This is a genomic window from Rhodococcus sp. ACS1, from assembly GCF_002300155.1.
Lineage (GTDB): Bacteria > Actinomycetota > Actinomycetes > Mycobacteriales > Mycobacteriaceae > Rhodococcus_F > Rhodococcus_F koreensis.
Genome location: NZ_NSDZ01000004.1, coordinates 1,583,393 through 1,639,387, shown reverse-complemented (window position 1 = coordinate 1,639,387; position 55,995 = coordinate 1,583,393). Strand labels below are relative to the sequence as shown.

The window sequence follows — 55,995 nt, the reverse complement described above, 5'->3', positions numbered from 1 at the left end:
ACTCGCCGGACTCCTGACCGTGCCCCGGGTCCTGCCCGCGTCCGGCCCGGTGGCGATGCGGTCCCGCGCGCTGATGACCGTCGCGGTGCGTGTGATGGGCAACCTCGTCACCGAGGAGGACAGCGACCTCACCGCCCGCGCGTGGCGGGCATCCGGCCTGGTGTCGCAGAAGGTCGACTCGCGACCGCTGTTCGGCTGACGGTCAGCGCGTGGCGCGGTGCAGGGCGACCACGCCGCCGGTGAGGTTGCGCCACTGCACGTTCCGCCAGCCGGCCGCCTCGATGCGCAGCGCGAGTTCCTGCTGGGTGGGCCAGGCGCGGATGGACTCGGCGAGGTACACGTAGGCGTCGGGGTTGCTGCTGACGGCGCGCGCGACCCGCGGCAGCGCCTTCATCAGGTACTCCATGTAGACCGTGCGGAAGGGCCCGAACACCGGCGTCGAGAACTCGCTCACCACGAGACGCCCACCCGGTTTGGTGACCCGGGCGATCTCGCGGAGGCCGGCGTCGAAGTCGGAGACGTTGCGCAGCCCGAAGGAGATGGTGGCGGCGTCGAACACGGCGTCGGCGTAGGGCAGGTGCATCGCGTCGCCCGCGACCATCGGCACCTGGCGGCCGCTGCCTGCCTGCAGCATCCCCTTGGAGAAATCGGTGGCCACACACCAGGCGCCCGACCGTCCGAGTTCGACGGTGGACACGCCGGTCCCGGCGGCGAGGTCGAGAACCCGCTCCCCCGGCTTCAGTGCCAGGGCCGAACGCGTCGCCTTGCGCCAACTGCGGTCCTGGCCGAACGAGAGGATCGTGTTGGTGAGGTCGTAGCGCTTCGCGACGCCGTCGAACATCGACGCGACCTCGTGCGGATCCTTTTCGAGCGACGCCCGCGAACCGTGTGTAGTTGCCACGCCCGAAACGCTACCAACCGTGCCCGGCGCCGGCGTCGGCGCCGGGCACGGTGGCGCGGCGGTCACTTCTTCGAGACGCGGACCAGCTTCTTGTTGACGAACTCGTCCATCCCCCACGGACCGAGTTCACGGCCGACGCCGGAGCGTTTGACGCCGCCGAACGGCAAACCGGGGAGCGTCGTGCCGTGCTCGTTGACGTACGCCATCCCGACGTCGAGCCGGTCGGCCACCTCGCGGGCACCGTCGAGGTCGCTGCTCCACACCGAACCGCTGAGACCGTAGGCGGAGGAGTTGGCGAGTTCGACGGCCTCGTCGGCGGTGGCTACCTTGTAGACGACGCCGACCGGCCCGAACAGTTCCTCGCTGTATGCGCGCATCTCGGGGGTCACGTCGACGAGCAGCGTCGGTTCGACGTACGAGCCGGGACCGTCGATCTTCTTCCCGCCCGCGAGGAGCGTCGCGCCCTTGGCGACGGCGTCCTCGATCTGCTCGATCAGGGAATCCGCGGCGGTCTGCGAGGACAGCGGCCCGAGGACGGTCTTGGCGTCGAGCGGATCGCCCGTCGGTGTGGCCTTGAACGACTCGGCGAGTTTCGCGACGAACTCGTCGTAGTTCGGTTCCGTCACGATGAACCGCTTCGGCGAGTTGCAGGCCTGGCCGGCGTTGGACAGGCGGGCCCGGGTCGCCGTCTTGACGGTGGCGTCCATGTCCTCGGTGTCGAGGACGACGAACACGTCGGAACCGCCGAGTTCGAGGACGACCTTCTTGAGGTTGCGGCCCGCCGTCTCGGCGACGCTGATCCCGGCCCGTTCACTGCCGGTGAGGGAGACGCCCTGGACGCGCGGATCCGCGATCATGTCGGCGATCTGCTCGTTGGTGGCGAACACGTTGACGTACGCGTCCTCCGGGAGGCCGGCCTGCCGGAAGATCTCCTCCATCAGCAGCGCCGACTGCGGACAGTTCGGGGCGTGCTTGAGCAGCACGGTGTTGCCTAGCACGAGGTTCGGTGCCGCGAAGCGCGCGACCTGGTAGTACGGGTAGTTCCACGGCATCACACCGACGAGCGCACCGATCGGCCTGCGGTAGACCACGGATTCGTCGGCGCCGGGCACGTCGAGCCGTTCCGCCTCCAGCAGTGCGGGGCCGTTGTCGGCGTAGTAGCGGTAGATCGCCGAGGAGAGTTTGACCTCGCCTTTGGCCTCCCGGACGGGCTTGCCCATCTCGAGCGCGATCATCCGCGCCAGTTCGTCCTCGCGCTCGGCGTAGAGGTCCGCGGTCCGGCCCAGAATGCGGGCTCGTTCCTCGGCGGGGGTCGTCCGCCAGCTCAGGTATCCGCTGTGGGCGCGTGCGAGCGCCGACTCCACTCCCACATCGTCCAAGGTCTCGAATTCCCGGACGGTTTCACCGGTCGCGGGATTGACAGTCTTGTACTTCGCCATACCCCGGGCAACGACGAGCCGGTCGCTCGAATTCCCCGCCGACGCCGAGCCGCCGGTCAGGCGGCTCGGGTTTCGCGAAAGCCCTGACCGCCTGCGACCGCCACATAGTGGCCCAGCAGCTCGTCGCAGATCGCGGGCCACGTGCGGTGCAGCACCGACTGCCGGGCGGCCTCCCCGAAGCGGGCCCGCATGCGACGGTCCCGCAGCGCGTCGACGGCACTCGGCAGCAGTTCGCCGAACCGGTCGACCGGCAGCAGATAGCCGTTGCGGCAGTGCGCGACCAGATCGCGGGGTCCACCGGCGTCCGGTCCGATCACCGGCACCCCGCTGGAGAGCGCTTCCTGCACCGCCTGGCAGAACGTCTCGTGCTCGCCGGGATGGACGAAGACGTCCAGGCTCGCGTACGCCTCGGCGAGCTCCGCACCACCGAGTTGGCCGGTGAAGACCGCGTCGGGCATCAACCGCTGCAAGCGGCTCCGCTCGGGACCGTCGCCGACGATCACCAGCCGGACCCGCTGGTCGCCCGCCAGCGCGGCCAGCCGCTCGACGTGCTTCTCGGGTGCGAGCCTGCCCACGAAACCGACGACCAGCCGGTCGGAGCCGCCCAGCCAGGAGTCCCGCAGTCCGGTGCTGCGGCGGGACGGCGCGAATCGAGTGGTCTCCACACCGCGCGCCCAGCGGTGGACCCTCGGAATCCGCTGCTCGGCCAGGGCCTCGACCGCCGACGTGGACGGCGCGAGGGTGCGCGTGCAGCCCCGGTGGATGCGCCGCGTCCAGGCCCACGCCGCCCGGCTGGTGATGCCGAGGCCGTAGCTTTCGGCGAACCCCGCCACGTCCGTCTGGTACACCGCGACCGTGGGGACGTCGAGCCGGTGCGCCGCACCGAGCCCGCCCGCCCCGAGGAGGAACGGCGACGCCAGGTGCACGACGTCGGGGTCGAACGACCGCAGCGCGGCGGTGAGTCCGGGCTGCGGCAGACCCACCGGGAGCGAACTGACCTTGGGGACCATCACCGCGGGCACCCGGTGGACGGGCACACCGTCGTGTTCGGTCGGCGCCGGTGCCTGCGATCCGACCGTGTCCGGGGCGACGACCATCGCCTGGTGTCCGGTGCGCTGCAGATGGTCGAGAACCCGCAGCACCGAGTTGGTCACACCGTTCATGTTGGGAAGAAACGATTCCGCGACGATGGCTACTCTCACGCGCTCAGCGTGGCAGTGCTCGTGGTCACAGCAGCGAGATCGACGTGACTGTCGCGCGAAGTTCCGGGAAATTCAGGATGACACTGCCGGCGCGGACTCCGCCGAGATCTCGCGGCGCCGGAGATACCAGAGCACCGGTCCCGCGATCAGCCACGTCACCACGATCAGCGAACCGGCGGGGATCACGGCCACGCTGGCGTCGCGCCCGGACACGCGCACCAGGTCGGGGTCGCTGCGCGCGTACTCGACGTCGATCCGCTGACCCACCGTGAGGTTGGTCGGGTACAACACACCGAGTTCGGGGTTGTGCGTCACGCCGTCCGGGGTGACGAAACTGATGGCCGACCGCAACGATCCCGCCGACAGCACCTCCGCCGTGGCCACGCCGCGGTCGGATTGAATGGTGTGGTCGTTGCGCCAGGCGGCGAGGACGAGGAGCACGGCCAGGATCGAGATGCCGATCGCCGCCACCAGCACCCCGCGCCGGACCCGCCGCGTCACCCGCGCATTCACAGTTGTGCCCGCACCGCGGCGTGCAGTTCGCGCAGCCCGGAACGTTCGGTGGTCACCTCGAGCACCCGGATTCCGCGGTCGCCGGGCGCGTCGGGCGTGCTCAGCCGCGTCGACAGCTCACCCACCCCCACCAGGTGATGCTCCACCCGGTAGGCGGCGCAGAGTGCGGCGAGATCCATCCCGTGCGGAGTGCCGAAGACCCGCTCGAACACCCCGGCGTACTGCGGATCGCCCTGTTCGAGCAATTCGAAGATGCCACCGCCGTCGTCGTTGGCGACGACGATCGTCAGGTCCCGGGGCCGCGGTTCGCCCGAGCCGATGAGCAGCCCGGACGCGTCGTGCAGGAACGTGAGGTCGCCGAGCAGGGCCACCGTGCGTCCCTCCTCGTAGGCGAGCGCCGCCCCGACGGCGGCGGACACGGTGCCGTCGATCCCGGCGACACCCCGGTTGGACAGCACCCGGACCTTCGGCGCCGGATAGCTGACCAGTGCGGCGTCCCGGACAGGGTTGGACGCGCCGAGCAGCAACTGGTCGCCGTCGGTGAGGGCGTCCATGACGGCGGCCGCCACATGGAGGCCCGTCGCCTTCGGGTGGGCGGCGAGTTGCGCGCGCACCGCCTTGTCGGTGTGTTCGGACAGCGTGCGGCACCTGTTGATCCAGGCCCGGTCGGGTTCACCGGTCACCACCGCGCGGGTTCCGGTGGCCAGCACGTTCCCGGACACGTCGGGCCAGCGGGGGCCGGTGGTGAGCGCGTAGACGGCCACCGCCGGATCGGCGAGGACCTTCGACACGGACCGGTGCAGGGTGGGGCGTCCGGTGATGACGGCCTGCCGCGGCTTGAGCTGGGGCAGCGCCATCGGATGCACCGGGATGCCGTGCAGGGGCGCGGTCGGCTCGGCGACCGTCGGAAGGCCGGCGAGTTCCGGCCGAAGCGCCGATCCGTGCCCGGAGATCACGATGGTGTCCGCGGTGATGTCGAGGTCCATCGCCACGTCGAGCGTCGCGTGCTGGGTGGTGGTCCACGCCGCCCCACCCGGCCGTCCCTGCGGGACCGGGCCCTGCGCGTGCACGTCGGGGACGAGCGGTTCCCGGAGCGGGATGTCGAAGTGCACGGGTCCGGCGTTGCCCGACCTCGTGCCGCGCGCGGCGGCGAGGACCCGGCAGACCGCCGAACGCCACTGGCTGTTCTGCGCGTCGTCCTCGGCCAGGCCGAGGCTGACGGTCGCGCGCACCTGGCTTCCGAACAGGCCGAGTTGCTCGATGGTCTGGTTGGCGCCGGTGCCGAGCATCTCGTACGGGCGGTTGGCGCTGAGCACCACGAGCGGCACCCGGGCGTAGTTGGCCTCGAGGACGGCGGGACCGAGATTGGCGACCGCGGTGCCGGACGTCATGACGATCGGAACGGGACGCTTGCCTGCCACGGCCAGGCCGAGCGCGAGGAATCCCGCGGTGCGCTCGTCGATGCGCATGTGCAGACGCAGTCGGCCCTGGAGGTCGGCGGCCTGCAGGGCGAACGCCAGCGGCGCATTCCGCGAACCCGGGCAGAGCACGACCTCGCGTACTCCCCCGCGGACCAGTTCGTCGACGACCGCGGTGGCTTGAGCAGTGGACGGGTTCACGCCATCAAGAGTGTCAGATACTCCGGCACCCCCGTCCGGCGACCTGGCCGGGTGAGTTCACGGCCACATTCCGGGCGCTGACACCATGTGGGCATGCGCACTCTCTTCGATCCCGCCGAGCTACCTCCACGCCGCATCTACCAGGTGCTGACCGCCTCGGTGGTGCCGCGACCGATCGCGTGGGTGTCCACGGTCTCGGCGGACGGGGTGGCCAACCTGGCCCCTTACAGCTTCTTCTCGGTGTCCAGCACGCAGCCGCCGGTGGTGCAGTTCACGTCCGTCACCCGCAAGGACAGCCTCCGGAACATCGAGGCGACGGGTGAGTTCGTGATCAACCTGGCGACGGAGCCCCTGGTGGCGGCCGTCAACGCCAGTTCCGCCACCTACGGCAGTGATGTCGACGAGTTCGCCGCGCTGGGCATCGAGACCGAGCCCAGCGAGCGGGTCCGGCCGGTCCGGGTCGCGGGTTCGCCGGTCGCCATCGAATGCACCCTGCACGGGGTGACCCCGGTCGGCGACTCGTTCGTGGTGATGGGCGACGTCGTCACGATCGCGGTGCGTCCCGAGGCGCTCGCCGACGACGGGCTTCCGGACTTCACCGAACTCGCCCCGCTCAGCCGCCTCGGCCGCAATGAGTGGGGTCTGCCGCCGAGGGTCGTGATGCTGGACCGCCCGCACCGCCCCGAGTGACGGATCAATTGGTTAGGCTTACCTGATAACCGCACCGCAACCGGGGGAGCTACCACCGACATGGCCCAGCGCAGCAAGTTCGTCAAACCTCAGAGTCGCCGGATCGCGTCCGCACGAGTGGTCGCAGGCAAGCAGATCAGCCCGAACTTCGTCCGCGTCACCATCGCGGGTGAGGAACTCGACTCCGTCAGCCCCATGGGCTTCGACCAGTGGTTCCGGATGTTCATCCCCCAGCAGGGTCAGAGCGCCCTGCGGCTACCGACCAGCGCGAGCAACCTCTGGTACGCCCAGTACAAGCTGATGTCCAAGGACACCCGGCCGGTAGTGCGCAACTACACGGTCCGCGAACTCCGCGTCGCAGGGTCGGGAGCGTTCGGCGACACCACCGAGATCGACATCGACTTCGCCTCGCACGGCGACCTCGGTCCCGCGTCGGCGTGGGCGAACGCGGCGGCGGCCGGTGACGAGGTGGCGATCCTCGACGAGGGCCTGATCTACAACCCGACTCCGGACGCCGAGTGGCAGCTGCTCGTCGGGGACGAGAGCGCGCTTCCCGCAATCGTCGGGATCCTGCGTTCGGCACCACAGGACCTGCGGGCCGAGGTGTTCGTCGAGATTCCCGATGCCGAAGACGCTCAGGACGTTTCGGTGGGTGACGGCGTGAACGTGCACTGGCTGGTCCGCGAGGACGCCGACGCCCGCCCGGGGGTGCTCGCACTGAACACGGTGAAGCAGGCGGAATTGCCCGCCGGGCCCTCCTACACGTTCGTTGCAGGCGAGAGCGAGCTGACGACGGCGTTGCGGCGCCACCTGGTGAACGAGCGCCGCATCCCGAAGTCGAACATTTCGTTCACCGGGTATTGGCGCTTCGGTCACGCGGCCAACTGACCACAGGTGAGTGGCAAAGAGTGCCGGGGCACGCTTTGCCACTCACCTGGGTTCTCAGTTGGCGTGCTTCTGGACGAGGGCGCCCAGACGCGGAAGTGCCTCGATCACATTCTTCTTCGCCGACGGGCGCAGCGACGAGTACACCTTCTTGACAGCGCCGCGGTCGCTGCCCTCGATGCGCTCGTCGGTCACACCGAGCAGCGAGTCCGCGACCTCGTCGCTACGCGCGACCAGGTACTCGGAGAATCCGGCCTCACCGCTGGCGGTGAACGACTGCCAGTACGGTTCGAGCTTGGTGACGAACGCCGGCAGCAGACCCTCGATGGCGTCCGGCACGATCGACGGTCCCACCTTCTTGACGGCGCCGTATCCACCCTTGAGTGCCAGTCCCGAGGCCCCCGACTTGTCCGAAACCTCCGCGTCGATGAGAGCCTGGACGTCTGCGATGACCGCAGGAACGCGCGACTCGTCGAGCAGGGTTTCGTTCAGAGCTGCAACCACTTTCAATGCCTCCGTATTGACTGAGCGATCAGGTCCGGCCAGACACTATACGAAAAACCGGACGCCGCGTTGTTCGAGCAGGCCATGGCACCGGCGCGCCCGCTCGATCCACCAGCGTGAACGCTCCGCGGACGCGGCGAGAGCCGTGACGCGTTCGACGTCGGGTGCCACCGCCTCGACGGCGAGCTCACCGTCGACGGGTTCGCGGGCGCGGGCCACGTCCGCCTCGAACAGTCCCCCGGTACCGAGACCGCACGCGAACTGCAATTCGGGGAGGGCCGCGGCGGCTGCGACACCGGCAGCGATGCCGACGGCGGTGTCCAGGGCGCTCGACACGACCACCGGCACACCGTGCGAGGACAACTCGTCGGCGAGCGCCAGCAGTCGCCGCATCCCGCCGAGCGGGGCGACCTTCACGACGGCCACGTCCGCGCCGCCTGCCCGCACGACCTTCAGCGGATCCTCGGCCCGCCGGATGCTCTCGTCGGCGGCCACCCGCACGTCGGGCATCCGCCTGCGGACCTCCACCAACTCGGGCACGCTCGCGCACGGCTGCTCGGCGTATTCGAGCGGACCGTCGGCGGTCAGTGCCCGCAGCGCGGCCTCGGCCTCGTCGACCGACCAGCCGCCGTTGGCGTCGACGCGCACGTTCGGGACGAGCGCGCGGACCGCCCGCACCCGCGCGACGTCGTCGTCGAGGGTCTGACCGCCCTCGGCCACTTTCACTTTCGCGGTCCGTGCACCGGGGTACCGCGCGAGCACGTCGGGCACCCGGGCGGCGTCGACGGCGGGGACGGTCGCGTTGATCGGTACCCGCGTTCGCACCGCGGGCGGCGGTCCGAGCCAGGCGTCCTCGATCGCCGACTGCAACCAGTGCGCCGCCTCGTCGTCCGCGTATTCGGGAAACGGTGCGAACTCGCCCCATCCCGCGGGACCGCGCAGCAGCAATGCTTCTCGCGTCGTGATGCCGCGGAACCGCACGCGCATGGGCAGACTCACCACGACCGCGTCGGCCAGAACCTCCCCGACGGAGGGCAGGGACGTCACGGGTCAGGGCTGCCCGGGCAGGAGCACCAGCATGAGCGCCTCGCATTCGGCGAGGAGCGTCTCACCGTGTGTCATCCGGGCGGTGATGTAAGTCTTGCGCCCGTCGACGCGGTCCACCTTGCCTTCGATGGCGAGCGTGGTGTTCAGCGGTGTGATCGCGCGGTAGTCGACGTGCAGGTACGCGGTGCGGCTGATGGGCCGGCCGTACGCGTGGACGATCATGCCCATCAGGTCGTCGAACAGCAGCGGCAGCGTGCCGCCGTGCGCGGCGCCGTTCCCCCCGAGGTGGTAGCGGCGGAACATTCCGGTGCTTCGCACCCCGTCGGGCCCGAACTTCTCGATGTTCCACGGCGGCAGAAGGAGACTCCCCCTGCCGGGCAGTTCGATCGTGCGGCCCGCCGGCGACCGCCCCTCGGGCGCGACGTGCGGCCCGAGCAGTTCGGCCAGTTTCTCCACCTGGTCCGCGGCCGCGGCGAGCACGTCGTCCGGGGCGTCCACGGACACCGCGAGGTCCTGCAGCGTGCGCATTCCGTCGACGAACCGGGCCCAGTCGGGACCGGGCGTCACCGGCTCGTACTTGGGGAACCCGCCGTGGTGCTCGTACTCGTCGTCGCCGTCGTAATCGAGACGGGTGACGTCCGCAGCCTGTTCGCTCATACCTGCACGGTAAACCCGGGCAAACTCCTGCGCGCGCGGACACCCGCCAACGGCACCCGATAACCTCGGAGCCGTGACTTTCAACCCGCAGCACTGGCGACCGGTTCCCGGTTTCGAGAACCTGACCGACATCACGTACCACCGGCATGTCACCCAGGGAATCGTCCGGGTGGCGTTCGACCGTCCCGAAGTACGCAACGCCTTCCGCCCGCACACCGTCGACGAGTTGTACCGGGCGCTGGACCACGCCCGGATGACGTCCGACGTGGGTGCCGTGCTGCTCACCGGCAACGGTCCGAGCCCCAAGGACGAAGGCTGGGCGTTCTGCTCCGGCGGCGACCAGCGCATCCGCGGGCGCAGCGGATACCAGTATGCGGAAGGCGAAACCGCGGACACCGTCGACAAGGCCCGCGCCGGACGACTCCACATCCTCGAGGTCCAGCGGCTGATCCGGTTCATGCCGAAAGTCGTCATCTGCCTCGTCAACGGCTGGGCCGCGGGCGGCGGTCACAGCCTGCACGTCGTGTGCGACCTGACGCTCGCCAGCCGCGAACACGCCCGGTTCAAGCAGACCGACGCCGACGTCGGCAGCTTCGACGGCGGCTACGGCAGCGCCTACCTCGCCAAGATGGTCGGCCAGAAGTTCGCCCGCGAAATCTTCTTCCTCGGCGAGACGTACACCGCGGAGGAAATGCATCAGATGGGCGCCGTCAACAAGGTCGTCGATCATGCCGAACTCGAGGACGTCGCGATCGACTGGGCCACCAAGATCAACGGCAAGTCCCCGCAGGCACAGCGCATGCTCAAATACGCGTTCAACCTGCAGGACGACGGCCTCGTCGGGCAGCAATTGTTCGCGGGCGAGGCAACCCGAATGGCGTACATGACCGACGAGGCGGTCGAGGGCCGCGACTCCTTCCTCGAAAAGCGCGAACCCGACTGGAAGCCGTACCCCTGGTACTTCTGACGCGACCTGTAGCTATATGTACTCGACCGACATGCGGTCGATCGTGCCGTTGAACGGGAACGGCGCCCGGTCGTAGTAGTCCAGCGACACCGGGGAACCGAGGCAGGTGCCGACGTCGAGGCAGTCGTTGGCTGTGAACAGCAACGGCACACTCACCGGCACCTGCCCCTCCCCGACGACACTGCCGTCGACGCAGAGCTTCACGTTCAGCGGGCCACCGGGCCTCGCCTCCACGAATTCCGTGACCACCTCCACCTTTCGCGTGCCCGGCGGGAGCGGCACGGTCGAACGAATCTTCGTCCGCATCAGGATGAACAGGTTGTATTCGTAACAGAGGTAGCCGTCGTCGACGAAGCACGTCAGCCCGCCCGCGTTGCTCCCCAGTGCGTACAGCACTCCGCTCGGGCTCTCCGGCGCGGTGAGGTCGAGGGTGACCCGGTTGTTCTTGTTGCCCAGACCGGGAGCGCAGAACTCGGGCATGCGGATCGTGTCGCCGGAGAACTCCCAGCTCGTGTACGGCGTCGTGATCCGCTGCTCGGGATGCAGTGCGACCACCCACAGCCCGCCACCGACGGGGAGCGCATTGTTCTTCGCCGCCTCGATCACGAACAGTTCCCGCAGTTGCGCCAACTTCTCCGGATGCTGCTCGGCGAGATCCCGGTTCTGGGTCCAGTCCTCGTCCAGGTTGTAGAGCTCCCACACGTCGTCGTCCGGACTCCAGTCGCGGATGCCGCCCGGCATACCCGCCGCCCAGGGTGCGCGCGGCCCGAACGCGGACGCCATCCAGCCGTCGTGGTAGATCGCCCGGCTGCCCATGATCTCGAAGTACTGGGTGAGCTTCCCTCCGGAGGCATCGCGGTCGACGAGAGTCTGCGCGAAGCCGGCGCCGTCGATCGGGTCCTGCGGAACACCGTTCACCGTCCGCGGCGGAGTGATCCCGACGATGTCGAACAGCGTCGGCATCACGTCGTTGCAGTGCAGGAAATGCGTGCGGGGTGCCGGGTCCGGTGCCACCTTCGCCGGCCACCGGGCGACCATCGGGTTGCGGGTGCCACCGAGATGGGAGGCCAGCAGTTTCATCCCCTTGTACGGTGCGCTGCCCGCCCACGCCCAGCCCGCGTGATACATGTTGTCGGTCTTCGGCGACCCCAGGACGTCGAGGCCACCGAGCTCCTCGAGCGCTGCGATGTGCTGCGCCGGTGTGGTCGGAATGCCGTTCTGCGCCAACAGTTCACTGATCGTGCCGTTCTGGCCCTCACCGGACGAGCCGTTGTCGCCCCAGATGTACAGGACCAGGGTGTCGTCCCGGTACCCCAGGCGGTCCAGTTCGTCGAACAGCCTGCCCACCTGGACGTCACAGTGCTCGGCGTACCCGGCGGCCACCTCCATCAGCCGGCGCTGGAACGGTTTCTCGTCCTCGGGAATGTCGTCCCACGCCGCCATGGTCGGGTCGCGGTCGGTCAGCTCCGCCTCGGGGGGAATCCAGCCCTTCTCCTTCGCCCTCGCGAAGACCCGCTCCCGGTACGCGTCCCAGCCGTCGTCGAACTTCCCGCCGTACTTGTCGGCCCACGGCTTCATGATGTGGTGCGGTCCGTGCAGGCAGCCGCTGGCCCAGTACATGAAGAACGGCTTGTCCGCCTCGAACGCCTTGTGCCTGCGCAGCCAGCCGATCGCGTCGTCCGCGAGATCCTCGCTGAGGTGATAGCCCTGCTCCGGGGTCTTCGGGGGCAGCACCACCGTCGTGTTCCGCACCAGGTTCGGTTCGTACTGCGACGCCTCGCCGGCGAGGAAGCCGTAGAAGTACTCGAACCCGAGACCGGTCGGCCAGTTGTCGAACGGACCTGCTGCGGTGGTCTCCTCGGCGGGAGTGTTGTGCCATTTCCCGAATGCGGCGGTGCTGTAGCCGTACTGGCGCAGCACTTCGGCCCCCGTCGCGCTCGACCGCGGGATGTGGCCGGAGTAGCCGTCCCAGTCGTTGGCCAGCTCCGCGATCTGCCCGTTCCCGACGCGGTGATGGTTGCGCCCGGTCAGCAGCGACGCACGGGTCGGTGAACACATTGCGGTCGTATGGAATCGGTTGTAGCCGACACCGTCCTGCAGCATCGCGTCGAGTGTCGGGGTGTTCACCTCACCTCCGAGCCCGCTCGGCAGGCCCGGCCCGGCGTCGTCGATGAGGACGATCAGAATGTTCGGGGCGTCGTCGTGGAGCCGCCGCTCCTTGGGACTCGGGCTGTAGACCGACTCCTGCATGGTCCGGCCCGCGATGCTTCCCGACGGCGTCGGCGGGAACGGTAACGACTCGCCACCCGGTATCGGCTTCCCTGTCACGCTCGAACTCATGGCCCAATCCCCTCGTCGTCCACAGCCGTCAATCCAGTCCAGCACCGGGCGAGCGCGTGGGAGTAGACCCTCGGAGGGTGAATTACGCGCCCGGATTCGCCGCGTCGGCAGGAGAGGGGGCGCGGCGTGCCCGATTCGGGCACACTGACCCACATGAGCATCGACCGCGAGCTCCCCGCGCCGGAACATCGCCGTCCGCCCGGAGTGAGTGACGACACCGTCGCCGCGCTCGGGAAGCTGTCCGAGGCCCTCGAAACAGTCGAACGCGCCCGCGGCCACCTCTACTCGTTCCATCAGCTGATCGGCCACGCCGATCTCCAGCTCGGTGAGGCCGTCGACGCACTGCGGGACGCGGGTCACACCGACGTCGCGGACCGGGTGCAGTCCGAGCTCGTCGGCCGAAACGTCGTCGAGGGCCGGTGGACATTCCAGATCGTCGAGGAGTTCGACGACCAATACTGGTCGCCGCTGCGCGAGCACGAACGTGGCGCACGTCACGAACTCGCGGACGGACGGCGGCACCTGTTCGAGGCAGAGATGAAGGAAGATCGACGCACACACGGCCGGACGGGACACGAAGCCCGCCCCGGCGAAGGAGGGTGACGGGTGGAAATCCTCAGCAGCAGGACGATTCTGCGGCCGCGCGACTACGCGACGACGCTGAGCTTCTACCGCGACATCCTCGGGCTGGCCACCGCCCGCGAATACCCGGGGGGCACCGTGTTCTTCGCCGGTCAGGGCCTGATCGAGGTTGCCGCGCACGGCGGAACGGGTGAGTCGACGTCCTTCGACGGCGCCCTCTGGCTGCAGGTTCGTGACCTCACCGCGGTCCAGACCGAGCTGGTCCTCGCGGGGGTGAAGATCGACCGCGAGGCCCGGCAGGAACCGTGGGGGCTGTTCGAGATGTGGATCGCGGACCCCGACGGCATCCCGATCGTGCTGGTGCAGGTTCCGGAGGATCACCCCATCCGCCGCGACACCCGCCCGAAGAGTCAGAACTGACGAAAGGCCATACGCAGGAGTGATTCTGTACACCAGACGTCAACTGTACTTTTTCAGTTGAAATCCGCACAATCTGGGTGTGACCGCAGAGCTCGTAGTTCTCCTGGTGGTAGTCGTCACCGCCCTCGCTTTCGATTTCACGAACGGATTTCACGACACCGGCAATGCAATGGCCACCTCGATCGCGACGGGAGCTCTGCGACCCAAGGTCGCTGTCGCGCTCTCCGCATCGTTGAATCTCGTCGGCGCGTTCCTGTCCGTGGAGGTTGCGGCGACAGTCGCGAAGGGCGTGGTGAACCTCGGAGAAGTGGGCGGCGAGGATCTGCTGCTCATCGTGTTCGCGGGCCTGGTCGGCGGCATCATCTGGAATCTGGCGACGTGGCTGCTCGGCCTGCCGTCCAGCTCTTCGCACGCACTGTTCGGCGGTCTGATCGGTGCGGCCATCGCGTCCATCGGCATGAGCGGTGTCGAGTGGGGTGGGGTGCTCAGCAAGGTCGTCGTTCCCGCCGTTCTCGCCCCCGTGGTCGCGGCGCTGGTCGCCACCGCGGGCACCAAGCTGGTCTACCGGATCACCTCGGGCGTCCGGGAGGACACCAAGGAGCACGGGTTCCGCATCGGCCAGATCGGTTCCGCTTCCCTCGTGTCGCTGGCCCACGGAACCAACGACGCCCAGAAGACGATGGGCGTGATCTTCCTCGCACTGGTCGCGCACGGAAGCCTGTCCGCCGACGACGAGATGCCGTTCTGGGTGAAGCTCAGTTGCGCGATCGCCATCGCCCTCGGGACGTACCTCGGTGGCTGGCGCATCATCCGCACCCTCGGCAAGGGACTCGTGGAGATCGCCGCTCCGCAGGGCATGGCCGCGGAGTCCTCGTCCGCCGCCATCATCCTCACCTCCAGCCACCTCGGACTGCCGCTGTCCACCACCCACGTCGCGACCGGATCCATCCTCGGCACCGGACTCGGACGCAAGGGCGCCGAGGTCCGCTGGGGCATCGCCGGACGCATGGCCGTCGCGTGGCTGGTCACGCTGCCGTCGGCGGCGATCGTCGGCGCGGTGTGCTGGGTCATCGCCCACCTGATCGGCGGTCTGCCAGGCGTTCTGGTCGTGTTCGCCGCCCTGATCCTGCTCGCCGGGTTCATGTACCTGCGCTCCCGCCTGCAACCGGTGACGTCCGGCAACGTGAACGCCGAGTGGGAGTCCGGCGACGCCGCCGCTCCCGCCGAACCCACCGAACCGGAAGTGGCCGAGACCGCGGACTCCGCCGGTCCCGCCGCGAACCGCTGAGGGGGCTCCCATGACACTGCTGACCACCACCGTTCAATCGCTCTGGCAGGTCGTCCTCGTCGGTCTGCTGTTCGGCGCCGGTCTGCCCGCGATCTTCGCGCTCGGACTGCGGTCGCTCGGCGGCGCGGACACCGCCGAGGGCACCTCGCAGCCGACCGTCGCAGGCCGGATCGGCGCCTGTGCCTGCTTCGCCGTGGTGCTGATCGCGATCATCACTGGGATACTTCTGTTGATGAAGGACTTCCTGGCCAGCAGCTTCGGTATCCACATCTTCTGAGCGGCGACCACGAGTCCCCGTTCCATCGACGAAAGAGGCCGAACGCGTGCCCAAGAACTCACTTAGCTCCGTGCTCGACTGGCTACGCGCCGGGTACCCCGAGGGAGTCCCGGCGAAGGACCATTTCGCGTTGCTGGCCGTGCTGCGTCGCCGTCTCACCGACGAGGAGATCGAACAGGTCGTCGCGCTGTCGATCGAAACCGCCCACGAGACACCGCAACGCCACGTCGACTACGACAACATCCGACGCCTCATCAGCGAGATCACCCACGAGGAACCGTCCGAGGAGGACGTTGCCCGGGTGACGGAGAACCTCGAGGCCGGGGGCTGGCCGGTCGGTACCGACGCCGAGAGCGGCGACGACACCGGCGACACGGAAGAAACCCGCGACGCAGGCTAGCCATGAGCCTTCCACCGTTTCTCTCCTCCATCATCGGCTGGCTGCGTGCCGGCTACCCGAACGGCGTGCCCGAGCAGGACTACATTCCGTTGTTCGCGCTGCTCACCCGCCGCCTGTCGGAAGACGAGGTGGATGCCGTCGCCGACGCCCTCGTCGAGGAGGGCGACCTGCCCATCGAGAAGACCGACATCCAGGTGCTCATCACCAAGGTCACCGACGAGTTGCCGCTGGAATCGGACGTCGACCGGGTGCGCAGCAACCTCGCCGCGGGCGGCTGGCCGCTTGCCGGGCCGGCCCAGTGATGCGATGGCCGCTTGCCGGGCCGGCCCAGTGAGCGAATTGCGGGTCCTGCCCGTCCCACCTGGTGCCGGGGCTCTCGGCATCCTGCCGCAACTGTCGGCGATCCTGGACGGGACCGCGCCCGCCGCGCTTCCCGTGCCCGCCGCGGACGAGAGGGAGACCCGGCGGCTGACGGACGCACTGCGGCCCGGGGACCCGATCGACGACGGTGTCGCACTCGTGGTCGCGACGTCCGGGACGACGGGCGTGCCGAAGGGTGCGATGCTGTCCGCGGCTGCCCTCCGTGCCAGCGGTGAGGCGACGCACGCGCGGCTCGGCGGCCCGGGCGCCTGGCTGCTGACCCTTCCCGCCCACCACATCGCGGGCATGCAGGTGTTGCTGCGCAGTGTCCTCGCAGGGTCCGACCCGGTGGTGATCGACGTGTCCGACGGCTTCGACCCCGGCGCGCTGCCGAACGCCGTCGAGTCGATGTCCGGACCCCGCCGCTACACCTCGCTCGTCCCGACCCAGCTGGTCAAGGCGCTCGACCACCCCGAAGCCGTGACGTCGCTGGCTGCGCTCGACGCCGTCCTCCTCGGCGGCGCCGCCACCCCCGCCCCGGTCCTGCGACGCGCCGTCGACGCCGGGATCACCGTCGTCCGCACGTATGGAATGAGCGAGACGTGCGGTGGGTGCGTGTACGACGGGGTGCCCCTCGACGGCGCCCGCGTGCGAATCGACGGCGACGGCCGAGTCCTCCTCGGCGGCCCCATGCTGGCCTCCGGGTACCGCGGACTCCCCGACCATCCGGCGTTCGCGGAGCCCGGCTGGTTCCGCACCGACGACGCAGGCACCGTCACCGACGGCGTCCTCGCCATCTCCGGCAGACTCGACGAGGCCATCTCCACCGGCGGTCTCACCGTCGTCCCGCAGGTGGTCGAGGCGGCCCTCGTCGCCCACCCCGCGGTCCGGGAATGCGCGGTGGTCGGACTCCCCGACGAACGACTGGGACGCCGCGTCGCCGCCGTCGTCGTCGCCGAACCCGGCACCGCACCGACACTCGCCGAACTTCGCACCTTCGTCGGACGCGCCCTCGACTCCACCGCCGCCCCCCGCGAACTCCACCTCGTCGACTCCCTCCCCCTCCGCGGTCCCGGCAAGGTCGACCGGCGCGCGCTGGAAGCGCGGTTCGGCTAGCAGGTTCGCCGTGCGCGCGGAGTTGCACACCGATTCGTCGGATTCCCGCGCAATTGCGTGTGCTTCCGGCAATTCGGTGGGAAGCGACGGCTCATCGGCGCCGGGAGCGGGCACACGCGCGCTCGAATCGCGCCTTCACGGCGTCGAACCGTCCGAGGTCCGCCCACACCCACCTGATCACCTCGAGGCCCGTGTCCCGTATCGCGTCCTCCCGCAACTTCTCCCTCGCCACGATGTCGCCCGCCTGCCCGGAGCCGAATCGGTACTTGCCCATGCCGTCGAACTCGCCGACTACTCCCCAGCGCTCCCAGAAGAAGTCGACGCGGCCGACGAACGCGCCACCGCAGGTGCGGACTTCGTGCTGCAGATCGGGCGCCGGCATCCCGCATTCGCGCATCCTGATTCGGCTGAGCGACTCGCCGGGACTCTCGCTGCGTTCATCGAACAGTGCCACCGCGCGTCGCGCCGCCCCTATGCCTTTCCGCCGGCCGTGACGGTCCAGTACCGCCCGGACATCGTCGATCGACACGACGCCGCGGCGCAGGGCGGAGTCGCCGATCACGACGGCCTCGTCCAGAAATTCCGAACGCGCAACGTCCGCCACGGTCCGGGCGAGCGACGTCACCGCACCGACGTCGAGTCCGTGGAAGACGGCGGCGGACGCATGGCTGACCACGATCCCACCACCGTGCGCCACCACGGCCGCCGCGACCCGTGCGCGGTGCATCCCGCCCGGGTCCAGTGCTGCCGAGTGGTCGCTGTCCAGGTAGGCGCCCGCAGCCACGGAAACCAGTTGTCCCGTCGTCCTGGCGCGACGCAGTTCCGGGTCGGTCATTCCGTCGGCCAGTGCATGACGGCGAAAGATCAGGTCCTGTGCTCTCATATCGAGCATCGTGCCCCGAGGTCGACGCCGGTCGCCGCCTCCGACCAGGGGAAACAGTCGGCCTGTGGATAACCGAGGGGCTGTGGAATTCCACATCCGCACACCGATTCGTCAGATGCCCCCGCAATTGCGGCTGATTCCGGCGAATGCCTGTGAATCCGCAGGACAACAGCCCTCGTGAGCCCGTGCAAGAGGCGTGCAAGCCCGCTGCAAGGGGTGGGCTGCATCGTCTAGGGCATGAACCTCACTGCAACTCCCCCAGCCATCGAGGCCGACGGGCTCGTGAAGCTCTTCGGCCGCCAGCGCGCCGTCGACGGCGTGAGCCTGTCCGTGCCGACCGGGTCGGTGTACGGAGTGCTCGGCCCGAACGGCGCGGGCAAGACCACCACGGTGCGGATGCTTGCGACGCTGTTGCGCCCGGACGGCGGCGAGGCCCGGATCTTCGGCCACGACGTGGTGCGTGAACCGAACGCGGTGCGCTCGCTGGTCGGTGTCACGGGCCAGTATGCGTCCGTCGACGAGGACCTGTCGGCGGTCGAGAATCTGGTGATCTTCGCCCGGTTGCTCGGCCTGAGCCGGGGCGACGCACGACGCAAGTGCACGGAACTGCTCGAGGAGTTCGACCTCACCGAGGCGGCGACGAAGCCGCTGAAGAATTTCTCGGGCGGCATGCGACGGCGCCTGGACCTGGCGGCCAGCCTGATCGCCCATCCGCCGCTGTTGTTCCTCGACGAGCCGACGACGGGCCTGGACCCGCGGACTCGTGCCCAGATGTGGGACACCATCCGCCGGCTGGTCGCGGACGGGTCGACGGTGCTGCTGACCACGCAGTACCTCGACGAGGCGGACCAGCTGGCGGATCGGATCGCCGTCATCGACCGCGGGAAGGTGATCGCGGACGGCACGGCCGACGAGTTGAAGGCGTCCGTCGGCGTCTCGTCGCTGCAGTTGACCCTGGCCGATCGCGGACAGATCGACGACGCGCGTTCGGTGATCGCACACACCCTCGGCGTGGATGTGGCGATCACACCGGAGATCGGCCGCCTCACCGCACCGATGACCGATCCGTCGCTCACCGTGGAACTCCTGATCCGGTTGCGCGACCACGGGATCGCCGTCGACGAGATCACCGTCCAGAAGCCGAGTCTCGACGAGGTCTTCCTCACCATCACCGGCCACGGCGCAGAAGACACTGCCGCCGACGCCGATACCGAACGGAGCGTCGCATGACCACCGCCCTCGAATCCCGCGCACACGCGGGCCCGCAACCGATTCCGGAGGCCCGGAACCGGATCAGCCTCGAACAGTCCGTCGCCAACACGCTGACCATGGCGTACCGGGGACTACTCAAGATCAAGCACAACCCGGAGCAACTGTTCGACGTCGTCGTCCAGCCGATCATCTTCACGTTGATGTTCACGTACATCTTCGGTGGCGCCATCTCCGGCGACGTGGCGTCGTATCTGCCGATCATCATCCCGGGCATCCTGGTTCAGACGGTGATCACCACGTCGATCGTGACCGGCACCCAGTTGCGGGAAGACATGGACAAGGGCGTCTTCGACCGCTTCAAGTCGCTGCCGATCGCCCGCATCGCGCCGCTGTCCGGCGCTCTCCTCGCCGACGTCGTGCGGTACGGCATCGCCACGACCATCACGTTCACTGTCGGTATCGCGATGGGGTACCGGCCGGGCGGCGGCGTCGTCGGGGTGGTGTCGGCCGGTGTGCTCGTCGTCGTCTGCGCCTTCTCGATCAGCTGGATCTTCGCGCTGATGGGCGTCCTCATGAGCAAAGCGTCCTCGGTGCAGGGCATTTCGATGCTGATCCTGTTCCCGCTGACGTTCATGTCCAACGCGTTCGTGCCTGCCGACACGATGCCGGGCTGGATGCAGGCGTTCGTGAACGTCAACCCCGTGTCTCACGTCGTGACCGCGGTGCGGGAACTCGTCAACGACGGCCACTTCGGTGTGCACGTCGTGTGGTCGCTGCTCGGCGCCGCCGTGATCGTCGCGATCATGGCACCGCTGACGGTCCGTACCTACATGCGTAAGGCCTGACACCTCGAGAACGAGCGAGCCGGTGGACGCGGGGTCCACCGGCTCGCTTCGATTATTTCTCCAGTTCGGGGGCGTCCGCCTGCAACTCCCCCACCTCGGTCTTGAGGATCCGCATCGACCGTCCCAGGCCGCGGGCGGCGTCCGGGAGCTTCTTCGACCCGAACAGCACCACGAGCACCACCGCGATGATCGCCCAGTGGCTCGGGCTCAGCGCCCCCACTACTGCGGCTCCTCGCCGTCGGGGTACGCTGCGTCCACCTCGACCTCGACGAGCCAGCCGGCGGCGGGCAGGCTCGCGACCTCGAGCGCGAACCGGCTGGGCCGTGCGGAGTTCCGCTCCATCGGGGCGGCCGGTTCGGCGGTGCCGAGCGGGACGAGTTCAGTGTCGCCGGTGTCGAGGTTGGTGTTCGCGAAGAACTGCCGGTATGCGCGGTTCCAGCCGGCGTAGTCGGCGCGGTCGGTGCCGGGGGCGTTGTCGAGGAACACCCGCATGGTCACGACGTCCTCGAGCGTCAGTCCCTGTGCCTCGAGATTGTCGCGAATCCGCTTCAGCGCGTTGATGCCCTGCGCTTCGGTGATGGTGACTCCGGCCGGGAGTGCGCCGCCGGAGAACACGTCGGTGTCGATGTACGACTCGGGGGTGCCCTCGGGTGCGGCCTTGTTGGACGCGCCCGGGCCGATGCCGCTCGATTTGTAGACGGCGGTGCCGCCGCCGATCGCGACACCCTGCGCGATCATCGGATTCGCCTCCCCGGCTTCGAGAACGGACTTGGAGACGAACGTGCTGCCAGGTGCCTCAGCCGCCGCCTCCTCGGAGGAGCACGACGTTCCCCCGGCGATCAGAGCGGATGCGGCGAGTGCGGCGGTCACGGCCTTGGTACGAAAAGACTTCACAGTGCACAACTCCTGGTTCGGGGGAATGGGTCAGGCTTCCTGGGCGACGCGCTCGTGGATGTGGGTGACGACGTCGCGGGCGGATGTCAGCGCGCCGTGTTGCCAGGCGATGGCGTTGGACAGGTGGTCGCCGGCGAAGTAGATCTTGTCGACGGGTTCGAGCAGCTTCTCGTACTCGGGAGTGGCCGCCCCGCCGTGCGAGCCGCCGCTGCCCGCCCAGTTGGCCCAGGCACTCTCGGAGTACTTGGTGCGGCGCCAGCTGCCCGAGAACGACGAGGAGATGTCGCGGGTGTATTTGTCGCCGTGGATCTCCGAGCCCTCCGCGATCGCCTTGGCGAGCCGCTGGCGGTGGGTGAGCGACTCGAACGCCTCCTGCCGCTTGCCACTGCTGTAGTACGCGACGACCACGCCCCGGTCGGAGTTGTAGTGGTCGTACGGGAACATGATCTGCGAGATGTCCTTGTCGGTGTTGGACGCGCCGCCGTAGATGCGCTCTTCCGTCTCCCACCACCGGCGCGAGTACTCGATGCCGAGCTTTCCGGACGACGACGGCTTGGCCGCCTTCAGCGCGGTGAGCACGTCGGCGGGCAGATTGTTCTGCAGTCGTCCGACGAGGTGCGGCGGGATGGTGCAGATCGCGTAGTCGGCGGTGATCGACTTCTTCGCGCCGCCTGCGGTGTATTCGACCGTGACACCGCCGGACACGTTCTTCATCGACGTGACCTCGGCGCCGAAGACGATGTTGTCGGTGCCGATCCGGTCCTGGAACGCGTAGTAGATCCGGTCCATCCCGCCGACCGGGGTGAACATCATCATCGCCTGGTCGTAGCCGAAGTCGAAGCTGAAGTTGCGGCCGATGCCGCTGCGGATCACTTCCTGCATCGCGAACGGCTTCTTTTCGGTGCCGAAGTTCAGGCCGGCTCCGGGCTCGGAATCGTAACCGCGACGGGATGATCCGAGGTAGCGGCCGTCGTCGGACAGGTCGCCGAAGTCGCTGAGGAATTCCGACAGCGCGTCCTTGTCCTCCCGGGTCAGTACCTGGTCCAGGGCGCCCTGATCGGTGGCCTTCTTCAGCAGTTCGGACATGTAGCCGAACGTGTCGGCCTTCGCCGCCCGGTAGGTGACGGACTGTCCCGACAGGGACGTGTCGCTCGCGTAGTTCACGAACGTGTTGGCGTTCTGGTTGCCGAAGCCCTGGATCTCGACGCCGAGTTCGCGGCAGTAGTCGAGTGTGATGTGGCTCTGCGGGATGCGGGTGGCGCCGACGTTGTAGAAGTGGCCGTCCGAGAACGTGCACTTCTGGGTCTCGCCGTTCAGGTCGGTCTCCTCGGTGCCGCCCCGGGCGGTCCAGACGCGGCCGCCGGGCCGGGTGCGGGCCTCGAGGACCGTCACCGTGTATCCGGCCTTCTGCAGTTCGAATGCCGAACACAGTCCGGCGGGGCCGCCGCCGAGCACGACCACGGAGTGGCTGCCCTTCACCTTGCCGATGAGGTCGCCGGCCGCGAGCGGCTGGAAGGTGCGGGCGGGCGCGGCGGTCGACGGTGCGAGCCCGAGCGTCGACATCGCGCCGTACGCGAGTCCTGCGCCCCCAGTGGCCCCGAGGCCCTTCATGAAAGATCTACGTGTGAATGCCAATTCGCGCTCCCATTCTTGCGCCCGGCGACCCGGGTAACGTGTCCGGATTCATCCTGGGAGGCAAGCGAGTCGGGAAGTTGTCGGCGGCGAAACAGTCTGAGGCCGGCGAGCGAGAACGGGTGTGTGCCGTTCTCACTCCCGAGTCGCAGTTCGACCCGAAACCGAAACTTTTCGGCAACACGACCCGGCTAGTTTCACGCGCATGTCAGCCCTTTCCGACGCCATCGCGCGTTCATTCGCCACCGGCGAGCCCGCACGTGCGGCCCTGTCGCCGTTGCGTGCGCTAGGCAGGCGACAACTGTCGGGCGTCGAGGTTCTCGCCCAGTCGGTGGCGACGACGGCGCCTGCGGTGTCGATGGTGGTGCTTCCCGTCACCATGTTCACCCACCAGATGCTGCTCAGCGGTCTGATTACGATCGTCGTCGCGACGGTGGTGGTGTCCCTGATCGCGGTGTGCGTCTCGCAGTTCACGCGGCGCATGGCGGCCGCGGGCGGTCTCTACAGTTTCGTGTTCCAGGGCCTCGGCACCCGGGCCGCGCTGACGGCGGGCGTCGCGATGCTGACCAAGTACGTGGGCAGTGCGGTGATGACGCTGTATCACGGCGGCCAAGCCGTGATCGCGACGCTCGGCTTCTTCGGGGTGGAGTTGCGCGGGCCCACCGAGCGCCTTCTCGTGTACGCCGGGATCGCGATCGTGATCCTCGGTTGCCTGGTCCGTGGGGTGCGGTTCGCGGCTCTCGCGATCCTCGCCGTCGAATCGTGCTCGTTGCTGTTCATCGCCGGTCTGATGATCGTGACCGGCGCGGGCGGCCAGCACGCAACGGTGCCGCCGTCCGATTCCGCGTACGGACCGCTGCTCATGACTCTGGCCGCGGTGTTCGCGCTGGCCGGCTTCGAGAGTGCCACGTTCTTCGGCCCGGAGGCCAAGCGCCCGCTCGCCACGGTGACCCGCACCGTGATGCTCACTCCGATGATCTGCGGCGGCCTGTTCATCTTCTCGGCGTGGGCCGCCTGGTCCGGTCGCGCCGACACCCTGGTGAACGCGTACCTCCACGGCACCGCTACCGGTGTCGACCCGGCCGTGGTGATCGCCCTGAACCTCGGGTTGGGCACGTCGTGGCTGGCGTCGGCGATGGCGTCGTCGAATGCCGCGTCGCGCCTGCTGTATTCGATGGGCATCGAACGGGTAGTCCCGCGTCTGTTCGCCCGGGTGCACCGCAGCCACCGCACCCCGTACGCGGCGCTGGCGGTCATCGTGTGCGCCGTGTGTGCGGGTGCCGCGACGTTCAGCATCGTCGGGAAATCGACCGGATTTTCTCACGTGCAGTTGATCGCCAGGACTGCGGTGGTCGCGGCGTACGTGCTGGTGGCCGTGGCGTCGGTGCGGTTCCTCAGCCGGATCGGGGAGCACACCCCGCTCGTCCTGGCGGCGGGAGTCGCAGGCAGCGCCGCCGGCGGAATCGTCCTGGCCTACATGCTGTTCGTGAACGTGGCCCACGGATTCTCGATGGTCCCCGCCGTGGTGCTGGCCCTGTTGCTGTCGGGTTCGGCGTGGCAGTTGTACCTGCGGTGGCGCCACCCGGCGAGTCTACGGTCGATGGGGGTGTTCGACACCGCCGAGACGGACGACGTGCTGCCGGGGGCCGGGGTGTACGCGACCGATGCCGCCGGGAACCTCGCGTTGACGGCGGCTGGACGCACTCCCGGGTCCCGGTGATGGGCGCCCGAGCCGGGGAGATCGCGGGCCACGAACCACGCGCCGTGCAGAAGGCACTCGCCCTGCTGGAGGCCGTGGCTCAGCTCGGGTCCGGGGCGACGGCGAGAGACATCGCCGCACACGCGGGGATCCCCCAGGCCACGGCGTACCGGCTGCTCAATCTTTTGACCGCCGACGGCTATCTGGTGCGGATCGCCGATCTGTCCGGGTTCGCGCTGGGCCGCAGGACCCGGCAGCTGGCGGGGGCGGATGCGGCGCCGGACCCGGTCGACCACCACGCCGTGCTCGAGGAACTGCGGGAGCAGGTGCGTTTCGGGATCCATCTGGCATCGTTCGCGGGCAGCCGGGTGCGACTGATCGACCGGGATCCCGACCACGAACTCAGCGGCGAGAACACGATCGCCGCGCACCTGCACGCGTCCGCCATCGGCAAGGTCCTCCTCGCGTCCCGTCCCGAACTGGTGCCGCCGAGCCTGCGCAGGGTGACGTCGTCGACCATCACCGACTTCGGCGCGCTGCGGACCGAACTCGACGCCGTCCGGCACACCGGTTCGGCCCGCGAGGTCGACGAGGTGCGCGTCGGCCGCAGCGCTGTCGCCGTCCCGGTGCACGACGCGCAGAACGCGGTGACCGGTTGCCTCGCGGCGATCGGGAAGACGGGACGGCTGGCGGTCGACGACCCGGAGCTGACCGACCTCCTACGTTCCGGCGCGGCGCGGGTCGGCGGCCGGGTGCCCGCCTGACGCGAGGTCGCGACTCACGGCGGCGAGCACATCCAGAATCTCGGTGTGCACCGCACGACGTGACCAGGTGCCGAACCTCGCCTGCGCCGACGTCCAGTGGTCCGCCTCGACGTTCTCGAGTGCGAACGCGACGTGCCGGTGGTGTTGCAGCGAGACGCTGTCCTGCCGGGCGCGCGCCGGGACGGACAGTGCCAGCAGCGCGAGACCGCGGTCGGAATCACCGCGCGCGATCTCGAAACATCCGATGCCCGCCGCGACGGCGCCGGTGACCGGCAGATCCGGATATGCGCCCACACCCAGCCGGGACCGTGCCCACTCCGCGAGTTGCGGAACGACGTCCACGATCATCTCGGACCGGCCGTGCAGCACGTGGGCGGACACCACCGAGGCCGCCAGCACGAGTCCGTACGGATCGGCGTAGAGCGCGGCCGTGATCCGGGGGTACATCAGGTCCAGCGCCTCCCGGTACCGGGCGAGCCCCCGTTCGACGTCGCCGTCCGCCAGATCGGCTTCCGCGAGACTGCCGATGGCGGCTATCCGCCATTCGTCCTGCTGGTCGTCGGTCCCCGCGCCGGGACCGCGATGCTCGAGCAGAGTCTCGGCCAGCACCTTCCGGCCCGCCTCCACGTCGCCGTCCGCGATCAGCGCGGAGGCCTGGAAACCCCACAGCTGATTCGCCTCCTCCTGCGCGCCCAGTTTCCGCAACTTCTCGACCGCGACCTGATAGAGCCCCACCGCGTCCCGGTATCGTCCGGACTGGCTGTACAGCGAGCCGAGGAACTGTGCCGCCATCGCCGTGCCCCACACGTCACCGATCGCGGCGCACAGTTCGGAGACGGCCTGCGCGTCGCGCACGGCACCCCGGAAATCGCCGAGGTTCTCACGCATGCTGGCTCGTGCTGCCAGCGCCGCCGCATGGGTTTCCCGATCGTGCGAGCGCACCCCTTCCGCGACCGCCCTGGCGTGCCGCCGCCCCGAACCCAGAGACAGGATGACCGTCACCGCGAAGGAGGAGACCGGCGGCAGATCGGCGCGCCCGCAGAGGAGGTGCCGCAATCGCGTCCGGGTGCGGGCGAGGGTGCGGGCCTGACCGCCGAACACCAGATGCATCGCCGCGAGCAGGAACGTGTACGCCACCAATTCCGAGTCGACGTCACTCAGATCCGCGTCTTCCGTTGCCGCGAGGATCCGCGGCGTCCAGTTCATCACCTCCGAGTGCGCGCCCCGGATGGCCCACAGGCCACCGAGCACCGGGAACACGATCGCAACCGTCTCGGCGTCGCCGCGTTCCACAGCCCACCGGAGCACGGCGAGGAAGTTGTCGTGGTCGGCGTCGATGTCGTCGGCGAGCGCGACCTGGTCGGCACGGCACCGCACCAGCGCCTCCGACGCGAACGCGTGTGCCCACACTCGCTGGCGGGCAAACACTTCCGGCTCCTCGGCAGCCTCGGCGAGTCGCTCCTCGCCGTATTCCCGCACCGTCTCGAGCATGTAGTAGCGCAGCGTGTCCGACGTCTCGGACACGGACAGCAGGGATTGATTCACGAGGCCCTCGACAGCCTCCACGACATCATCGACGCCGTCCCACTCCGCGATCGTCCGGGCGGCGTCGAGGGTGAAACCGGCCGGGAACCGGCAGAGTCTGCGCAGCGCGATCTGCTGCTGCTCGCCCAGAAGCTGCCAGCTCCAATCGATGACGGCGTGCAGGGTGCGGTGCCGTTCGGGCGACGTCGGGTCGTGTGAGCGCAGCAGCGCGAACCGGTGCTCGAGCCTTCGTCCGATGTCCTCGACGCTCATGCTGCGTACCCGCGCGGCGGCCAGTTCGATTGCGAGCGGAAGGCCGTCGAGGGTGCGGCAGACACTGCGCACGGTCTCCGGGTCGAGACGCGCCGTGGGCCGTACGGCGCGGGCCCGGGCCGTGAACAATTGCACGGCGGGCGCATCGTCGTCGTCGATCGCCAGCGGCGGCAGTGGGTACACCGCCTCGGATGCGAGCATGAGCGGTGATCGGCTGGTCGCGAGGACGGTCAGCTGATCGCCTGCGGCCACCAGATCGGCCACGATCTCGGAGCAGGCCCCGACGACGTGCTCGCAGTTGTCGAGAATCAGGAGCATCGGCCCAGCCGACAGCGCTTCCCGGAGCTTTTCCCGCGCGGAATGGATGCGGCCGAGGGTGAGCCGTCCCGGCGCGATGTCGATTTCGCTGAGACCGAGGGTGCTGCTGATCGCCGCGACGACGTCCTCACTGCTGCGCAACGACGCGAGTTCCACCAGGGCCACGGACGTCCGCGCGGCGGCCCGCGCACCCAGTTCGTGCGCGAGCCGGGTCTTGCCCGCACCGCCCGGTCCGAGGATGGTCACGACACGCGAGGACGTGAGCAGTCCCTCGATCTCCACCACGTCGATGTCACGCCCCAGCAAGGCGTTCGGTGCTGCCCGGAGGCCGATCGCCGTGCGGTCCGGCGCCGCGGGGCGCCTGCCGTCCGACTCGGGTGCGCCGTCGCCGCGCAGGATCTCGGCGTGCAGGGCGACGAGGGCGGGCGACGGGTCTGCCCCCAGCCGATCCACCAGCCGCCTGCGGAAGGTCGCGAACACATCCAGCGCCTCGTTGTCACGCCCGAGCCCGGCGAGCACGCGCATGAGGTCGGCGTGCGCCCGCTCGTCGAGGGGTTCCGCGGCCACGTGGGCCTGCGCCTTCGGCAGAGCGGTCGCCCAGTCTCCCGCCTCCACCAGCGCCGCCCGGTCCGCGGCCTCGAGCCGGCCCCGGATCACCGCGGCGTCCGCTGCGAGTTCCGTTGCGGCCGCACCCTCGGGCAGGTCGGCGCCCGGGTCGCCCCGCCACAGCGCGAGCGCGTCGCGGATCTCGTCCGGCCCGGCGCCGCCGACGTGACCCCGGCCCTGTAGTCGGCGGGCCACGTCCTCCGCGCGGGTCAGGTCGACGGCGTCCCGCGATACCGCCAGCCGGTATCCGGCCGGGCCGATCTCCAGCGCCCCATCCGGCAACGCCGCCCGCAGCCGGGAGACCTGCGTGTGCAGCGCGTTCATCGGGGACCGCGGCGGATCCTCGCCCCACACTTCGTCGATGAGAGCCTGCGCGGACCGGCTCCGGCCGGGCACGCGGGCGAGGGCAACGAGCAGGCTGCGCGCGCGGGTGCCGGGGAGCGGTGCGAGCGCGCCCGATCGCCGCGTCGATACCTCACCCAACAAGGCGACCTGGATCGGTGCGCTTGCCGGTGCCACCGTCTCGTCCACGCTCATCTGCTGGTCCACCGCGTTCGATGGTATTGCACCGGGCGGACGCGAACTTCTCGAAGTTCGGTGTGGGTGCGGGCGCCTTCTCGCTCGGTGCAAAGATCGGTGCATGGCAACGGCTGCTCAATGGATCGAAGGCGCTCGTCCGCGCACCCTCCCGAACGCGATCGCCCCGGTGCTCGTGGGCACCGGCGCCGCGGCATCGCTCGGCGGCGCGGTGTGGTGGAAGGCGGTACTGGCACTGGTGGTCTCTCTCGCGTTGATCGTGGGAGTCAATTTCGCCAACGACTACTCGGACGGGATTCGCGGCACCGACGACGAGCGCGTCGGACCGCTGCGGCTCGTCGGGTCCAAGCTGGTGAAACCGTCGGCGGTGAAGGCGGCGGCCATCGCTTGCTTCGCGGTCGCCGCGGTGGCCGGCCTCGTCCTCGCGGTCACCACCGCGTGGTGGCTCGTGCTGATCGGCGCCCTGTGCATCGTGGGCGCCTGGTTCTACACGGGCGGCAAGAAGCCGTACGGGTACAGCGGCTTCGGCGAGGTCGCCGTCTTCGTGTTCTTCGGTCTCGTCGCCGTCCTGGGCACCCAGTACGTGCAGGCCGAGACGATCGATTGGGCCGGTGTGGTGTCCGCGGTCGCCGTCGGGTCGTTCTCGAGCGCGGTTCTCGTCGCCAACAATCTGCGGGACATTCCCACCGACACCGAATCCGGCAAACGCACGCTCGCCGTCCGGCTCGGCGACTCGCGTACCCGCATCCTGCACCTGGTCACGCTGACGGTCCCGTTCGTCGTGACCCTGGTCCTGGTGCTGCGCACCCCGTGGGCGCTCGTCGGACTGCTCGCGCTGCCCCTCGCCGTCCGGGCGAACGCCCCCGTCCGCTCGGGCGGCCTGGGTCTCGCACTGATTCCCGCGCTGCGGGATTCGGGGCTGGCGATGCTGATCTGGGGCGCCGCCACGGCCGTGGCACTGTCGGCCGCCTGACCCTCCGCGTCAGTCGCCGTCCGGCAGCAGAATGCCGAGGACGAAGTTGACGATCGAGATGATCAGGCCGCCCCACACGGCCGTCCAGAAGCCGTCGACGGTCAGGCCGTACTCGGTCTGGGAGCTCAGCCACGCGGTGAGCAGCAGCATCAGGGCGTTGATCACCAGGGTGAACAGGCCGAGCGTCAGGATCAGCAGCGGCAGCGACAGCAACTTCACCAGCGGCTTGACGAAGATGTTGACGACGGTGAACACCAGCGCGATGCCGAGCAGCACCACGATGTCCCAGCCGGTTCCGTTGCCCGAACTGGAGATGTCGATACCCGACACCCAGGCTGCCGCCAGCCAGATCGCGAACGCGTTGATGACGAGGCGTACCAAGAAGGTCATGCGTGCATGCTGGCACACCGATTGGACAAACGGGAACCGGGCGACCGGTCAGGCAGCGCGGTCGTCGAGCGCCGCGTGCACGCGGCGGCGGAGTTCGCCGACCCCGACCCGGACCTCGAGGATCTCCTTCGTCGTGCCCTCGGCGACGCGCAGCACCCCGAGGAAGATGTGCTCGGCGCCGATGTGATCGTCCTTGCGCGCCAGCGCCTCCCGCAGTGAGAGTTCGATCGCCTTCTTCGCGTCGCGGGTGAACCCGATGTGTCCCGACTTCCGGCCGAACCAACCGCGCTTCTCCGAGGGCTGTTCCGGATCGAGCACGCCCTTGCCGAAGTTCTGCTCGAGACTCTGCCGCACGGCGTCGAGGTCGATCCCGATCGATTCGAGTGCTTCCGCGTCGGCGTCACTCAGGGCGGTGCCGTGGGCCGCGACGGTTGATCGCGCGGTGTCCTCCTCGATGCCGGCGTCGGCGAGGATGCCGTGGACGGGTTCGGTTTTCACGGACAGCAGGGCGAGCACGAGGTGTTCGGGCCCGATCTGCGGTGACTTCACGTCGCGCGCTTCCTGCTGCGCGCCGATCACCACGGCCCGGGCGTCCGTCGAGAATCGTTCGAACATGCGCCTTACCTCCCTCTCCGGTTGTGTTTCTGGTGGACGGCCTGCCTGCTCACCTCGAGGGAGTCGGCGATCGCCTGCCAGGACCAGCCCTGGGCGCGGGCGTTGGCGACCTGGATGGCCTCGAGCCGTTCGAGGAGACGCCGCAGCGCACGCACGGCCCGCAACCCCTCGGCGGGGTCGGGGCTGCCCGCCGCTGCGGCGAGCGTGGTTGCTTCGGTCATGCATGTCAATTTAGGTTGACACCGACCGGGCGTCAACCCTGATTGACAGATTTCGGGAAGGCCGTCAGTACGCGGCGACTGCCCCGTCGACGGCGATCTGCAGGTCCTTCTGCACGACGTGCGCGATGTCCATCGGTTTCGCCGGAAGGTCGAATACCGGCTCCGACACGAACACGCTGGCCGACTTCACGTTCTCGGGGTCGGGCCCGTGGGCGTCCGGCCCGTAACTGATGCCAATGGACAGCAGCACGGGCGAGACTCCGCGGTCCGCCGCACGTTTCGCGATGTGACCGATGCCGCTGTTGATGTGCTGCAGCCGGGTCGGATCGTCCTCGTTGCACGTGCCCTCGGGAAAGATCGCCAGGTTGTCGCCGCGACAGAGCCGCTCGGCGGAGATGTCCATCATGAGCCTGCCCGCATCGGCGACCGCCCGGAGCCCGTAGTTCTTACTGCGGAACACCGGGATACCGCCCATCATGTCGACCTTCTTGTGCAGGTCGGGGTCGACGAACAATTCGTCTTTCGCGAGCACCCGGGTGCGTCCGATCGCGCGGCGCAACGGCGTGTTCCAGGCCGTCGCCGCCAGCGTGTACTGATCGCTGTGGGTCACGTGATTGGCGGCGACGATCAGCACCCTGCCGGACTTCACCAGCCCGGCGAGCTGCGCCTTCGCGTCGTCCGCGTAGACGATCCGCGGCCGGTACTTCGCATACAGCGACGCGTACGCCAGCTTGGCGAGCACCCGATTCTGCCGGTGGTCGCGGTAGTACGCGTACACCGCTTCGTAGTTCTCGAGAGTCACCTCGGGCTTGTTCATGCGTATCCCCGCTCCGTCGTCCTCACGCCAGGCTACCAACCTACGGTTGCGTAGCCTACGGAGGAGTAGGTATTGGGAAAGTGCAGGGAAACTGTGCGAACAGCACGATTTCGGGTACAAAAGACCTGTGATCCGCCCGGCCATTTCCACCGACCTGCCCGCTCTGCAAGACATCGAAATCGCGGCGGGTGCGCCGTTCCGCGACATCGGCATGGACGCCGTCGCCGACGATCCCCCGTTCTCACTCGACGAGCTGACCGAATACCTCCAGCTGGAATGCATCTGGGTCGCGGTCGACGCAGACGATGCCCCGGTCGCCTACGCACTCGTCGCCGTCGTCGACGGCGGCGCGCACATCGAGCAGGTTTCGGTCCACCCCGGCCACGCCCGCCAGGGCCTCGGCGCCCTGCTGCTCGACGAGATCTCGTCGTGGGCGGCCGTCCGCGGACTGCCCGCCCTCACTCTCACCACGTTCGTCGACGTCCCGTGGAACGCCCCCTATTACGAGCGGCTGGGTTTTCGCCCCCTGCCGGAGACCGACCTCACTCCGGGCCTGTCACGCATCCGCGACGACGAGGCCCGGCACGGTCTGGCCGCGTGGCCGCGGGTCACGATGACCCGCGCGGTGACCGCGCCGGTGCGCACCGCCGCCACCGCGCCTCAGCCGGGCTGACCGGGCCACTCACCGGTCGCCGCGAACCGGTCGAGCACCGCGGTCGGGCCTGAGAGGTCGATGCCCTCGCCTGCCACCCAGTCGTCGTCGAAGTAGGTGTCGGCGTACCGTTCGCCGCCGTCGCACAGGACGGTGACGACACTGCCGGACCGTCCGGCCGCGAGCATCTCCGCGACGACGGTGAACGCGCCCCACAAGTTCGTGCCCGTCGACCCGCCGACCCGGCGGCCCAGCACCGAACTGGCGTGCCGGGCCGTCGCGATGGACGCGGCGTCGGGCACCCGCATCATGCGGTCGATGACCTGGCCGACGAAGGACGGCTCCACCCGCGGCCGGCCGATGCCCTCGATCCGCGAGGGCATTCCTGTCGCGTATTCGCAGGAGTTGCTCTCGTAGCCGCCGAAGAACGCGGAGTTCTCGGGGTCCACGACGAGAAGGCGGGTCGCGTGCCTGCGGTACCGGATGTACCGGCCCAGCGTCGCGCTGGTGCCGCCGGTCCCGGCGCTCATGACGAGCCACTCCGGCACCGGGTGCTCTTCCTGAATCATCTGCTGGTAGATCGACTCGGCGATGTTGTTGTTGCCGCGCCAGTCGGTGGCCCGTTCCGCGTGCGTGAACTGGTCCATGAAGTGACCGTTCGTCTCCGCGGCGAGCCGACGGGCCTCGCTGTAGATCTCCGGCGGGTGGTCGATGAAGTGGCAGCGACCGCCCTGCGCCTCGATGAGGGCAATCTTCGCGCCGCTCGTGCTGCGCGGCACGACGGCCACGAAGTCGAGCCCGAGCATCTTCGCGAAGTAGGCCTCACTGACGGCCGTCGATCCCGACGACGCCTCGATGACCGTCGTTCCCTCGGTGATCCAGCCGTTGCAGATCGCGTACAGGAACAGCGACCGGGCCAGCCTGTGCTTGAGGCTGCCCGTGATGTGGGTCGACTCGTCCTTCAGATAGAGCTGCACACCCCAGTCGACGGGCAGCGGGTACCGCAGCAGGTGCGTGTCGGCGCTGCGCTGCGCGTCCGCGTCGATGAGGCGGACAGCGTTGTCGACCCAGTCGCGCGGCAAGCTCCGGTCGATGACGACGCAGTCGTCGACCGTCACCGGGACGTGCCCTCACCACGGAGCCGGGCACGCAGGTCGGCCTGGTCGGCGCGGCGCTGCGCGTCGAATGTGGCGATCCCCTCGTTGACCCGCTTGCGGAGTTTCGCGAACAGCAGCAGCGACAGCGGGAGCGCGATGAGGACCGCGAAGATCGCGGCGACGAGCAACGGAACGGCGACCCCGACGAGTGCGGCCACCCCGAGGATGATGGCGCCGATGACGACGACCAGCAGCAGCCGGGCGATCGAATAGATCGCGACGTCGCGCGCCAGCTGCCGCTTGGTCACCCGCCCGTCCTGCTTCGCTTTCGCGCTCGAATCTGCGGGCTCGACCTGGTCTTCTGGCTTCTCGGATGACTCGCTCACGGTCCCAGGTTACCCACCGCCGAGGGGGCTCCTCACACGTCCGACTTATCCGATTTGTCTATTACCTCCCCTTTACCAACATTAGATCGTTCGAGTACCCGGGGTCTCGGATGTCACGATGACCGAGATCAGTCGCAACAGCGGCCGGCTTCAGCACAGACCAGTCGAAAGCAGTGGAGGATCGTCGATGAGCGCACCCACCTACAACGGACCCGGATTCAGCGGATCCAACGAAGCCCTCATGACCCCGGGCCAGGTGGCTGCCCTGTTCCATGTCGACCCGAAGACCGTGACGCGTTGGGCGCACGCGGGGCGGCTCGGATCGCTGCGCACCCCCGGCGGGCACCGCCGCTTCCGCGAGGCCGAGGTCATGCAGCTGCTCCGCTCCCTCACGACAGAGGCGGGCCGACCCTGACGCTGCAGGCGGGCCGACCCTGACGCTGCAGGCGGGCCGACCCTGAGGTTCGCCGAGTAACACCGCACTGCCCGGACGCCCTGCGACCGGGTAGGTGCCCTCTGCTGCCGACGCGGCTACGCTCGAGGAATACCGGCTACCCTCGAGCGGTGTAAGGAGGTGCGCGGTGATCTATCTGTTGGCACTCATCGGGCTCGTGACAGTGGCGGTCCTGATGTGGAAGGCGTTCGGCCCGAATACGAGGCCCGTGCTGAGCACGCGGGTGCAGGGACCGGACGACGATCCGGATTTCCTGTGGAAGGTGGATCGGGAGACGCGTCGGAAGAAGTCCGACGAACCCGATGCCGGTCCGGCGGACCCGGCCGGATGAGAAACAGCCGTGGTGCCGGTTGGGCCGGCACCATCGGCGTCACTGCCTCAGCGACGGTCCTGTAGCGCGAAACTCGACGCCGGGAAGTCGGAGGCCACCGCGGCGGCCAGTTCGAGGAGTGCGTTGCGCGTCTTAGGACGCAGCCGCTCGAGTTCGATCTCGGCGCCCTCTTCGAGGTGCGGGTCGAACGGAATCAGCCGCACGAGGCGGCATCGCTGCTCGAAGTGCTCGACGACCTTCGGCAGATCCACCTTGCCCGACCTGGGGCGCACCGCATTGACGACGGCCACCGACCGGGCCACGAGTTCGCGGTATCCGTGGGCGTCGAGCCAGTCGAGTGTGGCGGAGGCGCTTCGGGCGCCGTCGACGGATCCCGAACTGACCACCACGAGTGCGTCGGCCTCTTCGAGGATGGTCTGCATCGCGGAGTGCATCAGTCCGGTGCCGCAGTCGGTGAGGACGATGCTGTAGAACTTCTCGAGCATCGTGACGGTCCGCGAGTAGTCGTCGGCGCTGAACGCCTCCGAGACGGCCGGGTCGCTGTCGGATGCGAGCACCTCGAGCCGGTGCCGGCTCTGCGACGTGTAACTGCGGACGTCGCTGTACTTTTCGATGCTCTTCTCGTCGCGCAGCAGGTTCCGCACCGTCGCGGGGGTCTCGAGGGGAATCTTCTGACTCAGCGTGCCGCGGTCGGGGTTGGCGTCGACGGCGATGACGCGGTCGCCGCGCAGTGATGCGAACGTGGAGCCGAGGGTCGCGGTGGTCGTGGTCTTGCCGACTCCGCCCTTGAGGCTGAGCAGCGCGATCTTGTAGCACCCCTGCAGCGGCTGGTTGACCTGCTTGGTCAGCTCGATCCGCCGCTGTTCCTTCGCGCTGTTCCCGACGTTGATGTAGCGGCCGGACAGTTGGTACAGCGCCTTGCGCCACCCGGTGGTGGGGGCGGGCTTGACCTGCTTGAGGAGCAGCGACGTCGACAGGTCACGGGCGGACACCGCGTACTGCTGATCGGCGTTCGTGTTGTGCGGACGATTCGCGGGCTGCTGGGGCGCGAACGCACCCGGCTGCGGCGGGGGTGTGTGCTGGACCGGCGGCTGCTGCGGGGGCGTGAACGCCGCCGGCTGGGGTGCCTGAGCCTGCGGTACGGCGGGGGCAGCCGGCGCCTGCTGCGGGGCGGGGGCCTGGGTCTGCGGCCGCACGGGTGCGGCGGCGGGGGCCTGGGCGGCGGGCTGTGCGAACGGATTGGGACCCTGCGGCTGAACGTACGGGGCCTGCCGCGCGGCGTTCCAGGCGACGGTCGATCCGGTGTCGTCCGCGGGCGGATTCGATGCAGGCCGTACCGGCTCCCACATGCCGGAGTTGTTTTCGGACATGGCTGAACGTCCCCCTCGTGAAGTCTCCATCGTCCCCACCGGATCTCACCGATCGGAGACGTCGCGGCGGAAGGATATCAGTCGGTGGCGACCGTCAGTTCAGGCCCGCGTACGAGTGCAATCCCGACACCACCATGTTGATGATGAACAGGTTGAACAGCATTGCGACGAAGCCCGCCACGTTGATCCATGCGGCCTTGGTGTCGCGCCATCCGGACGTCGCGCGGGCGTGCAGGTAGGCGGCGTAGATCACCCAGGCGATGAACGACACCGTCTCCTTGGGGTCCCAGCCCCAGAATCGGCCCCACGCCGCCTCGGCCCAGATCGCGCCGAGGATGACTCCGGCACCGAACAGCGGGAACCCGATGATGGTGGTCTTGTATGCCAGGCGGTCCAGTGTCTGCGCGTCCGGCAACCGCTCCGCGATCCGCGCGAACAGGCTCGTCCCCTCCTCGCCGTGCGGGTACCGCATGCGCAGCAGGAACAACAGGCTCGCGATGCCCGACACGAGGAACACACCGGAACCGACGCTCACGATGGTGACGTGGATCGGCAGCCAGTACGACCGCAGCGCGGGCACCACGGGTGCCGCGTCCGCGTACAGCACGGTGGCGGCGAGGAACATCAGGATCAGGACGGGAACGAGCAGGAACACCCACATCGACCGGTACGCCGGCTTCGACAGCAGTGCGAGACCGACGACGAGCGCGGCGGCGCAGGCCATGGTCACGAACTCGTACATGTTGCCGAGCGGGAACCGCTCGGTAGCGAATCCGCGCAGCACGATCGACGCGAAGATCAGTACCGTGCCGACGACGAGCACGGCGGCGCCCATGCCGCCGAAACGCTCGGACAGGGGCTTCTTCGGCTGCTCGACCACCCGACCGGGGACGTCGGGCGCTTCGGACGGGCGAGCGCCGGATCCGGCCGACACGAGTTCCCGGTCCTGCACGGCCTGCGCACGGGTGGACGCGTACTGCACGATGAGCAGCACGAGCGCCAGCACCAGCACGGTGAAGGCTGATCGGAAGGCCCAGTCGCTGTATTGCGCCAGTGTCTCGTTGGTCGTCATCGTTGGCTCTCCTGCGCGTCAGGCTTCGTGTCGTCCGTGAGCAGACGGGTGCAGAGCCGGCCGAACTCGTCGCCCCAGCCGGCCTGATCGGTCCGGGCGAGTCCACCAAGCTCTACTACAGTACGTCGTGGCCGCGGCTCGGCGGCGTCCGCGGGGTAGATGCGAGCCCAGATCCGGCGGCGCTTGACCAGCAGCGAGACGAGCAGTCCTGCCATCATCGTCAGGGCCGACACCAGCACCCACTGCTGCGCCGGGTCGTGCGACACCTGCAGGTTCACGAAGTCCACGGCGCCGTCGAACCGCACCTGGGTGCCGTCGGACAGGGTCGAACTCTCCCCCGGCTTCAGATTCACCCGGTCCTGCTTCACGAGGCGGCCCTGGTTGATCAGTTCCGTGTTGAGCGAGAACAGCGACTGCGGGTTGCCCGTGTCGAGGCCGGTGTCGCCCTTGTAGATGTCGATGGCGACGGCCGGGTCGTTCATCGCCGGGAAACTCGACGCCAGCAGGTTGCCGTGCAGCAGCGCGGTCGGGGCGAACAGCCCCTCGATCGCGATCTGGTTCTTCCGCCGCTCGTCGGTGTCGGGGTACATGCCGCCGGGCGGGTCGAACCGCATCGCGCCGCTGCTCAGGAATGTCGTCGCGTCGTCGGGACGCCACTGCAGCGTCTCGGTGCGGGTTTCCCCGTTCGGGAACGTGACGGTGAACGTCGGCGCATACCCGTGTCCCTGAAGGTAGACGCGGTCACCCTCGACGCGCAGCGGGTGGTTGACCTGCAACTGCCCGTCCCGCCAGGTGTTCGTCTCGAGGTCGTCGCCGGCCTGGTAGGCGATGTTGGACGTGAACATCTCGGCCTGACCGCTGTCGAGGTAGTCGGCGGCGAAGTCCTTCACCTTGATGCACAGCGGCGTCATGCCGGTGCCGTCCTGGGTGTTGCCCGCCTTGAACGAGTCGAACACCGCGGGCGAGGTGGTGCAGAACCCCGGACCGTTGTTGGCGACGACGATCACGTTGCCCTCGTAGCCGAACAGCTTGCCGACGGCGATCGCGACGAGCAGCGCGACGAGCGACAGGTGGAAGACGAGGTTGCCGAGTTCGCGGAAGTAGCCCTTCTCCGCGGAGATGGTGATCTCGCCGTCGTGGGCGGCCCGTTCCCCGCCCGCGCGGGTCTCGACCCGCCACCCCTTCAGGTGGGTGCGGATGCGCGCGGCGAGTTCCTCCGGTGTCTCGTCAACCCGGTCCTCGTGGTGGTGCGGCAGTCGCGCGAGGTTCCGCGGGGCGGGCACCGGACGGGTGCGCAGCGCCTTGGCGTGGTCGACGCAGCGGGGCAGGATGCAGCCGACGAGGGAGATGAAGAGCAGGACGTAGATCGCGGTGAACCAGAAACTGCCGAACACGTCGAACAGTTCGAGCTTGTCCATCCACGGACCGAGGGTCGGCCGGTTCGCGATGTACTCGTCGACCTTGCCTGCGTTGAGGCTGCGCTGCGGCAGCAGCGCGCCCGGGATCGCGGCGAGGGCGAGCAGGAACAGCAGCACCAGCGCCGTGCGCATGGACGTGAGGCCGCGCCACGTGTTGCGGACCAGCGCGAACGCGCGGCCCGGCAACGATTGACGGGGCACCGGTGCGGCTTCCGGGGCCTCGGGAGTCTGGATGTCGCTCATATCGGCAGGGTCACTTCCGAGATAAAGGCGTCGCGAACCCAGCCGACGAACTGGTCCCACGCGCCGGTGACGAGGGCGATACCCACGGCCACCAGCATGATTCCGCCGAAGATTTGAATCGTGCGCGCGTTGCGGCGCAGCCAGCCGACGCCGCGCAGCGCGCGGGACGAGCCGAGCGCGAGGATCACGAACGGCAACCCGAGGCCGAGGCAGTACGCGACGATCAGGGCCACTCCGCGGGCCGCGGTGGCACCGTCGGTGCCCGCGGCGAGGGAGATGACGCCCGCCAGGGTCGGTCCGAGGCACGGCGTCCAGCCCAGCGCGAAGACGGCACCGAGCAGCGGGGCCCCGGCCAGGCTGGAGATGCGCCGCGGCTCGAGCCGGGTGTCGCGCTGCAGGGCCGGGATCAGACCGATGAACACCAGGCCCATGGCGATGGTGACCACTCCGCCGACCCGCATCAGGACGTCGCGGTTGATCGCGAGGGCCGAGATGGCGCCGAACACCGACGCGGTGGCCAGCACGAACACCACAGTGAAACCGGCGACGAACAGGGCTGCGGCGCCCGCGACCCGCAACCGTCCGTCCGACACGGTCTTCGTCCGGGTGGCTGCTTCCTCAGCGGTGACGGCCGGGGCGTCCGCACCGACGACACCCGCGAGGTAGGACAGGTAACCGGGGACGAGCGGCACGACGCACGGCGACGCGAACGACACCAGACCGGCGAGGACGCACGCGCCGAGCGCGAGCAGCAGCGGTCCGGTGGCCGCGGTGGACTGGAAGGCGTCGCCGACGCCGCCGGCGAGAAGGGCAGTGCTGGTGTTCACGATTCCTGTGCCACCCGTTCGACCACCGGCTTCAGGTCCTCGACGAGCAGTTCCTTCAGGAACACCGCGGCCACGCGGTGTTCCCGGTCGAGCACGATCGTGGTGGGGATGACGCTCGTGGGGTAGTTCTGACCCAGCGCGATCATCGTCCGCATGGCGGGGTCGTAGATCGACGGGTACGACACCTTGTTGTCGATCACGAAGTCCTGCGCCTTGTCCTGCTGGTTGTCCCGCACGTTGATCCCGAGGAACGACACGCCCTGGTCCTTGGTCTCCTCGTACACCTGCTCGAGGTCGTTCGCCTCACCCCGGCACGGGCCGCACCACTGCCCCCACACGTTGAGGACCACGACCTGACCCTCGAAATCGTCGATCGAGGTGGTCTTACCCTCGGTCATCAGATCGGGTCCGGACACCGTGCCGATGGTGCCGCGGTCGGCAGGCGGGTCGTAGAAGATCTCCGTCTGACCGCCCGGCGACACGAAGTCGAACGTGCCGCCCTGAGCCACGGCGTCGTCGCCGGACGCACACGCCGACAGCGACACCGCGGCCGTACAGATCACCGCGAGAAGCCCGGCGAAGCGCCCCCGGTTCATGCCCCGGTCACCCTCGGATCCGACGCGCCCGCGGGCTCCGAGTACACGATGTCGATGAGGGTGTCGCCCTCGTAGACGAGCGACGTCAGCGACGCGAGACCGCACTGCCGGTGGCGCGGATCGTGCCACAGCCGCTCCCCCTGCAGGAACCGGCGGAGGGTCCAGACGGGGAGTTGGTGGCTGACGACGACGGCCTCGTGTCCGACCGCCGACACGCGGGCGGTGTTGACGGCGGCCAGCATGCGGTGCGCGATCTGCAGGTACGGCTCGCCCCAGGACGGTGTGAACGGGTCGCGCAGTTTCCACCAGTGCCGGGGACGGGACAGCGCGCCGTCGCCGACGGAGACCTTGAGTCCCTCGAATTCGTTGCCGGCCTCGATGAGGTTCTCGTCCGTCGCGATGTCGACGCCGTGTGCGTCGGCGATCGGGGCGGCCGTCTCCTGCGCCCGCTGCAGCGGTGAGGACACCACGTGCGTGATGTCGTGCTTGGCCAGCACCGACGCCACCGCGCGGGCCTGCGCCTCACCCGTCACCGACAGCCGGAACCCGGGGAGCCTGCCGTAGAGGATCCCTCGCGGGTTGTGCACCTCGCCGTGCCGGAGCACGTGCACGATGGTGCGGGTCTGTGTGTGGTCGGGATGATCGGCTTCGGTCACGTTGCGGTTCCTCGGGTCGGGGCGGGAGGTCAGGTGGGTGTCGGCGGCGGGGCCGCCGGCCCCCGGAGGGGAAGACTCGTCAGGGCTGGACGGCCGCGGCGGCGGCCTTCGCGGCGTGCGGCAGGGCGTCGGCGATGATCGAGAATGCGGTGTCGTCCATGGCGGCGGAGACGAACCACGCCTCGAACGCGCTCGGCGGCGGGTACACCCCGCGGGAGAGCAGTCCGTGGAAGAAGGCCGGGAAGCGCCAGGTCTGGGCGGCCTTGGCCTCGGCGTAGTTGGTGACCGGGTCTTCGCTGAAGAACACGCTGAGCATGGTGCCCGCGGTCTGCACGCGGTGCGGCACGCTCGCCGCGGTCAGTGCGTCGGACAGCAGCGTCCGCAGGGTGGCGCTGTTGCGTTCGAGGGCGTCGTACACACCCTGGTCCGCGGCGCGCAGGCTGGCGAGCCCGGCGGCGACGGCGACCGGGTTCCCGGACAGGGTGCCTGCCTGGTAGACGGGTCCGGCGGGGGCGAGGTGCGCCATGACGTCGGCGCGGCCACCGAACGCGGCGGCGGGCAGACCACCGCTCATCACCTTGCCGAACGTGTAGAGGTCGCCGGCGACGCCGTCGAGCCCGAACCAGCCGGCGGAGCTGACCCGGAATCCGGTCATCACCTCGTCCATGATGAGCAGTGCGCCGTTGTCGCGGGTCAGCTTGCGCAGGCCCTCGTTGAATCCGGGCTGCGGCGCCACCGCGCCCATGTTGCCCGCGGCGGCCTCGGTGATGACGCACGCGATCTGGCCCTCGTTCGCGGCGAAGGCCTGGGCGACGGCGTCGAGATCGTTGTAGGGCACGACGATGGTGTCCTCGGCCTGCGCGCCCGTGACGCCGGGCGACGTGGGGAGGCCGAACGTGGCCAGTCCCGAGCCGGCGTCGGCGAGCAGCGCGTCGACGTGTCCGTGGTAGCAGCCGGAGAACTTGAGGACCTTGGTCCGGCCGGTGAATCCGCGGGCGAGGCGGACGGCGCTCATGGTGGCCTCGGTGCCGGAGTTGACCAGCCGCACCTTCTCCACCGGTGCGACGCGGCGGACGATCTCCTCGGCCAGTTCGATCTCGCCCTCGGTGGGCGCGCCGAACGAGAGGCCGGTGGTGGCCGCCTTCTGCACGGCCTCGACGACGGCGGGGTGCGCGTGCCCGAGGATCATCGGTCCCCAGGAGCAGATGAGGTCGACGTAGTCGTTGCCGTCGACGTCGGTGAGCGTGTAGCCGGACGCTTCCCTGATGAACCGCGGGGTGCCGCCGACCGAGTGGAACGCCCGCACCGGGGAGTTGACACCGCCGGGAATGACCAGATCAGCCCTCTCGAAGAGCTGGGCGGAGCGGGAAGCGTGCACGTCGGGGTCACCGGAGGAAACAGTCACGGCCTCCAGTGTCCCAGTTCTGTCGAATTTGCCAACGACAGGGTGTAGTGGGTGGCCAGGATCACTCTGCCCGATCCGTCGCGCCGGGACGTTCCGGGACGAGCGAGGCGAACATCGCCCGCATCGCCATCATCGCCATCCGTCGATGATGCACCGCGTGCCGACCGGAGCTCACAGATTGCCGCGGGCCGCCTGTTCGCGCTCGATGGATTCGAAGAGGGCCCGGAAGTTACCTGCCCCGAACCCCAGCGATCCGTGCCGTTCGATCACCTCGAAGAACACCGTCGGCCGGTCGCCGAGCGGTTTGGTGAAGACCTGCAGGAGGTACCCGTCCTCGTCGCGGTCGACGAGGATTCCGCGTTTCTGCAGTTCCCCCACCGGCACCCGCACCGTGCCGATGCGGGCTCGGAGTTGCGGATCCTCGTAATAGGCGTCGGGGGTGGCCAGGAACTCGACGCCCTCAGCCCGCAGCGCGTCGACGGTCGCGAGGATGTCGCCGGTGGCGAGGGCAAGATGCTGGCAGCCCGGCTCACCGTAGAACTCGAGGTATTCGTCGATCTGCGACTTCTTCTTCCCCACCGCCGGTTCGTTGAGCGGGAACTTCACCCGGTGGTTGCCGTTCGCCACGACCTTCGACATGAGCGCCGAGTACTCGGTGGCGATGTCGTCGCCGACGAATTCGGCCATGTTCGTGAATCCCATGACCCGGTTGTAGAACCGCACCCAGTGATCCATCCGGCCCATCTCGACGTTGCCGACCGCATGGTCGAGCGCCTGGAACAGGCGAGCCGGTTTCCCCGGCCGCGCCGCGTAACCGCTCGAGCGCGAGACGAATCCCGGTAAGTAGGGGCCGTCGTACCGGCTGCGGTCGACGAGGGTGTGCCGGGTGCTGCCGTAGGTGGCGATCGCCGCGAGCCGCACGGTGCCGTGCTGATCGGTGACGTCTCGTGGTTCCTCGAGGATGGTGGCCCCCTGGGAGCGTGCGTGTGCGATGCAGCGGTCGACGTCGAGCACCTCCATGGCCAGGTCCACCACGCCGTCGCCATGGGCCCGGTGGTGGTCGGCGAGCGGGCTCTTCGGGTCCACGGCGCCGTGCAGCACGAACCGCGCCGTTCCGGATTCGAGGACGAACGACTTGTGCGAGCGCTGCCCGGTCTCCGGCCCGGCATAGGCGACGAGGGTCATGCCCCAGGTGGAGACGAAGTACTGCATGCTCTGCGTCGCATTGCCGCACACGAACACGACGGCGTCCATCGCGACCACGGGAAACGGGTCCGCGGTGTCGTCGTGTTCGACGAGCCCGACCAGCTGCCGGAGCTCGTCGGTCTCCAGGTGTGCGGCCACTTCGTGCGGCGTCAGGCGGATGTCGGCGATAGTCATACCCCACTGTGATCCAGCACACACCGCTGCGCAACGGTGCTTCTTGACGCTGTTCACTCTGTACAGAATGCTGGATCAAAATACGGATCGACCCTACATATTGACCAGGGACGCCATGAACATCGATCAACTCGACGCCGCACTGCTCGACCTGCTCCATGCCGAGCCGAAGGTCGGCGTGCTGGAGGCGTCGCGACGCCTGGGGGTGGCGCGCGGCACGGTTCAGGCGCGACTCGACCGGCTCGAACGCACCGGCGTGATCACCAGTTCGGCACCGACCCTCGACCCGGAGGCGCTGGGGTTTCCCGTGGTCGCGTTCGCCACCCTCGAGATCGCCCAGGGCAACGGACACGCCGCCGTCGTCGAGCATCTGACCGCCATTCCCGAAGTGCTGGAAGCGCACACGATCACCGGCGCCGGCGACGTCCTGGTCCGGGTGGTGGCCCGCACCCACGCCGACCTGCAGCGGGTGATCAACTCGATCGTCGACGGGCACAACGTCCTTCGTTCGTCGACGGTCATCGCGACGCAGACCCAGATCGCGCTGCGGCACGACCAGCTGGTCCGCGCCGCGGTCCCACCACCGCGCGCCTAGGGGTCCTCGGAACCCAGCTCGTCCAGCAGTGCACTGAGCAGGTAGCAGGCGTCGTCGAAACGGTCGTGGCCGACGAGGCCGCCCCAGTGGCGCTCGATCTCGGCGACCCGTATCGCGGCGTCCTGCAGCGCCTGCCGCCCCCGCGTGGTCGGGACGACGAGTTTCGCCCGCCGATCCCGCGTGTCCGGCACCCGCTCGACGTACCCGAGTTCCTCGAGATCGTTGATCAGTTCGGACGCGGCGGACAGACTCAGTTCGGCCCGGGCGGCGATCTCGGTCAGCCGCCGCCCGTCCCAGCCGATGTTGCCGAAGATCTGCAGATGCGGTGGCCGGATGTCGCCGTACCCGCGCTCCGCCATGGGTTCGCTCAACTCCCGGCGGAACTCGTGCAGCAGACGGACCAGCAACTGTCCCACCGCCGGCCGATCGGTCGGCAGACCTCTTGACCGTTCCATGACACAGGAGAATACTACGGTTACCGAAGTTTCGGTTTCCGAAGCAATTCTCGAGACGTCACTCATCTGGGGCATCCCATGGACACACGAACGATCACCCGCACGATCCCGACGAGCGTCGGGAACCTCGCCGTCCACGTCACCGGCAGCGGACCGCCGACCGTGCTCTGGCACAGCCTTTTCGTCGACTCGACGACGTGGGCTCCCCTGCGCAGCCACCTGGTCGCGGATCGGCGGCTGATCTCGATCGACGGACCCGGCCACGGGGAGAGCACCGCCGTGCAGCGACGGTTCACGCTGGAGGAGTGCGCCGCGGCGGCCGTCGCCGTCCTCGACGCGCTCGACATCATCGAACCCGTCGACTGGGTGGGCAACGCCTGGGGTGGACACGTCGGACTCGTCGCGGCCGCCCACAGTCCCGACCGGTGCCGCACCGTCGTGACGATCGGGACACCGACCCAAGCCCTCACCCGACGGGAACGCGCCAGGATCGTGCCGATGGTGTGGGCCTACCGCATCGCCGGGCCGATTCCACCGCTCACGACCGCGGTGATGAACGTCCTTCTCGGCAAAGAGCTTTCACGGAATCACCCGCAGCAGTTCCAGGCCGTCTCCCGGACCTTCCGGCAGGCGCCGCGGCGTGGCATGCACGAGGCGATGCAGTCGATCATGCTGCACCGCGAGGGGCTGGACCCGCTTCTCCCCCGGATCGGTGCACCGACGCTGATGATCGTCCCCCGCGCAGACACGATGATCTCCCTCGAGCAGGCACGTGCCGCCGCGGCGACTTTGCCGCACGGCGCGGCCACCGCAGTGGACGGCGCCGGCCACGTCACACCACTGATCGCGGATCCGGCCACCCTCGCCGACGTGATCACCGCGTTCTGGCGCGACCCGGTGCGATACCTGGCCGCGCTGTGATCACGTCGGCGGACCTCCCGTGACGAGCGGCCGTCCGGTGCCGGACCCCGTCGGTCCGGGACAGGAGTCGGTGTGGGACTACCCGCGACCGCCCGCGGTCCGGCGGAGCGACGAGCTGGTGGAGGTGTGGTTCGGCGGACAACTCGTCGCGCGCACCCGCACCCCGTTGCGAGTGCTCGAGACGAGCCACCCGCCGACGTACTACCTGCCGCGGTCGTGCTTCGCCGACGGCGTCCTGCGTCCGGTCGCCGGGAGCACGGTGTGCGAGTGGAAGGGGCGGGCGGACTATTTCGACGTCGTCGCGGGCGGACACGTCGCCGAGCGTGCGGCGTGGCACTATCCGCGGCCAGTTGCCGGCTACGACCTCCTTCTCGGGCACGTGGCGGTCACGCCCGGACCGATGGACGGCTGTTTCGTCGACGGCGAGCGGGCGCGACCCCAGGCGGGAGGGTTCTACGGCGGCTGGATCACCGATCGGGTGGTCGGCCCCTTCAAGGGTGGGCCCGGCAGTCGTTTCTGGTGATCGCCGCGGTCACACGCCTCACCCACTATCGTGAGACTCGTCCTTCTCCCACGGCGGCAAGTCGTCGACGATCAGGGCAACGAACCACGGCAGCGGAAGCGACACACCGATGATCGCCACAGCCGCCCACGGGTTGCCGGTGACTCCGTAGACCACCGCCGACAGCAGGAACGCGAAAGTCCTGCCGGACGCCACGATCACGTACCTGCGCACCCGTCGCCGATGCTGTTCCTCGAGTGACACCGACGCCGTGGTGATGCTGATCGGGTGGCGTGCGGTGCCACTCGGCGCGGAGGCCCACCGAGCGCCTGCACCTGTGACGGCGGACCGTAGTGCGTGGGAAAAGCTCACCGCACGGGAGTACCCGATACCGTCCCGGTCAGTCGCGGATGCCGCTGCGAATCCAGTGCTGGATCCGCCAGATCACGTTGTACGGGTTGAAGGGTGCGACATCGGAGGTGTCCCACTCCTAGGCGACCGCAGATGCTTAGGGTCCGCGATGAATTAACTTCGTTTTCGAGTGTGGTGAGGCTATCGTTGTGCTGTGGCGGATGCGGTGGACACTCTGGGGCGGCGTTTCGAGGCGATGCGTGCGCATTTGACGGAGCGGCAGCGCCGGTTGTGGCTGGGGACCGAGGCGGCACAACTCGGCCCCGGCGGGGTGGCCATCGTGGCCGCCGCGACGGGCGTGGCCGCCGACACCGTGCGCCGGGGACGCACCGAAGCCGAATCGATATCCGATGTGCCGGTAGAACGTTCACGTAAACCCGGCGGCGGACGTAAACGCGCCGAAACGCACGAGCCCGAGATCGTGGCCGCGCTCGAGGCGCTGATCGATCCCGACACGCGAGGGGACCCGGAGTCGCCGCTGCGATGGACCTGTAAATCCACCCGCACACTCGCGCGCGCTTTGACCGAGAAGGGTTTTCAGGTCAGCGATTTCGTGGTCCGACGGCTACTGAAGGAACTCGGCTACAGTCTGCAGGCCAACGCCAAGACCGCCGAGGGTGGCCAGCACCCCGACCGCGATGCCCAGTTCCACTATCTACACGATCGGACCGAGGAGCACATGGCCTCATCGGATCCGGTAATCAGCGTGGACACCAAGAAGAAAGAGTTGGTCGGGCCTTACAAGAACGGTGGACGGGAATGGTCCCCGGCCGGGCTGCCCGAGAACGTCAAGGTCCACGACTTCATCGATCCCGCCCTCGGCAAAGCCAACCCGTACGGCGTCTACGACGTCGCCGCCGACGCCGGATGGGTCTCGGTGGGCACCGACCACGACACCGCGGCGTTCGCGGTGTCCACCATCGGCCGCTGGTGGGACGCGGTCGGGACCGACGCCTATCCGCAGGCCGGCCGACTGCTGATCTGCGCCGACGGCGGCGGATCGAATGGATACCGCACCCGGCAATGGAAGACCGAACTGGCCGCCCTCGCTTCGCGCACCGGGCTGACTATCACCGTCTGCCACCTGCCCCCGGGCACCAGCAAATGGAACAAGATCGAACACCGCTTGTTCTCCCACATCTCAATGAACTGGCGCGGACGCCCCCTGACCAGTCACGAAGTCATCGTCGAGACCATCGCCGCCACGACCACCCGCACCGGGTTATCCGTGCGCGCCGAACTCGACACCACCGAATACCCCACCGGCATCAAGATCCCCGACCGCGACATGGCATCCCTGGCCGACACCGGAATCCTCACCCGCCACGACTTCCACGGCGAATGGAACTACACCCTCCACCCACACCCCGACACGCCCGAACCCGACTAACTTATTTCATCGCGGACCCTTAGAGCAAGAATGCTTCTCGGCGGTATCGGTATCGCCGGTTCCGCGACCGACGCCGCGCGCCTCACAGCGACGGCTACTGTCGAGTCATGGCCACCACAGCTGACCACTTGAGAAGCACACTCGACGGACGCTGGCGGGAGGTACGCGAGCGCGTCAGGGCGGAATTGTCCGGCGCCCCCGACTTCGCCCCGCACTACACCCCCGACCTCGACGAGGCCCGCGCCAAGGCGCTGGCACAGTTGCGCGTGCTCGCGAGCAACGGCTACGCGGCCGCCGGATTCGCGAAAGACCATGGTGGCACCGGCGACGCCGGCGCCGCCGTCACGAGCATCGAGATGCTGGCGATGTCCGACCTGTCGCTGATGGTCAAGGCCGGCGTGCAGTGGGGACTTTTCGGCGGCGCGATCGAGAATCTCGGCACGGCGCGCCATCACGAGGCGTACGTGAAGCGTCTCGTCGACCTGGATCTGCTGGGTTGTTTCGCGATGACGGAGACGGGTCACGGCAGCGACGTGCAGGCGCTCGAGACCACCGCCACGTACGACCCGGAGACAGCCGAATTCGTCGTCCACTCCCCCACACCGTCCTCGCGCAAGGATTACATCGGCGGCGCGGCGCAGCACGCGACGACGGCCGCGGTGTTCGCGCAGTTGATCACGGGCGGCGAGTCCCGGGGCGTGCACTGCTTCGTGGTGCCGATCCGGGACGAGGAGGGCAACGACCTCCCCGGCGTCCACACGTCGGACTGCGGCTACAAGGGTGGCCTCCCCGGGGTCGACAACGGCCGGATCACGTTCGACCAGGTGAGAATTCCGCGGGAGAACCTGCTCAACAAGTACGCCGATGTCGAGCCGGACGGCACGTACACATCACCGATCGACAACGCGAACCGCCGCTTCTTCACGATGGTGGGCACTCTCGTGCGCGGACGCGTCACCGTCGGCGGGTCCGCGGGCGCCGCCGCCCGTGTCGCGCTGTCGATCGCGACCCGTTATGCCTTGCAGCGCAGGCAGTTCAACGCGCCTCAGGCCGAGGACGAAGTGCTGCTCATGGACTATCTCGTGCACCAGCGCAGGCTGTTCCCGCTGATCGCACGCTCCTACGCACTGCAATTCGCGCAGAACGAACTCGTCGCCACGATGCACGAGATCCAGAGCCGTGACGACGCCGACCCCCAGGAACAGCGCGAACTCGAGGGCCGCGCCGCCGGGCTCAAGGTGGCGAACACCTGGCACGCCACCCGCGCGATCCAGGAGGCCCGGGAAGCGTGCGGCGGTGCCGGGTACATGGCCGAGAACCGGCTCACGGCGCTGAAGGCGGACACCGACGTGTTCACCACGTTCGAGGGCGACAACCACGTCCTGACTCAGCTGGTGGCCAAGGAACTGCTCACGTCGTATGCGGACGAGGTGCGCGGCATGAGCCCCGTCGAATGGATGCGGTTCGCGGCCACGACGGTCTCCGACGTCGTCAAGAAGCGCACCGCCGCACAGCAGATCATCCAGACGATCCTCGACACGAGGCAGGACAACGAGGAGGACGGCAGCCTCTTCAACCGCGGCACCCAGCTCACGATGTTCGAGGATCGGGAGCAGTACCTGCTGTCGACCGCCGCCCGCCGCCTGCAGGGTGCGCAGAAGCGCGAGGAGAACCCGTTCGACGCCTTCAATTTCGTGCAGGATCATGTGCTGCACGCCGCGCAGGCTCACATCGACCGGATCGTGCTCGAGGCGTTCGTCGCCGGCATCGACGAGTGCGAGGACGACGAGGCCCGCGACCTGCTGAGCGATGTCTGCGACCTCTACGCGCTGAGCGTGATCGAGGAGGACAAGGCGTGGTTCATGGAACACCGGCAACTGTCGGTGGAGCGGTCGAAGGCGGTGCAGAGGGGAATCAACGAGCGGTGCCGGTCGTTGCGGCCGCACGCGCAGACGCTCATCGAGGGGCTCGGGGTTCCCGAGGCGCTACTCGGCTCCGCGATGCTCGACGGTCCCGGGACCGACACCGTCCGCAAGACCCAGATCTTCCGGTGACGGGGCCGGCTCGGCGGGTTCGCCCGCCGGGCCGGGTCGTAGCCGGCGCACCGAATCGATCACCAGCAGTCCGGCGACCGCCACCAGTGCGGCGGCGACGGCGATCCACGACCCCGTATACGCGGTGCCCTCGAACGAGGGCGCACCCGGCGCGACGGGACCGAATTCCGACGTGACCCGGGCGTGGTTCCAGCACCACACTGCGACGGCGAGGGCGGCCACGGCGCCGAGCCACTCCGCGGCCGCCGTCACGGTCCGGCGGTTCATTCGGAAGATCCTCCCGCCGAATTCGCGAGCAGCGATTCGAGTTGCGCGCGCAGTGCCACGTCGTCCTTCGCCCACGCCTGCACGAGGGCGCCGCCCCGCAGTCGCAGTCCGATGCCCTTCCGGCGTCGCGGAACCGCGGACAGTTCGCCCAGACTCCGGGCGGTTTCCCACGGCTGCTGCTCGTACGACTCGGGGTCGGCGGGGGGCATGATCTTCAGAATCTCGGTGATCGGCAGGTCTTCGGTGCCCTGCCGCAACGACGACGTCGTGAGTTCGACGCTCGCATGCCTGCGCGCGGCCACCACCTGCACGTAGACGAACCCGCTGAGCAGCACCGCGAACAGCGACAGCGCGAACCAGTGCACCACAGGGCCGGTCAGAAGTTCGATGATCAAGGCGATCAGGCAGAACACCGGACCGAACGCCAGCATCCGCCAGCGGGCGCCCGGCTCACTGAACAGGACGGCAGTTTCGCTCACACGCTCATCCTGCGACATCGCGGTCCGCGAGGAATACGTGGGGCTCGTCAGGACAGCACGCCGGGGATCACGACGAGCAACAGAGTCAGTAGCACGAAGGCCACGATGATCGCGAACATCATTGCTTCTTTGCGAGACCCGTGTGCTCGATCGTCAGCGCGCATGGAGAAAAGTCCTTCGGTCGAAATGAAGTCTGCCGTTCTACCCTTGTGACGTACTTCACGGTACATCTTTATATTTCACGAGCAAATCGAAGCTACTCGGCGGAGGGTGGCAACCTCAGGAAGTAGCTGTTGGAATCCTTCCGGTGCATCAGCACGACGGCGCCGACTGCCACCACGGCCTGCAGGATCTGCACGCCGCCGAGTGCGAGCGCGGAAGCGCTTCCGTCCGATCCGATACCGAAGAGCACCGGGATCGTCCACACCACCATCATCACGCACGCGATGGTGATCAGCATCCTGGCCCAGTTCCGGCCCTTCCGCATGAAGTGCACGAACAGGACGAAGAGCCCGGTGAGGATCAGAATGAGGACGACCGTGAACCCGATACCCACGTAGAACAGCTTCTCCACACCGTCGCGGGTCATGTCGACCTCGCCGGACGTGAAGCTGGGGTTCTTCATCAGTTCGTCGACGAACGTCGACTTCTCCCCCACCACGAGAACCATCGCGGCCAGCGCCTGGACCAGACCGAGCACGGCCACCACCCACAGCAACTGGGCCGCGGTGCCGACGTCGACCGGTGCCGGACGTTCGGGCTTCGGCTGCGGCACCGGCGGGGGGTACGGGAAATTGTGCGGGGACGGGCTCTGCTGATGCGGGGCCTGGTGCGGCGGTGTCGGTGGCCACTGCTGGGTCATGGCACCACCGTATCCGCCTGCGAGGCGATCACAACCAGCCCGCCGCTTCGGTCGCCCAGTAGGTCAGCACGACGTCGGCGCCCGCGCGGCGGATGCTGGTGAGCGATTCGAGGATCGCGGCGTCCCTGTCGATCCAGCCGTTCTGCGCGGCGGCCGTGATCATCGAGTACTCACCCGAGATCTGATACGCCGCAACGGGCACCGGCGAGCGGTCCGCCGTCTCGCGCAGGATGTCCAGGTACGACATCGCCGGCTTCACCATCACCATGTCGGCACCCTCGTCGACGTCGAGGTCCACCTCACGCAACGATTCGCGGCGGTTCGCCGAATCCTGTTGGTACGTACGGCGATCGCCCTGCAACGACGAACCGACCGCCTCACGGAACGGCCCGTAGAACGCGGAGGCGTACTTCGCCGAGTACGCGAGCTGACCGACGTCGGTGTAACCCTCGCCGTCGAGCGCCTTCCGGATGGCGCCGACCTGGCCGTCCATCATTCCGCTCGGCCCGAGCAGATGCGCACCGGCCTCGGCCTGCGCGACCGCCATGTCGACGTACCGCTGCAGCGTGAGATCGTTGTCCACCGCACCGTTCGCGTCGAGAACACCGCAATGGCCGTGGTCGGTGAACTCGTCCAGACAGGTGTCCGCCATGATCACCGTCGCGTCGCCGACTTCGTCTGCGAGCCAGCGCAATCCGCGGTTCAGAATACCGTCCGGATCGGACGCACCCGAACCCTCGGGATCCTTGTCGTCGGGACGCGGCACCCCGAAGAGCATGAGCCCGCCGAGCCCCGCCTCGGCCGCCTCCGTGGCCGCCCGCCGCAGCGAGTCGGGGGTGTGCTGGAACACGCCGGGCATCGACGAGATCTCGCGAGGCTCGTCGATCCCGTCCGCGACGAACATCGGCAACACGAGATGCCGTGGCTCGAGCGAAGTCTCGGCCACGAGCCGGCGCAGCGCCGGCGTCCGGCGGAGCCGTCGCGGGCGGTGGGTCGGAAACACGGACATGCCCTCCTTCGTCGGGCCTGTGAGTGGTTGACGAGTCCCTGGACTCCTCAACCACGCACAGGCGCGTAGCGCCTATCGCCGAGCGCGGGACTTCTTGCGCGGCGGGGGCAGTGCGCCCTCGGCGCGCAGGCGCGCGGCGTGCTCTGCGAGAGCCTCCACCAGCGGGCCGACCTGAGCGGTCTCCGGCTGCACGTCCACGCGCAGACCGAACTCGATGGCCGTCTCGGCGGTCTTGGGACCGATGCAGGCGACGAGGGTGCGCGCGTGCGGCTTTCCGGCGATACCGACGAGGTTGCGGACCGTCGAGGACGAGGTGAAGCAGACGGCGTCGAACCCACCGGTCTTGATCATCTCGCGGGTCTCGGCCGGCGGCGGCGCAGCCCGGACGGTGCGGTACGCGGTGACGTCGTCGATTTCCCAGCCGCGTTCGCGCAGGCCCTCGGCGAGCGTCTCAGTGGCGATGTCGGCGCGGGGCAGCAGAACCCGGTTGACCGGGTCGAAAACATCGTCGTACGGGGCGAATTCGGCCAGCAGGCCTTCGCTCGACTGCTCACCGGACGGCACGAGTTCGGGGTTGATTCCGAACGAGCGCACCTTGGCTGCGGTGGCCTCGCCGATGCAGGCGATCTTGACGCCGGAGAACGCGCGGGCGTCGAGCCCGAACTCCTCGAACTTCTCCCACACCGCACGCACCGCGTTGGTGGAGGTGAAGACCACCCACTGGTAGCGGCCGTCGACGAGGCCCTTCACGGACCGTTCCATCTGTGCCGGGCTGCGGGGCGGCTCGACGGCGATGGTGGGCACCTCGATCGGGATGGCGCCGTGGGTGACGAGGCGGTCGCTCATCTCGCCTGCCTGATCCTTGGTGCGCGGCACCAGGACCTTCCAGCCGTACAGCGCGCGCGACTCCCACCAGGACATCTTGTTGCGCTGGGCGACGACCTTGCCGACCGTCACGACCAGCGAACCGACCAGTTCCGAACCGGCCTCGTTCAGCGTCGCGAGGGTGGCTTCCACCGTGCGCTGCTGGCGGGTGGTGCCGCGGACAGTGATGGCGGCCGGGGTCTGCGGGGCCAGACCGTGCTCGACGAGGGCGCTCGCCGTCTCGGCGAGGTGGCCCGACGTGGCGTGCAGGACCAGCGGTCCGGGTGCGGCGGCCAGGGCTGCCCAGTCGACCTCGCCGCGGACGTCGGCCTCGGTGTGTCCCGACCCCAGTGCCATACCGGCGTAAGAGGGGACGGCGGACGCGGACGGCAGGCCCGGCAGGACCTCGAACTGCACCTGAGTGCGGGCGACGGCGGTGACCTCGGCGATCACGGAGTCGGTGGTCAGCGGGTCGCCGGACACCAGACGCACGACGTCGTGGCCGTTCCTCGCCTCGTGGACGAGGGTCTTCGCGACCTCCGCCGGCTCCCCCAGTGCGGGACGGACCTCGGCGAGCGGCTCACCGGTCTCGGCGTCGACGCCCAGGTCGGTGCCCACCAGAACGGTGACGCCCTTGTCGACGTCGGGGTCGGTGAAGGCGAGGGTGGCTGCGGCAAGGACGTCCCGTGCGTGCACGGTGAGCAGTGCCGGATCGCCCGGTCCGGATCCCACGAACAGGATTCGTCCGGGGGTGTTCTTACGGACTCGGCTCATCGGTAATTCTCCAGTGCGATCATGTGTCGAGATGGGTACAGGAAGCGGATCGGCCGATCAGTCGGCCTTCGCACATCAAACATCGGCATCACCGGCCTCGGTGACATTCATCAGCTCCCGCGCACCGAGCTCGAGAAGCTCCCGCGCGACGGAGCGGCCGAGTTCTTCGGCGTTCTCCGGGGAGCCCACGGCCCCCGTGCGTATGACGTCGGAACCGTCGATGGCCGCGGCGCAGCCCCGGACGGACAGTTCGTCGAAGATGCGGCCGTCGTCGTCGAGGGATTCGACGACCTCGGCGATGGCGCCGACGGGCGCGGTGCAGCCGGCCTCGAGTTCCGCGAGCAGTGCGCGTTCCGCAGTGACGGCGGCGCGGCTGTTGGGGTCGTCGAGCTCGGACAGGATCGCGACGAGCGCCGTGTTCACCGACAGGCATTCGACGGCGAGCGCGCCCTGCGCGGGTGCGGGCAGCATCTGGACCGGTTCGAGGGACTCGGTGATCAGGTCCAGTCGCCCGATCCGCGCCAGGCCCGCCCGGGCCAGGATCACGGCGTCGAGTTCACCGGATTCGACCTTGCCGAGGCGCCGCTGCAGGTTACCGCGCAGCGGCTGGATGTCGAGGCCGAGGCCCAGCGCCCGCAACTGCGACGTGCGCCGAGGTGCGGACGTGCCGACCTTCGAACCGGCGGGCAGCTCACCGAGGACCAGTCCGTCGCGGGCCACGAGCGCGTCGCGGGGATCCTCGCGCGGCGGAATGGCCGCGATCGTGAACCGCTCGTCGCGGGCGGTCGGCAGGTCCTTGTAGGAGTGGACGGCCACGTCGACCCGGCCGTCGGCGAGCGCTTCCCGGAGTTCGGCGGTGAAGACGCCGACACCGATCTTCTCCACCGATTCCATGGACTGGTCGCCCTTGGTCTTGATGATGACGAGTTCGGCGTCGTGCCCGGCCGAGATCAGTGCGTCGCGCACGGTTCCGGCCTGGGTGGTCGCGAGCTCACTCCCACGGGTTCCGATCCGCAGCGTACGGGTGCCGACGGCGCTCATGCCTGCGATTCCTTCCCATGGTTGTCGTCTCCGACGAAGCGGCGCAGGCGCGGGTCCTGGCCTGCGATGAAGCCGTCGGTGATGTCGATGGCACCCAGGTCGGCGCCACCGAGTTCGGTGGGCTTCGCTACGGCCTCGACGGATCCGGGGCTGAGTTCGAACAATTCGCGCAGAGCGGCGGCGTAGGAGTCGCCACCGGGCGCGGAGGCGAGCTGCTTCACGCGGACGGTGGGCGCGTGCAGGAGCTTGTCGACCACTCGCCGCACCGTGCGGGCGACCTCGTCGCGCTCGGGATCGTCGAGTCCGGGCAGACGCGAATCCAGTCGCATGAGCTCCGCCTCGACCACGTCCGCCGCGCGCTGGCGCAGGGCCGTGACGGTCGGCGTGACCTCCGCCAGCCGCTGGCCTGCGAGGTAGTTGGCGAGTTCGGCGGCGACGATCGTCCGGGCGGCGTCGGCGTCGGATGCGGCCGCGCCCGCGGCGGGATCGCGCTGCAGCGATTCCATGTCGAGGACGGTGACCCCGGGCAGACCGGACACGGCGGGTTCGACGTCGCGGGGCAGTCCGAGGTCGCAGATGACGAGGGGGCGTTCGGGAGCGCGGCCGGGCTGTGCCAGCGCGCGGTGGGTGTCCGCGAGCGTGACGACGGCGCCGACCGCGCCGGTACAGGTCACGAGGACATCCGCCTGGGCCATCGCATCCGCGAGTTCGGCCAGGTCGAGGGCTTCCGCCGCGACGCCGTTGGACCGGGCCGTGTCGGCGAGGTGTTCGGCGCGCTCCTTGGTGCGGTTCACGACGACGATGCGGCCGATCCCGGCACGCGTGAGGTGTGCGACGGACAATCCGCCCATCGATCCGGCGCCGACCACGACGGCGGTCCGTCCGGTCAGTCCGCCTGCGCCGACGATGCCGGCGGCGCGGTCGAGGGCCACGGACACGACGGACGCGCCCGCGGAGTCGATACCGGTCTCCGAGTGCACCCGCTTGCCGACGCGCAGCGCCTGCTGCGCGAGTTCGTGCAGCGTGCGGCCCGCGGCCTGCTGGGCGTCGGAGGACGCGTACGCGGTCCGGATC

At 68.8% G+C, this 55,995-nt stretch carries 60 protein-coding genes and 1 pseudogene (2 of these 61 only partly in view); 24 read left to right on the top strand and 37 right to left on the bottom strand.

From position 1 onward, the window contains the following. On the top strand, positions 1-199 hold the 3' end of the coding sequence (locus tag CJ179_RS19865) for a geranylgeranyl reductase family protein (RefSeq protein WP_072940008.1). It extends 1,064 nt beyond the left edge of the window; the window shows 199 of its 1,263 coding nt (coding positions 1,065-1,263); the start codon falls outside the window, past its left edge; it ends in the stop codon at positions 197-199. Positions 200-202: 3 nt separating this feature from the next. Here the strand turns inward: CJ179_RS19865 and CJ179_RS19860 are convergent, their stop codons facing one another. The 5 genes from CJ179_RS19860 to menD form a co-directional block, all read right to left on the bottom strand. Beyond that, positions 203-901: a demethylmenaquinone methyltransferase gene (locus CJ179_RS19860; RefSeq protein WP_072940005.1), complete on the bottom strand. Its 699-nt coding sequence runs from the start codon at positions 899-901 to the stop codon at positions 203-205. A 62-nt stretch (positions 902-963) separates the two neighbouring features. Continuing rightward, the gene (locus tag CJ179_RS19855) at positions 964-2,340 is read right to left on the bottom strand and encodes an NAD-dependent succinate-semialdehyde dehydrogenase (protein WP_072940002.1); all 1,377 of its coding nucleotides are present in this window, start codon (positions 2,338-2,340) and stop codon (positions 964-966) included. Between the two features lie 56 nt (positions 2,341-2,396). After that, positions 2,397-3,542: a glycosyltransferase family 1 protein gene (locus CJ179_RS19850; protein ID WP_206013061.1), complete on the bottom strand. Its 1,146-nt coding sequence runs from the start codon at positions 3,540-3,542 to the stop codon at positions 2,397-2,399. A 72-nt stretch (positions 3,543-3,614) separates the two neighbouring features. Then, positions 3,615-4,055, bottom strand: coding sequence for a DUF3592 domain-containing protein (locus CJ179_RS19845; RefSeq protein ID WP_072939998.1), 441 nt, complete (start codon positions 4,053-4,055; stop codon positions 3,615-3,617). After that, on the bottom strand, positions 4,052-5,674 hold the full coding sequence (gene menD, locus CJ179_RS19840) for a 2-succinyl-5-enolpyruvyl-6-hydroxy-3-cyclohexene-1-carboxylic-acid synthase (RefSeq protein WP_072939996.1): 1,623 nt from the start codon (positions 5,672-5,674) through the stop codon (positions 4,052-4,054). Before menD ends, CJ179_RS19845 begins: the two co-directional genes overlap by 4 nt. A gap of 93 nt (positions 5,675-5,767) precedes the next feature. On the opposite strand from menD, the gene CJ179_RS19835 reads away from it, so the two are divergent. Continuing rightward, positions 5,768-6,364 carry a flavin reductase family protein gene (locus tag CJ179_RS19835; RefSeq protein WP_072939994.1) on the top strand — a complete coding sequence of 199 codons (597 nt, stop codon included), beginning with the start codon at positions 5,768-5,770 and terminating at the stop codon, positions 6,362-6,364. Between the two features lie 60 nt (positions 6,365-6,424). After that, the gene (locus CJ179_RS19830; protein ID WP_095862573.1) at positions 6,425-7,252 is read left to right on the top strand and encodes a siderophore-interacting protein; all 828 of its coding nucleotides are present in this window, start codon (positions 6,425-6,427) and stop codon (positions 7,250-7,252) included. Between the two features lie 54 nt (positions 7,253-7,306). On the opposite strand, the gene CJ179_RS19825 is transcribed toward CJ179_RS19830, so the two are convergent. From CJ179_RS19825 to CJ179_RS19815, 3 genes are read right to left on the bottom strand one after another with little or no spacing between them, the layout of a single operon-like run. Then, positions 7,307-7,753, bottom strand: coding sequence for a hypothetical protein (locus tag CJ179_RS19825; protein ID WP_095862572.1), 447 nt, complete (start codon positions 7,751-7,753; stop codon positions 7,307-7,309). 45 nt (positions 7,754-7,798) lie between these two features. Then, positions 7,799-8,800, bottom strand: coding sequence for an o-succinylbenzoate synthase (locus CJ179_RS19820; RefSeq protein WP_095862571.1), 1,002 nt, complete (start codon positions 8,798-8,800; stop codon positions 7,799-7,801). Between the two features lie 3 nt (positions 8,801-8,803). Next, positions 8,804-9,457, bottom strand: coding sequence for a PaaI family thioesterase (locus tag CJ179_RS19815; RefSeq protein WP_072939983.1), 654 nt, complete (start codon positions 9,455-9,457; stop codon positions 8,804-8,806). A gap of 73 nt (positions 9,458-9,530) precedes the next feature. Here CJ179_RS19815 and CJ179_RS19810 point away from each other — a divergent pair, with 73 nt between their 5' ends. Continuing rightward, on the top strand, positions 9,531-10,424 hold the full coding sequence (locus CJ179_RS19810) for a 1,4-dihydroxy-2-naphthoyl-CoA synthase (RefSeq protein ID WP_072939980.1): 894 nt from the start codon (positions 9,531-9,533) through the stop codon (positions 10,422-10,424). Positions 10,425-10,436: 12 nt separating this feature from the next. On the opposite strand, the gene CJ179_RS19805 is transcribed toward CJ179_RS19810, so the two are convergent. Continuing rightward, complete coding sequence (locus tag CJ179_RS19805) at positions 10,437-12,764, bottom strand: arylsulfatase (RefSeq protein WP_095862570.1); 2,328 nt, start codon at positions 12,762-12,764, stop codon at positions 10,437-10,439. A 153-nt stretch (positions 12,765-12,917) separates the two neighbouring features. Between CJ179_RS19805 and CJ179_RS19800 the strand changes: the two genes are divergently transcribed. From CJ179_RS19800 to menE, 7 genes are all read left to right on the top strand, one after another. After that, entirely contained in the window at positions 12,918-13,367 is a 450-nt protein-coding gene (locus CJ179_RS19800; protein WP_072940431.1) for a hypothetical protein, read from the top strand. A 3-nt stretch (positions 13,368-13,370) separates the two neighbouring features. Next, positions 13,371-13,766 carry a VOC family protein gene (locus CJ179_RS19795; protein WP_072939974.1) on the top strand — a complete coding sequence of 132 codons (396 nt, stop codon included), beginning with the start codon at positions 13,371-13,373 and terminating at the stop codon, positions 13,764-13,766. A 79-nt stretch (positions 13,767-13,845) separates the two neighbouring features. After that, complete coding sequence (locus CJ179_RS19790) at positions 13,846-15,054, top strand: inorganic phosphate transporter (protein WP_072939972.1); 1,209 nt, start codon at positions 13,846-13,848, stop codon at positions 15,052-15,054. Positions 15,055-15,064: 10 nt separating this feature from the next. Continuing rightward, positions 15,065-15,331: a hypothetical protein gene (locus tag CJ179_RS19785; protein ID WP_072939970.1), complete on the top strand. Its 267-nt coding sequence runs from the start codon at positions 15,065-15,067 to the stop codon at positions 15,329-15,331. 46 nt (positions 15,332-15,377) lie between these two features. Then, positions 15,378-15,731, top strand: coding sequence for a DUF3349 domain-containing protein (locus CJ179_RS19780; RefSeq protein ID WP_072939967.1), 354 nt, complete (start codon positions 15,378-15,380; stop codon positions 15,729-15,731). Between the two features lie 2 nt (positions 15,732-15,733). Next, positions 15,734-16,033, top strand: a complete 300-nt coding sequence (locus tag CJ179_RS19775; RefSeq protein WP_005252058.1) for a DUF3349 domain-containing protein — start codon at positions 15,734-15,736, stop codon at positions 16,031-16,033. Between the two features lie 28 nt (positions 16,034-16,061). Further along, the gene (gene menE, locus CJ179_RS19770; RefSeq protein WP_095862569.1) at positions 16,062-17,207 is read left to right on the top strand and encodes an o-succinylbenzoate--CoA ligase; all 1,146 of its coding nucleotides are present in this window, start codon (positions 16,062-16,064) and stop codon (positions 17,205-17,207) included. A gap of 91 nt (positions 17,208-17,298) precedes the next feature. Here the strand turns inward: menE and CJ179_RS19765 are convergent, their stop codons facing one another. Next, positions 17,299-18,090, bottom strand: a complete 792-nt coding sequence (locus CJ179_RS19765) for a hypothetical protein (protein WP_095862568.1) — start codon at positions 18,088-18,090, stop codon at positions 17,299-17,301. A 237-nt stretch (positions 18,091-18,327) separates the two neighbouring features. Here CJ179_RS19765 and CJ179_RS19760 point away from each other — a divergent pair, with 237 nt between their 5' ends. Both CJ179_RS19760 and CJ179_RS19755 read left to right on the top strand, forming a co-directional pair. Then, complete coding sequence (locus tag CJ179_RS19760) at positions 18,328-19,320, top strand: ATP-binding cassette domain-containing protein (protein WP_072940429.1); 993 nt, start codon at positions 18,328-18,330, stop codon at positions 19,318-19,320. After that, positions 19,317-20,147, top strand: coding sequence for an ABC transporter permease (locus CJ179_RS19755; RefSeq protein WP_072939961.1), 831 nt, complete (start codon positions 19,317-19,319; stop codon positions 20,145-20,147). The genes CJ179_RS19760 and CJ179_RS19755 overlap by 4 nt, the downstream gene beginning before the upstream one ends. A gap of 52 nt (positions 20,148-20,199) precedes the next feature. Here CJ179_RS19755 and tatA read toward each other — a convergent pair whose 3' ends face one another. Genes tatA through CJ179_RS19740 form a run of 3 tightly spaced genes read right to left on the bottom strand, consistent with a single transcriptional unit; the run spans position 20,200 to position 22,652 of the window. Beyond that, on the bottom strand, positions 20,200-20,367 hold the full coding sequence (gene tatA / locus CJ179_RS19750; RefSeq protein ID WP_005252050.1) for a Sec-independent protein translocase subunit TatA: 168 nt from the start codon (positions 20,365-20,367) through the stop codon (positions 20,200-20,202). Beyond that, entirely contained in the window at positions 20,367-21,041 is a 675-nt protein-coding gene (locus CJ179_RS19745; RefSeq protein ID WP_095862567.1) for a Rid family hydrolase, read from the bottom strand. The genes tatA and CJ179_RS19745 overlap by 1 nt, the downstream gene beginning before the upstream one ends. Before the next feature lie 30 nt (positions 21,042-21,071). After that, positions 21,072-22,652: an FAD-dependent oxidoreductase gene (locus CJ179_RS19740; RefSeq protein WP_095862566.1), complete on the bottom strand. Its 1,581-nt coding sequence runs from the start codon at positions 22,650-22,652 to the stop codon at positions 21,072-21,074. A 226-nt stretch (positions 22,653-22,878) separates the two neighbouring features. Here CJ179_RS19740 and CJ179_RS19735 point away from each other — a divergent pair, with 226 nt between their 5' ends. Next, positions 22,879-24,393, top strand: a complete 1,515-nt coding sequence (locus CJ179_RS19735) for an APC family permease (protein WP_072939952.1) — start codon at positions 22,879-22,881, stop codon at positions 24,391-24,393. Next, positions 24,393-25,136 (top strand): IclR family transcriptional regulator, encoded by a 744-nt coding sequence (locus CJ179_RS19730; RefSeq protein WP_072939949.1) that lies wholly within the window; start codon positions 24,393-24,395, stop codon positions 25,134-25,136. Before CJ179_RS19735 ends, CJ179_RS19730 begins: the two co-directional genes overlap by 1 nt. Here CJ179_RS19730 and CJ179_RS19725 read toward each other — a convergent pair. Further along, complete coding sequence (locus CJ179_RS19725) at positions 25,092-28,394, bottom strand: BTAD domain-containing putative transcriptional regulator (protein ID WP_095862755.1); 3,303 nt, start codon at positions 28,392-28,394, stop codon at positions 25,092-25,094. The two genes, CJ179_RS19730 and CJ179_RS19725, sit on opposite strands and share 45 nt — an antisense overlap. 103 nt (positions 28,395-28,497) lie before the next feature. On the opposite strand from CJ179_RS19725, the gene CJ179_RS19720 reads away from it, so the two are divergent. Further along, positions 28,498-29,367: a 1,4-dihydroxy-2-naphthoate polyprenyltransferase gene (locus CJ179_RS19720; RefSeq protein ID WP_072939946.1), complete on the top strand. Its 870-nt coding sequence runs from the start codon at positions 28,498-28,500 to the stop codon at positions 29,365-29,367. 9 nt (positions 29,368-29,376) lie between these two features. On the opposite strand, the gene CJ179_RS19715 is transcribed toward CJ179_RS19720, so the two are convergent. The 4 genes from CJ179_RS19715 to CJ179_RS19700 form a co-directional block, all read right to left on the bottom strand. Further along, positions 29,377-29,757 (bottom strand): phage holin family protein, encoded by a 381-nt coding sequence (locus CJ179_RS19715; protein ID WP_072939943.1) that lies wholly within the window; start codon positions 29,755-29,757, stop codon positions 29,377-29,379. Positions 29,758-29,805: 48 nt separating this feature from the next. Next, on the bottom strand, positions 29,806-30,372 hold the full coding sequence (locus tag CJ179_RS19710; protein WP_095862565.1) for a Clp protease N-terminal domain-containing protein: 567 nt from the start codon (positions 30,370-30,372) through the stop codon (positions 29,806-29,808). 5 nt (positions 30,373-30,377) lie between these two features. Beyond that, positions 30,378-30,593 carry a hypothetical protein gene (locus tag CJ179_RS19705; protein WP_005258323.1) on the bottom strand — a complete coding sequence of 72 codons (216 nt, stop codon included), beginning with the start codon at positions 30,591-30,593 and terminating at the stop codon, positions 30,378-30,380. Between the two features lie 64 nt (positions 30,594-30,657). Next, positions 30,658-31,410 (bottom strand): 1-acyl-sn-glycerol-3-phosphate acyltransferase, encoded by a 753-nt coding sequence (locus CJ179_RS19700; RefSeq protein ID WP_072939937.1) that lies wholly within the window; start codon positions 31,408-31,410, stop codon positions 30,658-30,660. Positions 31,411-31,537: 127 nt separating this feature from the next. On the opposite strand from CJ179_RS19700, the gene CJ179_RS19695 reads away from it, so the two are divergent. After that, positions 31,538-32,083, top strand: coding sequence for a GNAT family N-acetyltransferase (locus CJ179_RS19695; RefSeq protein WP_095862564.1), 546 nt, complete (start codon positions 31,538-31,540; stop codon positions 32,081-32,083). Here the strand turns inward: CJ179_RS19695 and CJ179_RS19690 are convergent. Together CJ179_RS19690 and CJ179_RS19685 are read right to left on the bottom strand one after the other, a co-directional pair. After that, on the bottom strand, positions 32,071-33,180 hold the full coding sequence (locus CJ179_RS19690; protein WP_072939932.1) for a PLP-dependent cysteine synthase family protein: 1,110 nt from the start codon (positions 33,178-33,180) through the stop codon (positions 32,071-32,073). The two genes, CJ179_RS19695 and CJ179_RS19690, sit on opposite strands and share 13 nt — an antisense overlap. Beyond that, the gene (locus CJ179_RS19685; protein ID WP_095862563.1) at positions 33,177-33,545 is read right to left on the bottom strand and encodes a DUF4229 domain-containing protein; all 369 of its coding nucleotides are present in this window, start codon (positions 33,543-33,545) and stop codon (positions 33,177-33,179) included. The genes CJ179_RS19690 and CJ179_RS19685 overlap by 4 nt, the downstream gene beginning before the upstream one ends. A gap of 187 nt (positions 33,546-33,732) precedes the next feature. On the opposite strand from CJ179_RS19685, the gene CJ179_RS19680 reads away from it, so the two are divergent. Together CJ179_RS19680 and CJ179_RS19675 are read left to right on the top strand one after the other, a co-directional pair. Continuing rightward, complete coding sequence (locus CJ179_RS19680) at positions 33,733-33,960, top strand: BldC family transcriptional regulator (protein ID WP_005252019.1); 228 nt, start codon at positions 33,733-33,735, stop codon at positions 33,958-33,960. 166 nt (positions 33,961-34,126) lie between these two features. Continuing rightward, a complete protein-coding gene (locus tag CJ179_RS19675) occupies positions 34,127-34,330 on the top strand; it encodes a hypothetical protein (RefSeq protein WP_072939927.1) in 204 nt (67 codons plus the stop codon). Positions 34,331-34,377: 47 nt separating this feature from the next. Here CJ179_RS19675 and CJ179_RS19670 read toward each other — a convergent pair whose 3' ends face one another. The 8 genes from CJ179_RS19670 to hppD form a co-directional block, all read right to left on the bottom strand. Beyond that, a complete protein-coding gene (locus CJ179_RS19670) occupies positions 34,378-35,700 on the bottom strand; it encodes a MinD/ParA family protein (RefSeq protein WP_072939924.1) in 1,323 nt (440 codons plus the stop codon). A gap of 94 nt (positions 35,701-35,794) precedes the next feature. Beyond that, complete coding sequence (gene ccsB / locus CJ179_RS19665; RefSeq protein ID WP_072939922.1) at positions 35,795-36,772, bottom strand: c-type cytochrome biogenesis protein CcsB; 978 nt, start codon at positions 36,770-36,772, stop codon at positions 35,795-35,797. Further along, positions 36,769-38,433: a cytochrome c biogenesis protein ResB gene (locus CJ179_RS19660; RefSeq protein ID WP_095862562.1), complete on the bottom strand. Its 1,665-nt coding sequence runs from the start codon at positions 38,431-38,433 to the stop codon at positions 36,769-36,771. Before CJ179_RS19660 ends, ccsB begins: the two co-directional genes overlap by 4 nt. After that, positions 38,430-39,260 (bottom strand): cytochrome c biogenesis CcdA family protein, encoded by an 831-nt coding sequence (locus CJ179_RS19655; protein ID WP_072939917.1) that lies wholly within the window; start codon positions 39,258-39,260, stop codon positions 38,430-38,432. Before CJ179_RS19655 ends, CJ179_RS19660 begins: the two co-directional genes overlap by 4 nt. Further along, a complete protein-coding gene (locus CJ179_RS19650) occupies positions 39,257-39,856 on the bottom strand; it encodes a TlpA disulfide reductase family protein (RefSeq protein ID WP_095862561.1) in 600 nt (199 codons plus the stop codon). Before CJ179_RS19650 ends, CJ179_RS19655 begins: the two co-directional genes overlap by 4 nt. Continuing rightward, positions 39,853-40,512 (bottom strand): histidine phosphatase family protein, encoded by a 660-nt coding sequence (locus CJ179_RS19645; protein ID WP_043826371.1) that lies wholly within the window; start codon positions 40,510-40,512, stop codon positions 39,853-39,855. Before CJ179_RS19645 ends, CJ179_RS19650 begins: the two co-directional genes overlap by 4 nt. Before the next feature lie 79 nt (positions 40,513-40,591). After that, complete coding sequence (hemL, locus tag CJ179_RS19640) at positions 40,592-41,917, bottom strand: glutamate-1-semialdehyde 2,1-aminomutase (RefSeq protein ID WP_095862560.1); 1,326 nt, start codon at positions 41,915-41,917, stop codon at positions 40,592-40,594. Between the two features lie 171 nt (positions 41,918-42,088). Beyond that, on the bottom strand, positions 42,089-43,297 hold the full coding sequence (hppD, locus tag CJ179_RS19635) for a 4-hydroxyphenylpyruvate dioxygenase (RefSeq protein WP_095862559.1): 1,209 nt from the start codon (positions 43,295-43,297) through the stop codon (positions 42,089-42,091). Positions 43,298-43,412: 115 nt separating this feature from the next. Between hppD and CJ179_RS19630 the strand changes: the two genes are divergently transcribed. Next, a complete protein-coding gene (locus CJ179_RS19630; protein WP_012688922.1) occupies positions 43,413-43,892 on the top strand; it encodes an Lrp/AsnC family transcriptional regulator in 480 nt (159 codons plus the stop codon). Here CJ179_RS19630 and CJ179_RS19625 read toward each other — a convergent pair. Beyond that, positions 43,889-44,347: a MarR family winged helix-turn-helix transcriptional regulator gene (locus CJ179_RS19625; RefSeq protein WP_179377614.1), complete on the bottom strand. Its 459-nt coding sequence runs from the start codon at positions 44,345-44,347 to the stop codon at positions 43,889-43,891. The genes CJ179_RS19630 and CJ179_RS19625 overlap by 4 nt on opposite strands. A gap of 78 nt (positions 44,348-44,425) precedes the next feature. Here CJ179_RS19625 and CJ179_RS19620 point away from each other — a divergent pair, with 78 nt between their 5' ends. Further along, positions 44,426-45,268: an alpha/beta fold hydrolase gene (locus tag CJ179_RS19620; protein WP_095862557.1), complete on the top strand. Its 843-nt coding sequence runs from the start codon at positions 44,426-44,428 to the stop codon at positions 45,266-45,268. Positions 45,269-45,287: 19 nt separating this feature from the next. Next, positions 45,288-45,791: a DUF427 domain-containing protein gene (locus CJ179_RS19615; protein WP_095862556.1), complete on the top strand. Its 504-nt coding sequence runs from the start codon at positions 45,288-45,290 to the stop codon at positions 45,789-45,791. A gap of 18 nt (positions 45,792-45,809) precedes the next feature. Here the strand turns inward: CJ179_RS19615 and CJ179_RS19610 are convergent, their stop codons facing one another. Continuing rightward, positions 45,810-46,142 carry a DUF3099 domain-containing protein gene (locus tag CJ179_RS19610; protein ID WP_095862555.1) on the bottom strand — a complete coding sequence of 111 codons (333 nt, stop codon included), beginning with the start codon at positions 46,140-46,142 and terminating at the stop codon, positions 45,810-45,812. A 235-nt stretch (positions 46,143-46,377) separates the two neighbouring features. Here CJ179_RS19610 and CJ179_RS19605 point away from each other — a divergent pair. Together CJ179_RS19605 and CJ179_RS19600 are read left to right on the top strand one after the other, a co-directional pair. Next, positions 46,378-47,553, top strand: a pseudogene (locus tag CJ179_RS19605) (ISAzo13 family transposase); the annotation flags it as partial. Between the two features lie 125 nt (positions 47,554-47,678). Continuing rightward, positions 47,679-49,625 (top strand): acyl-CoA dehydrogenase, encoded by a 1,947-nt coding sequence (locus CJ179_RS19600; protein WP_072939890.1) that lies wholly within the window; start codon positions 47,679-47,681, stop codon positions 49,623-49,625. Here the strand turns inward: CJ179_RS19600 and CJ179_RS19595 are convergent. From CJ179_RS19595 to CJ179_RS19565, 7 genes are all read right to left on the bottom strand, one after another. Beyond that, positions 49,557-49,892: a hypothetical protein gene (locus CJ179_RS19595; RefSeq protein ID WP_095862553.1), complete on the bottom strand. Its 336-nt coding sequence runs from the start codon at positions 49,890-49,892 to the stop codon at positions 49,557-49,559. The two genes, CJ179_RS19600 and CJ179_RS19595, sit on opposite strands and share 69 nt — an antisense overlap. Further along, positions 49,889-50,371 carry a hypothetical protein gene (locus tag CJ179_RS19590; RefSeq protein WP_095862754.1) on the bottom strand — a complete coding sequence of 161 codons (483 nt, stop codon included), beginning with the start codon at positions 50,369-50,371 and terminating at the stop codon, positions 49,889-49,891. The genes CJ179_RS19595 and CJ179_RS19590 overlap by 4 nt, the downstream gene beginning before the upstream one ends. A 256-nt stretch (positions 50,372-50,627) precedes the next feature. Next, positions 50,628-51,233, bottom strand: coding sequence for a hypothetical protein (locus CJ179_RS19585; protein WP_072939885.1), 606 nt, complete (start codon positions 51,231-51,233; stop codon positions 50,628-50,630). A 28-nt stretch (positions 51,234-51,261) separates the two neighbouring features. Continuing rightward, entirely contained in the window at positions 51,262-52,236 is a 975-nt protein-coding gene (gene hemB, locus CJ179_RS19580) for a porphobilinogen synthase (protein ID WP_072940421.1), read from the bottom strand. Positions 52,237-52,314: 78 nt separating this feature from the next. Next, positions 52,315-53,880: a bifunctional uroporphyrinogen-III C-methyltransferase/uroporphyrinogen-III synthase gene (locus CJ179_RS19575; RefSeq protein ID WP_005251986.1), complete on the bottom strand. Its 1,566-nt coding sequence runs from the start codon at positions 53,878-53,880 to the stop codon at positions 52,315-52,317. Positions 53,881-53,955: 75 nt separating this feature from the next. After that, positions 53,956-54,921, bottom strand: a complete 966-nt coding sequence (gene hemC, locus CJ179_RS19570) for a hydroxymethylbilane synthase (protein WP_072939883.1) — start codon at positions 54,919-54,921, stop codon at positions 53,956-53,958. After that, positions 54,918-55,995 carry the 3' portion of a glutamyl-tRNA reductase gene (locus tag CJ179_RS19565; protein WP_072939879.1) on the bottom strand. 359 nt of this gene lie beyond the right edge of the window, so 1,078 of the gene's 1,437 nt are visible here — the last part of the coding sequence; its start codon lies off the right edge, out of view; its stop codon occupies positions 54,918-54,920. The genes hemC and CJ179_RS19565 overlap by 4 nt, the downstream gene beginning before the upstream one ends.

Coding starts and splice junctions, on each gene's coding strand:
- CJ179_RS19855 (WP_072940002.1), bottom strand. CDS start 2,340: ATGGCGAAGTACAAGACTGTCAATCCCGCGACCGGTGAAACCGTCCGG.
- CJ179_RS19835 (WP_072939994.1), top strand. CDS start 5,768: ATGCGCACTCTCTTCGATCCCGCCGAGCTACCTCCACGCCGCATCTAC.
- CJ179_RS19830 (WP_095862573.1), top strand. CDS start 6,425: ATGGCCCAGCGCAGCAAGTTCGTCAAACCTCAGAGTCGCCGGATCGCG.
- CJ179_RS19815 (WP_072939983.1), bottom strand. CDS start 9,457: ATGAGCGAACAGGCTGCGGACGTCACCCGTCTCGATTACGACGGCGAC.
- CJ179_RS19805 (WP_095862570.1), bottom strand. CDS start 12,764: ATGAGTTCGAGCGTGACAGGGAAGCCGATACCGGGTGGCGAGTCGTTA.
- CJ179_RS19800 (WP_072940431.1), top strand. CDS start 12,918: ATGAGCATCGACCGCGAGCTCCCCGCGCCGGAACATCGCCGTCCGCCC.
- CJ179_RS19785 (WP_072939970.1), top strand. CDS start 15,065: ATGACACTGCTGACCACCACCGTTCAATCGCTCTGGCAGGTCGTCCTC.
- CJ179_RS19775 (WP_005252058.1), top strand. CDS start 15,734: ATGAGCCTTCCACCGTTTCTCTCCTCCATCATCGGCTGGCTGCGTGCC.
- CJ179_RS19765 (WP_095862568.1), bottom strand. CDS start 18,090: ATGAGAGCACAGGACCTGATCTTTCGCCGTCATGCACTGGCCGACGGA.
- CJ179_RS19760 (WP_072940429.1), top strand. CDS start 18,328: ATGAACCTCACTGCAACTCCCCCAGCCATCGAGGCCGACGGGCTCGTG.
- CJ179_RS19755 (WP_072939961.1), top strand. CDS start 19,317: ATGACCACCGCCCTCGAATCCCGCGCACACGCGGGCCCGCAACCGATT.
- CJ179_RS19740 (WP_095862566.1), bottom strand. CDS start 22,652: ATGAAGGGCCTCGGGGCCACTGGGGGCGCAGGACTCGCGTACGGCGCG.
- CJ179_RS19735 (WP_072939952.1), top strand. CDS start 22,879: ATGTCAGCCCTTTCCGACGCCATCGCGCGTTCATTCGCCACCGGCGAG.
- CJ179_RS19730 (WP_072939949.1), top strand. CDS start 24,393: ATGGGCGCCCGAGCCGGGGAGATCGCGGGCCACGAACCACGCGCCGTG.
- CJ179_RS19725 (WP_095862755.1), bottom strand. CDS start 28,394: ATGAGCGTGGACGAGACGGTGGCACCGGCAAGCGCACCGATCCAGGTC.
- CJ179_RS19720 (WP_072939946.1), top strand. CDS start 28,498: ATGGCAACGGCTGCTCAATGGATCGAAGGCGCTCGTCCGCGCACCCTC.
- CJ179_RS19715 (WP_072939943.1), bottom strand. CDS start 29,757: ATGACCTTCTTGGTACGCCTCGTCATCAACGCGTTCGCGATCTGGCTG.
- CJ179_RS19710 (WP_095862565.1), bottom strand. CDS start 30,372: ATGTTCGAACGATTCTCGACGGACGCCCGGGCCGTGGTGATCGGCGCG.
- CJ179_RS19705 (WP_005258323.1), bottom strand. CDS start 30,593: ATGACCGAAGCAACCACGCTCGCCGCAGCGGCGGGCAGCCCCGACCCC.
- CJ179_RS19700 (WP_072939937.1), bottom strand. CDS start 31,410: ATGAACAAGCCCGAGGTGACTCTCGAGAACTACGAAGCGGTGTACGCG.
- CJ179_RS19680 (WP_005252019.1), top strand. CDS start 33,733: ATGAGCGCACCCACCTACAACGGACCCGGATTCAGCGGATCCAACGAA.
- CJ179_RS19670 (WP_072939924.1), bottom strand. CDS start 35,700: ATGTCCGAAAACAACTCCGGCATGTGGGAGCCGGTACGGCCTGCATCG.
- ccsB (WP_072939922.1), bottom strand. CDS start 36,772: ATGACGACCAACGAGACACTGGCGCAATACAGCGACTGGGCCTTCCGA.
- CJ179_RS19660 (WP_095862562.1), bottom strand. CDS start 38,433: ATGAGCGACATCCAGACTCCCGAGGCCCCGGAAGCCGCACCGGTGCCC.
- CJ179_RS19650 (WP_095862561.1), bottom strand. CDS start 39,856: ATGAACCGGGGGCGCTTCGCCGGGCTTCTCGCGGTGATCTGTACGGCC.
- hppD (WP_095862559.1), bottom strand. CDS start 43,297: ATGACTATCGCCGACATCCGCCTGACGCCGCACGAAGTGGCCGCACAC.
- CJ179_RS19630 (WP_012688922.1), top strand. CDS start 43,413: ATGAACATCGATCAACTCGACGCCGCACTGCTCGACCTGCTCCATGCC.
- CJ179_RS19625 (WP_179377614.1), bottom strand. CDS start 44,347: ATGGAACGGTCAAGAGGTCTGCCGACCGATCGGCCGGCGGTGGGACAG.
- CJ179_RS19620 (WP_095862557.1), top strand. CDS start 44,426: ATGGACACACGAACGATCACCCGCACGATCCCGACGAGCGTCGGGAAC.
- CJ179_RS19600 (WP_072939890.1), top strand. CDS start 47,679: ATGGCCACCACAGCTGACCACTTGAGAAGCACACTCGACGGACGCTGG.
- CJ179_RS19595 (WP_095862553.1), bottom strand. CDS start 49,892: ATGAACCGCCGGACCGTGACGGCGGCCGCGGAGTGGCTCGGCGCCGTG.
- CJ179_RS19585 (WP_072939885.1), bottom strand. CDS start 51,233: ATGACCCAGCAGTGGCCACCGACACCGCCGCACCAGGCCCCGCATCAG.
- CJ179_RS19575 (WP_005251986.1), bottom strand. CDS start 53,880: ATGAGCCGAGTCCGTAAGAACACCCCCGGACGAATCCTGTTCGTGGGA.
- hemC (WP_072939883.1), bottom strand. CDS start 54,921: ATGAGCGCCGTCGGCACCCGTACGCTGCGGATCGGAACCCGTGGGAGT.